Here is a 55,538-nt window from a genome sequence, read left to right as displayed (position 1 = left end):
GTCGCGCTTCCAGTCGTAGAGGACGACCGTGGCGTCGTACTTGCGGCCCTCGCCGCCTATCTGCACGGTCGGCTCGTCGACGCCGCCCACGACGTGCGCGTTGGTCATGATGCGGCGCTCGGCGAAGACGAAGCCTGTGCCCTCCAGGACCTTCCCGCAACTCGGGGCGGTGCCCGTCACCTTGACGATGGAGCGCTGCGCGCGGAGCGCCACGGGGCTGCCCGCCAGGGCCGGGTCCGGGGGCCGGACGTCGGTGATCGGCTCGTTGGCGAAGGGGCTGAAGACCTGCGGGAAGCCGTTCTGCGCGAGGACGGAGGAGAAGTCGGCGAACCAGGTGTCGGCCTGGTCCGGCAGCGCCCGTGAGACCCCGAGGAGCACCTGGGAGCCGCGCACTTCCTTGCCGAGTGTCGGCAGCGTCGTACCGGCGAGGGCGGAGCCGATCAGCCAGGCGACGAGGAGCATCGCGACAACGTTGACCAGGGCCCCGCCGGTGGCGTCCAGCGCGCGGGCCGGGGACCAGGTGATGTGGCGGCGCAGTTTGTTGCCGAGATGCGTGGTCAGCGCCTGGCCGACGGAGGCGCAGACGATGACCACGACCACCGCGACGACGGCGGCCGCGGTGCTGACCTCGGAATGGTCCGTCAGCACGTCCCAGACGACCGGCAGCGCGTAGACGGCGGCGAGACCGCCGCCAAGGAAGCCGATCACCGACAGGATGCCGACGACGAAGCCCTGGCGGTAGCCGACGACCGCGAACCACACGGCGGCGAGGAGCAACAGGATGTCCAGCACGTTCACCGCTTCAAGCCTCGCCTCGTCGTACCCAGCACGGTGCCCACCCTGTCATGACCGCCAGTCAAGGGGCACCTGCTTGTCCCTGTCCCAGGGGCGTTCCCACCCGGCGAAATGCAGCAACCGGTCGATGACGCCCGCCGTGAAACCCCAGACGAGGGCCGACTCGACGAGGAACGCGGGGCCTTGGTGACCACTGGGGTGAACCGTCGTCGCGCGGTTGTCGGGATGCGTGAGGTCCGCCACGGGGACGGTGAACACCCGCGCGGTCTCGTTCGGGTCGACGACCCCCACCGGGCTGGGTGACCGCCACCAGCCGAGCACGGGCGTGACGACGAAGTGACTGACCGGGATGTAGAGCTTCGGCAGGACACCGAAGAGCTGGACGCCGGACGGGTCGAGGCCCGTCTCCTCCTCGGCCTCGCGCAGAGCGGCGCGCAGCGGCCCATCACCCTGTGGGTCACCGTCCTCCGGGTCGAGGGCGCCGCCGGGGAAGGACGGCTGCCCGGCGTGCGAGCGCAGCGAACTGGCCCGCTCCATGAGCAGCAGCTCAGGCCCGCGCTCGCCGTCACCGAAGAGGATGAGGACGGCGGACTGGCGCCCCTTGCCGTTCTCCGGGGGCAGGAAGCGGCTGAGCTGTCTCGGCGCGACCGTCTCCGCCGCCCGGGCCACCGGGTCGAGCCAGGAGGGCAGCCCCTCCCGGCTGAGCGTCACCGGGCCGCCCCGGGCACCGCTCGTGCGCGTCATCGCCACCCCCGTCGTCCGGCCGCGTCCCACGGGTCCAACGCCCGGCGTCCCCGGGATCGTTCCGCGGACCGCCGTGGCGTGTGTCGCTCCGTCATCCGGCCCCCAGCGGCGGGGCGGCCCTGCCACCGGCGTCCAGGTAGGCCTGCGGCGGGTTCAGACGCTGGCCCGGGAGGCCGCCCTTCTCGTACTTCAGCAGCTTCCGCGCCTTCTCGGGGTCCGTCTCGCCCTCTCCGTACGCAGGGCAGAGCGGCGCGATGGGGCAGGCACCGCAGGCGGGCCTGCGGGCGTGGCAGATGCGTCGGCCGTGCCAGATCACGTGGTGGGACAGGTCGGTCCAGTCACTCTTGGGGAAGAGCGCGCCGACGGCCGCCTCGATCTTGTCGGGGTCGGTCTCCCCGGTCCACTGCCAGCGGCGCACGAGGCGCTGGAAGTGCGTGTCCACCGTGATGCCGGGGCGCCCGAAGGCGTTGCCGAGCACGACGAAGGCGGTCTTGCGGCCCACACCGGGCAGCTTGACGAGGTCCTCGAGCCGTCCGGGCACCTCGCCCCCGAAGTCCTCCGCTAGGGCCTTGGACAGCCCTATCACCGACTTGGTCTTGGCCCGGAAGAAGCCGGTGGGGCGCAGGATCTCCTCCACCTCCTCGGGGTTGGCCGCGGCCAGGTCCTCGGGAGTGGGGTACTTCGCGAAGAGCGCGGGGGTCGTCTGGTTGACGCGCAGGTCGGTGGTCTGGGCCGACAGCACGGTGGCGACGACGAGCTGGAAGGGGTTCTCGAAGTCCAGCTCCGGGTGGGCGTACGGGTACACCTCGGCGAGCTCGCGGTTGATGCGGCGGGCCCGCCGGACCAGGGCGGTGCGCGACTCGTTCCTCGCGGGCCTGACGACGGTCTTCGCCGGGGCGGCGTGGACGGCTGCGGTCGCCTTCTTCGGAGCGACGAGCTGCTTCTTCGGGGCCGGGGCCTTCTTGACGGGAGCGGTGGCCTTCTTCGCGGTGCCGGTCTTCTTGGCCGCGGCTTTCTTGGCGGTGCCGGTCTTCTCGGCGGTGCCGGTCCTCTTGGCCGGAGCCGCGTTACCCGAGGCCCCGCTGGCCGAAGCCGTCTTGCTCGCGGCCGTCCTGCCCGTCGCCACGGCCTCGTCCGAGGCCTCCGCCTTCCCGGCGGCAGCCCGCTTTCCCGGCACGCTCTTCTCCCCGACCTGCCCCACCGCACCGCTCACGCGAGCCGCCGGCTTCTCGTCCGACCTCTTCGACGCCGACGACCTCTTTGCCGCATTCGCCGTTTCCTTACCGCCATCGGAGCCCTGTTCGCCCACAGCGGAATCGCTACGTTCAACCACCCGCGCAGCCCCCTCGGCCTGTGCTCTCACCGGCGATTTGGACACCCGGCCAGCCTACGACCCGGCACCGACATCCGCCCCGGCCCCTGGAGACCGGCGTCCAATTGGACCCCTGCCGCTTACCCCGACCGGCCCGTACGGCATCCTTGTGACAGATCACACTGTTTGGACCACCCGGCAAAAGGGGCACCACGGTCCCCTGGTACGTGGGGAGCAAGATCCCCTGAGCAGGTCGACAAGGAGAGAACTCGTGGACGACGTTCTGCGGCGGAACCCGCTCTTCGCGGCGCTCGATGACGAGCAGGCCGCGGAGCTTCGCGCCTCCATGAGTGAGGTGACCCTGGCACGGGGCGACTCCCTGTTCCACGAGGGTGACCCCGGCGACCGCCTGTACGTGGTCACGGAGGGCAAGGTCAAGCTGCACCGCACGTCCCCCGACGGCCGCGAGAACATGCTCGCCGTGGTCGGCCCGGGCGAGCTGATCGGGGAGCTGTCGCTCTTCGACCCCGGCCCGCGCACCGCGACGGCCACGGCACTGACCGAGGTCAAGCTGCTCGGTCTCGGCCACGGCGACCTGACGCCCTGGCTGAGCGCCCGCCCGGAGGTCGCCACCGCGCTGCTGCGCGCCGTCGCGCGCCGGCTGCGCAAGACCAACGACGCGATGTCGGACCTGGTCTTCTCGGACGTCCCGGGCCGTGTCGCCCGCGCCCTGCTGGACCTCTCCCGCCGTTTCGGCGTGCAGTCCGAGGAGGGCATCCACGTCGTGCACGACCTCACGCAGGAGGAGCTGGCCCAGCTCGTCGGTGCCTCGCGTGAGACGGTCAACAAGGCCCTGGCGGACTTCGCCCAGCGCGGCTGGCTCCGCCTGGAGGCCCGCGCGGTGATCCTCCTGGACGTCGAGCGCCTCGCGAAGCGTTCCCGCTGACACCCGGCGGACGCCGTACGACGGAGCCCCGCTTCCCTCGCCGGAAGCGGGGCTCCGTCGTGTGCTCGCACGGCCGGCCGTGCTAGATGATGCCGTGCTCCCGCAGGTACTCCAGCTGGGCGCGCACCGACAGCTCCGCGGCCGGCCACAGGGAGCGGTCGACGTCGGCGTAGACGTGGGCGACGACCTCGGACGGGGTGCGGTGGCCGTCCTCGACGGCCGTCTCGATCTGGGCGAGACGGTGGGCGCGGTGGGCGAGGTAGTACTCCACGGCGCCCTGCGCGTCGTCCAGGACGGGCCCGTGGCCGGGCAGGACCGTGTGGACGCCGTCGTCGACGGTGAGCGACCTGAGCCGGCGCAGCGTGTCCAGGTAGTCGCCCAGGCGGCCGTCGGGGTGGGCCACGACGGTCGTCCCGCGGCCCAGGACGGTGTCGCCCGTGAGGACCGCCCGGTCCGCCGGGAGGTGGAAGCACAGCGAGTCGGCGGTGTGGCCGGGGGTCGGTACGACTCTCAGCTCCAGGCCGCCCACGGTGACGACGTTCCCGGCGGCCAGCCCCTCGTCCCCGAGCCGCAGCGCCGGATCCAGCGCCCGCACCTTCGTGCCGGTCAGCTCGGCGAACCGGCCGGCGCCCTCGGCGTGGTCGGGGTGACCGTGCGTCAGCAGGGTGAGGGCGACGCGCTTGCCGGCCTGTTCCGCCGTGCCGACGACATGCCGCAGGTGCCCCTCGTCCAGCGGACCCGGGTCGACCACGACCGCCAGGTCGGAGTCCGGTTCCGACAGGATCCAGGTGTTGGTGCCGTCCAGTGTCATCGCCGAGGGGTTGGGCGCGAGGACGTTGACGGCGCGTGGGGTGGCCGGGCCGGACAGGACACCGCCCCGTGGCCGGCCGGGCAGGCTGCCGGTGTCCGTCATGCGGGGGCTCCGCCCGTCGGTATGCGCTTGGTGAATTCATCGTGTCCCGGCCAGGAGAGCACGACCTCGCCCTCCACCAGGCGCGCGGTGGCCAGCACCGGCGTGAGGTCCCGCGCGTCAGCGGCGTCGAGCGCCTCCGCTGCCGTGGCGTACGCCGTGAGCTGGCGCAGGGTGGCGATGGTCGGGGGCATCATCAGCAGCTCGCCCCGGTCGTACCCGGCGGCCGCGCCGCGCGGGGTGATCCACACCGTGCGGTCGGCCTCCGTGGAGGCGTTGCGGGTGCGCTGGCCCTCGGGGAGCCGGGCGACGAAGAACCAGGTGTCGTAGCGGCGGGACTCGAACTCGGGGGTGATCCAGCGGGTCCAGGCGCCGAGCAGGTCCGAGCGCAGGACCAGCCCGCGGCGGTCGAGGAACTCGGCGAAGGACGTCTCCCGCGCGACGAGCGCGGCACGGTCCGCCTCCCAGTCGTCGCCGGTGGTGTCGCCGGTCACGGTGTCGGGGGTGGGCCCGGCGAGCAGCACCCCGGCCTCCTCGTACGTCTCCCGTACGGCCGCGCAGACGATCGCCTGCGCTCCCGTCTCGTCGACGCCGAGCCGCTCGGCCCACCACGCGCGCGTGGGGCCCGCCCAGCGGACGTGCCGGTCGTCGTCGCGGGGGTCCACGCCGCCGCCGGGGTAGGCGTAGGCGCCGCCCGCGAACGCCATGGACGTACGGCGGCGCAGCATGTGCACGGCGGGTCCGTCGCCGGTGTCCTTGAGCAGCATGACGGTGGCCGCGCGCTTCGGCGTGACCGGTGTGAGGCCGCCGTCCGCGAGCGCCCGGATCCGCTCCGGCCATTCCGGCGGGTACCACTGACCGTCTGCCTGCGCGTTCGCCATGGCCGGAGGCTATCCCGTGACGCCCGGATGTTCGAGTGCCCAGGGGGCCGGCGGGGCTTCCGTACGGGCGCGGAGGCGGGCGGCGAAGCGCCCGGGGCCGGCCGCACCCGTACCGGTACGGCCGGGAGGACGGCTGCCCCCGTGGGGCCCGCGGACCGGGCGCGTACGCGCGACGGGCCCGTGACCGCACGGCCGCACGGCCGCACGACCGCCGAGGGCTACGCCTCCGTGAGCTCCACCTGGACCTCGACCTCCACCGGGGCGTCCAGCGGCAGGACCGCGACGCCCACCGCGCTGCGGGCGTGGACGCCCTTGTCGCCGAGGACCTCGCCCAGCAGCTCGCTCGCCCCGTTGAGCACGCCGGGCTGGCCCGTGAAGTCCGCCGCCGAGGCGACGAAGCCCACGACCTTCACCACGCGTGCCACCCGGTCCAGGTCCCCGGCGACGGACTTCACCGCGGCGAGGGCGTTCAGCGCGCAGGTGCGCGCCAGCTCCTTCGCCTCCTCAGGGGTGACCTCCGCGCCGACCTTGCCGGTCATCGGGAGCTTGCCGTCCACCATGGGCAGCTGACCGGAGGTGTACACGTACCGCCCCGACCGCACGGCCGGCTGGTACGCGGCCAGCGGCGGAACGACCTCGGGCAGGCTCAGGCCCAGCTCGGCCAGCTTCGCCTCGACGGCGCTCATGCCTGCTTCTCGCGCTTCAGGTAGGCCACCAGCTGCTCGGGGTTGTTCGGCCCGGGCACGACCTGGACGAGCTCCCAGCCGTCCTCGCCCCAGGTGTCCAGAATCTGCTTCGTCGCGTGGACGAGCAGCGGCACAGTCGCGTATTCCCACTTGGTCATGCGGCCGACTCTAGCCGCTGCCGCGGCCGGTCCCGGCGGCCCCACCCGCCCGTGTGCCCGCCCGCCGCACGGGACGCGACCGGCCGGAACCGCCACCCGGAGCCGCCGCGGCGGGCGGCGAGCATTTAGGCTCGAAGACGTGAGCAGGCTCCAGGTGGTCAGTGGCAAGGGCGGAACCGGCAAGACCACGGTGGCCGCGGCCCTCGCGCTGGCCCTGGCCACGCAAGGGAAGCGGACGCTTCTCGTCGAGGTCGAGGGCCGGCAGGGCATCGCACAGCTCTTCGAGACGGAGGCGCTGCCGTACGAGGAACGGAAGATCGCCGTCGCTCCGGGAGGCGGCGAGGTGTACGCCCTCGCCATCGATCCCGAACTGGCCCTTCTGGACTACCTCCAGATGTTCTACAAACTGGGCAGCGCCGGCCGGGCCCTCAGAAAGATCGGCGCGATCGACTTCGCCACCACCATCGCCCCCGGCGTCCGGGACGTCCTGCTGACCGGCAAGGCGTGCGAGGCGGTACGGCGCAAGGACAGAAGCGGCCGGTTCGTCTACGACTACGTCGTGATGGACGCCCCGCCGACCGGCCGCATCACCCGCTTCCTCAACGTCAACGACGAGGTCGCGGGGCTCGCCAAGATCGGCCCGATACACCATCAGGCGCAGGCGGTCATGCGGGTGCTCAAATCGCCGGAGACCGCCGTGCACCTGGTGACGCTCCTGGAGGAAATGCCGGTCCAGGAGACCGTGGACGGCATCGCGGAGCTGCGCGCGGCGCGGCTGCCGGTGGGCAGGGTCATCGTGAACATGGTGCGGCCGCAGGTGCTGGACCCGTCCGCCCTGGACCTCGTGGCGGCGGTCCCCCGTTCCTCCGTGGCGCGGGCGCTGTCGTCCGCCGGCCTCGGCGGCGCGCGGCGCGGCGGACACGCCGAGCGGCTGGTGGAGCCGCTGCTCGCGCAGGCGGAGGAGTACGCCGAGCGGTACGCGCTGGAGACGGAACAGCGCGCCGTGCTGGCGGACCTGGACGTGCCGTTGCACGAACTCCCGTTGCTCGCGGAGGGCATGGACCTGGCCGGCCTGTACGCGCTCGCCAGGGAGCTGCGCGAGCAGGACGTGTCATGACCGCCCGCGCCCGTACGTCGTCCCGGCCGCCCCTCGGCGGCCGTCACCTCCGTCACCGCAACGGCCGTACCGGGCCCGTCACGGGCCGGAAGCACCGGAAGCAGGGGATGTCATGAGCCGTCGTCCGGAACCGGCGCAGACCCACGACCCGGCCCGTCACCACCTCGCCCCCACCCGCACGCTCGCCGTGGATCCGCTGATCGAGGACCCGCGGACCCGGATCGTGGTGTGCTGCGGCTCGGGCGGCGTGGGCAAGACCACCACCGCGGCGGCGCTGGGCCTGCGCGCGGCGGAGCGGGGGCGCAAGGTGGTGGTCCTCACCATCGACCCGGCCCGCCGGCTCGCCCAGTCCATGGGGATCGACTCGCTCGACAACACCCCGCGCCGGGTGAAGGGCGTCGACGACTCCGCGGGCGGCGAACTGCACGCGATGATGCTCGACATGAAGCGCACCTTCGACGAGATCGTCGAGGCGCACGCGGACCCCGAGCGGGCCGCCGCCATTCTCGGCAACCCCTTCTACCAGTCGCTCTCGGCGGGCTTCGCGGGCACGCAGGAGTACATGGCGATGGAGAAGCTGGGCCAGCTGCGGTCCCGGGACGAGTGGGACCTCATCGTGGTGGACACCCCGCCCTCCCGTTCCGCGCTGGACTTCCTGGACGCGCCCAAGCGGCTCGGCTCCTTCCTCGACGGCAAGCTCATCCGCGTGCTGCTGGCCCCGGCGAAGGCCGGCGGCCGTGCGGGCATGAAGTTCCTCAACGTCGGCATGTCGATGATGACCGGCGTGCTGGGCAAGGTGCTCGGCGGTCAGCTGCTGAAGGACGTGCAGACGTTCGTGGCCGCGATGGACTCGATGTTCGGCGGGTTCCGCACGCGCGCGGACGCCACGTACAAGCTGCTCCAGGCGCCCGGCACGGCGTTCCTGGTGGTGGCGGCCCCGGAGCGGGACGCGCTGCGCGAGGCCGCGTACTTCGTGGAGCGGCTGGCCGCGGAGGACATGCCGCTGGCCGGTCTGGTGCTCAACCGCGTCCATGGCAGCGGCGCCGACCGGCTGTCGGCCGAGCGGGCGCTCGCCGCCGCGGAAAATCTTGAGGACCCCCGCATTGTGGATCAGGAGGACGGGAAGGCTGGACTTCGTAACTCTCCCGACACGTACGGCAGTTCAGAACCGCCCGCTTCATCCGCGACGGCCGGGACACCGGCACAGGAGGCCGGGACACCGGCCCAGGACGTCCCCGGTCCAGGCTCCCCCGCCACCGCGGACGGCACGGAGGCGGCCGACGACCCGGAGCGGTCCGTGGACCGTCTCACCGCGGGCCTGCTGAGGCTGCACGCCGAGCGGATGCAATTGCTCGCACGCGAGCAGCGCACCCGTGACCGCTTCACCGCGCTCCATCCCGAGGTGGCGGTGACCGAGGTGGCCGCGCTGCCCGGTGATGTGCACGACCTCACAGGGCTGCGGGACATCGGCGACCGGCTCGCGGCCGGCCGGCCGGAGCTGCCCGAGACGTCCTGACTCACCTGTAGGGCGACACCGCGGGCCGGACGGGACCAAGGCCGCCCGAGGCCCTCAGCACCCTCAGCTCACCGCGGCGTAGTCCTCGTACACCGCGTCGTCGTCGAGCGGTACGACACCCGTCCCCCGCTCGTACTCCGAGCGCGCGGTCTCCAGCAGCCTGCGCCAGGAGGTCACGGTCGGCCGCCGGCGCAGCAGCGCGCGGCGCTCACGTTCCGTCATGCCTCCCCACACGCCGAACTCGACGCGGTTGTCGAGCGCGTCCGCCAGGCACTCCGTGCGCACCGGACACCCGGTGCACACCGCCTTGGCCCTGTTCTGCGCTGCTCCCTGAACGAACAGTTCATCCGGATCGGTAGTGCGGCAGGCAGCCTGCGCACTCCAGTCGGTAACCCAGCCCATACCGGCGCCGTCCTCTCCCGAATCGAGGCTCCCCCACGGCGGCAGCGGCATATTCACCGCCGCCAGTTGAGGACGTTACGGAAGGTGGGCACGGCGCAACACCCCCAGCGGGCCCAATCTTGAATGGTCCGAACGGACTATGGGTAAGCGGCAGATCACCCGGGGGAGTGAGGGGGCGACATACGCGACCAAGCAGGCATATGGGGTCAGTTCCGTTGTGTCACAACGGGCACCGTGTGACACACGAGGCGGATCCGGACACGCACTCAACGCCCCTCGACAGAACTCATATGAAGAAAGTCGAAGAGATCCGGAACGATTCGGGGTCGCCGGACGTATTGATACGTGGCCTCACTGCTGTGACAGTCGAGTGCAGCTTAGGCCAAGGCATATACGCTTGTCCGGCGAATGAGAACGTAGGCTGCTCCCATGCCAAAGAAGCGCTCGGGTGGTGGCCTGTCTCCCACGCAGCAGGCCGCCAAGTTCCTCGGTGTCAGTGTCCTCGCGGGAGCCGTCATGGCCGGCATCGCGCTGCCCGCCGTGGGCGCGCTGGGCCTGGCGGCCAAGGGATCCGTCGAGAGCTTCGACGAGCTCCCGGCGAACCTCAAGACCCCGCCGCTGAGCCAGCGCACCACCATCCTCGACGCGGGCGGCGGCCAGCTCGCCACCGTCTACTCGCGCGACCGCACGGTGGTCGACCTCAAGGACATCTCGCCGTACCTGCAGAAGGCGATCGTCGCGATCGAGGACTCGCGCTTCTACGAGCACGGCGCGGTCGACCTGAAGGGCGTCCTGCGCGCCCTCAACAAGAACGCGCGCAGCGGTGAGGTCTCCGAGGGCGCCTCCACGCTCACGCAGCAGTACGTGAAGAACGTCTTCGTCGAGGAGGCGGGCGACGACCCGACGAAGGTCGCGCAGGCCACCCAGCAGACGATCGGCCGCAAGATCCGCGAACTGAAGTACGCGATCCAGGTCGAGGAGGAGCTGGGCAAGAAGAAGATCCTCGAGAACTACCTCAACATCACCTTCTTCGGCCAGCAGGCCTACGGCGTCGAGGCCGCAGCCCAGCGCTACTTCTCCAAGCACGCCAAGGACCTCAACCTCCAGGAGTCCGCCCTCCTCGCCGGCATCGTCCAGTCGCCGAGCCGCTACGATCCCGTCAACGACGAGGCCGAGGCGAAGAAGCGGCGCAACGTCGTCCTCCAGCGGATGGCCGAGGTCGGCGACGTCTCCCCGGAGGAGGCCGCCCGGGCCGCGAGGTCCCCGCTCGGCCTGAACATCAGCAAGCCGAAGAACGGCTGCATCACGGCGGTCAACGACGCGAGCTTCTTCTGCGACTACGTGCGCGAGGTGTTCCTGAACGACCCGGTCTTCGGCAAGACCCGGGAGGCCCGGGCCAGGGTCTGGAACCAGGGCGGTCTGACGATCCGCACCACACTCACCCGGCAGGCGCAGGCGTCGGTCAACGACTCTCTCGACGACCATGTCGCCAAGGGCGACCCGGTCGCCGCGGCGGTCACCCTGGTGGAGCCCGGCACGGGCAAGATCCTCGGTATGGGTCAGTCGAAGCCGTTCGGCTACGGCAAGAACGAGACCGAGATCAACTATTCGGTCGACCATGACATGGGCGGATCCAACTACGGCTTCCCGACCGGCTCCACCTTCAAGCCCTTCGTCGCGGCGGCCGCGCTCGAGGAGGGGCGGCCGGTCACCCAGGAGTACTCGTCGCCGTACGAGATGCCCTACCCCGAGCCGGTACAGACGTGCAGCGGGAAACCCTGGATGAACGGAGGCAACGAGACCGTCCCCAACGAGAGCGAGTCGGAGGTCGGCCCGTACCGGCTGAAGGAGGCGATGGCCCTCTCGGTCAACACCTACTTCGTGCAGATGGTCGCCGACATCGGCCTGTGCCCGGTGGTGAAGATGACCGACGGGCTGCACGTCGTGCAGGGCAACGGCGACAAGCTCCCCGAGGTGCCCGCCGTCTCCCTCGGTTCCAAGGGCATCTCCCCGCTGACCATGGCGAGCGCCTACGCCGCCTTCGCCTCCCGCGGCATGTACTGCACACCGGTCGCCATCGAGTCGATCACCCAGAAGATCGGTGACCGGGAGAAGTCGCTGGAGGTGCCGAAGTCCACGTGCTCGCGCGCGATGAGCGAGAAGACCGCCGACTCGGTGAACACCCTGCTGCAGGGTGTGGTCGACTCCGGTACGGGTCAGCAGGCCGGTCTCACGGACCGCGCCAACGCCGGTAAGACCGGTACCACCGACGAGCGCAAGAACGCCTGGTTCGTGGGTTACACGCCGAACCTGTCGGGCGCGGTCTGGGTCGGCAGCGCCACCCAGCAGGTCAAGATGGTGAACATCACCATCGGCGGTGTCCCCCACGCCAAGGTCTACGGTGGCTCCGTGCCGGGCCCCATCTGGCGCGACGCCATGACCGGCGCGCTGTCGGGCAAGGAGGCCCCGTCCTTCAACCTCGTCGACATCCCCGAACCCGAACCCGAGCGCGGCCGCGGCGACGGCCGTGACGACGACGGCGACGACGGCGGTCTCATCGGCGGCCTGATCGGCGGCAACGGCAACGGCGGGAACGGCGGTGGCGGCACCGAGCCGGACCCGACCTTCTCCATCCCGGAGGGCTTCATCCAGGGCCCGGGCAACGGCCCCGGCGGCCGCGACTGACCGGCCGGCCCCCGCCCGGCGAACGCCCGCGCAACGAAAGGTCCTTCCCCCGGGATCCGGGGGAAGGACCTTTCCCATGTCTGTGAGCGGTATTTATTGCCGCCCGACCGCGAACGTAAACATGATCGGCGTAATGACGCCAACGCAATGAAAGGTGACTTTCCCCGACCCCGGCCATGGCATAGTCACGTGCGGCCCGCTCATCCGGGCGCCCTTTTTCACGTGCTGCAGCCCATGGAGGAGAAATGACATTCCGGTCACGGATCGGCGTGACGTTCAGCGCCCTGCTCAGTGCGCTCGCCCTGGCCCTCATGATCCCCAACTCCGCTTCGGCCGGTGCGCTCGCCTGCGACAACTTCGGCTGCGACGGTCATGACCCGAACATCCAGAGCTGGGAGAGCGGACCGGTCTCCCCGTACGGCCCCTACAACCTCGGCAACTCCTTCTTGTACGAGTTGCGCTGGGGGAAGACCGACGGCGACCAGTACAGCTGGGCTCGGCTGCACTACATCAGCGGCTCCAACGAGCAGGACTGGAGCGTGTACGTCCAGCGGTGCACCAAGGACCAGTCCACCTGCTACTGGCGGCTCGGCCTGAAGAAGGGCGGCGCCTCGGGCTGGACCGCCAAGATCCCGGGCGGGACGAACTACTACTGGACCCGCACCCCGATGTACTACAACCCCTCGACGCACATGATGCGGGCCTGCGTGGAAGACCCCTCGGGCGACCAGAGCTGCACGCCCTGGTACTGAGCCGGCCCGGAGCCGTCACCACGCCGGCTCCTCGGCTTCGGGCGGGACGGCGCGACAGCGCCGTCCCGCCCCGCCCTTTTTATTCCACCTTATTCAACTTTCCCGTACACCCGAGCCCCAATTAAACTGCTGAAGAAATAGAGGCCACACACCGCATCGGGGATATCTTGACCACCGGACCGGACCCTCTCACCGACCTTTCTCCTGTCGACGCCGATGACCGAAAAATCTTGCAACTCTTGTATGCCGGTCTCGGTGACGCGTCGATCGCCCGGCAACTCGACGTGGGGCATCGCACCGTGCAGCGCAGAATTCAGCGGCTCATGGACCACTTGGGGGCCAACGGGCGGGTGGCTCTCGGGGCGCGGGCCCAGGAGCTGGGTCTGCTGCGCTCAGGAGGAGGCTCGGGCGGAAGAAGAGCCGTGGTCACCGACGACGCCAACGTTGTCGGTGACCACGGGGCCGGTAGAAGGTTCTCTCAGCGGTAGCGGGCGGCCTTGCGGCGCCGGGCCGGTGCCGTCACGTCGGGGACCACGCCGGCCCCCGCCCCCGGCCTCTCACCCCAGCCCCGGATCCTGGCCGCGACCCGTGCCAGGCGCGCGTCCCCCGGCGGCGCGTCGAGGTAGAACAGTCCCTCGTAGGGGCGGCGGTCGTCGCCGCCCCAGCGGACGACACCCTCGGTGTCGGCGAGGACGTCGCGGATGACCAGCCGCTGCGCCTCGGTGAAGCCGTCCGGTACACCCGGCGGGTAGGAGCCCGGCCGGATGACGACGGCGGTGCCGGACGCCTGGTTCGACTCGGGGCGCCGGCTGTCCCTCACCGCCGATGGCGCGACCCAGCCCTCCAGGGGGGCCGGTTCCCCGTCGACGCCTAAGGCGTCCACCTCGTAGTGGAAGCGGCGGACGACATGGGTCAGGACCGTTTCCGTGTCGCCCGAGCGCAGCCGGACGGTCAGACCGGTGCCTGCCACGGACGTGGTGACGATGTCGCCGTCGGCGTCGGCGGCCTTCTGCATGTCCCATCCGTTGACCGACTGACGGCCGGTGCGCAGACGGCGATGACGGGCCTCGGCGCGGCGCAGCGCCTCCTTCAGCTCGTCGTTCCTGAGGGGCTTCGGTGCGGCGGCGGCAGCAGGGGTCGCGAGGAGGCCGGCGGTGGTGAGGCCCGCGGCGGCGGTGACACCGGCGGCGGCCATGAGGGTGACTCTGCGGGTGATGCCGGAGTTGATCAACGACTCAGCCTTTCTTCCGTGTCGGGGTGTGCTGCTTGTGGTGCAGGAGCCCGGAGGCAGCGGCGGCGACGAGCGCGAGCAGCAGCAGGACGGTGAGGGTCGGGTTGATGTAGCCGGGAACGACGACGGAATAGTCACGGCCGTCCGAGGCCTCGCAGACCAGCCGCAGTGGGAGGAAATCCCCCCTGCGGCCGACGAGGGCCGGTGTTCCTGGAGGGCGCTCCCGCTCGCACACGTGTGCCTGTTCCTGGTCGCCCAGGAACAGGAGATGGAGCAGCCCCCACAGGTAGAGGGCGAGCCCGGCGGCCACGGCCGCCAGGGAGACGTCCCGCCACACGGTGGCCGCGGTGCTCCGCCGGCGGGCTTGCCGTGTCAGCCGGGAGCACAGATACGCCGTGAGACCGACCAGGACCGCCGTTCCCGTGAGCAGGACGGTGAACAGCGCGGTGACGTCATGCCCTTGCCAGGGATCGGATGCCGTGACCACAGCCCTCAGACTCCGCGGATGGCGAGGTTGTACTTCTCGAAGATGGCGTAGAGCGGCATGCGCTCCCTCGCATGGGCCTCGGCCTCATCGCCGAAACCCTGGTATCGGCGCAGGACCTCGTAGATCTCCGTCTCGGTGTAGTCGAGGGCAGGACGGCGGATCGGGGTCTCCTCGTGGTCCCCGGGCTTACCGTCGGCCCCCCAGATGTGCATGTGCGGCACGGTGCTCAGGCTGAAGACGTTGTCCTGGTTGATCTTCTGCCACATGGCCCAGCGGTCGTCGTCGTCGGCCGAGTCGAGGACGGTGCCCTCCAGCAGCCCGGAGCGGATCGAGTTGTTGCGCGCCAGGATGCAGGTGCGGCCCGAGATCTTGGGGATGCCGGTACTGCTGTCGACCAACCGCTCGACCTTGGGCAGGTCCTTGGCCCAGTCCGGGATGACGCCGGTGTGGTACAGCACGACACCGGCGTCCTCGGTGTAGTCCTTGAGGCTGTAGTGGGCGAACTCCCAGAAGGCCGAGGTCTGGACGAGCGCCTTGCGCATGCGGTACCTGCGGGCCCCCGACGTGATCGCGGCGTCGTGCTGGATGATCGCCCCGAGGCACTCCTCCAGGGTGTAGATGCGCTCGCCACCCGGCTTGCCGATCGACGCCATGTAGTCCTGGATCTCCTGGAGCAGGGAGGACCACAGATCGATGTCGAAGCCGATGTCCAGCTTCTGGGAGGGCGTGGGGTAGAAGTCCCCCTGCCCCGTGTCCCGGCCGGAGGCGATGTTGTTGTCGATCTCGATCTGCCCGTCACCGGAGCCGACCGTCTTGGTGACGATCTGGTCGAAGGCCCAGTTCTCGGGCATCGCGTAGCCGAGGTTGCCGGAGAATCCGGACGACATGTCCGACACGAAGCTGGCGTCCGCGTAACCCGCCTCGGAAATGCGGGAGCAGGCGTTGCGCGGACCGTAGACACCGATCTTGAACGGACTGCCCAGCTGGTTCATCTCCTCCCTGACCTTCTGGAAGTACGGCAGGATGAACGACGTGACCTCCTCGTCCACCGCGTCGTAGTCGACGGCGAAGTAGATGCGTGTGCCCGGCTTGAACCCGTGCTCCTCCGCCTTGTACGACGCGGTCCTGCAGTCCGTGACGCCCTGCTCGGGGCTGTAGTAGTCGACCGAGCGCGCCCATGTCTGATAGATGGGGAAGCAGCGCAGCCCGTACTCCTTGAGGGTCGCGAGCTCGCCCGGCTGGATCTCCTTCTCGGGCAGTGACGTGGTGGAGGGGTTGTAGAGGTACCGCCCGATGTACTTGTAGCCGGCGGCCTTCAGGGCCTGCGCCCGGGCGGCGGTGACCTTGGTGACACCGTCGCACGCCTCGCCCGGACGGCTCTGGTCGCCGTACGAGACGAGCAGGGAGGCCCAGGTCTCGAAATTCCCCTGGCCGGTCACGGCGAGCCTCATGAACGACTGGTACGTCCTGACGCTGTCGGCCAGTGAGGACGTGAACGAACTCGAGAAGGCCACCGGGCGCTTGTTGAGGACCATGGCTCCGGTGAAGAGCTGCACCCATACCCCGGACGAGCCGGTGGACACCGTGTGGTTGCGCAGGCCGGACTGGGTGCCGGGGCCGAAGACCCCGTTCGCCACGCCGTCGGCCATGCCCAGCTCGTACTGGATCGCGAAGAGCATCGACTTGGCGACGTCGCGGGAGTGGTGGCCGTCGCAGGGGATGATGTAGAAGTCCTTGCGCAGGACGTAACGGCCGTTGAGCCACTGCTGGATGGAACGGATGGTCTCCGAGCCGTTGTTGACGGTGACGTAGGCGTCCATGTTCAGCAGGCCCTTGACCACCTTCGGCCACAGGGAGCTGCCTGGATAGGTGCCGCTGACGCCCATGTTCGCGTTCAGCCGTGCCACCGCGGCCTTGACGCGGTCGTTGTAGGTCCCGTCGATCTCGCCCCCGTCGTAGCCCTTGCAGTAGAGCGCCGACTGGATGATGCGGCAGAAGTTCGCCGACGGGATGGTCGTCTCGTCGAGTTTGCCGTACTTCTCCTGGAGGGCGGCGAGCGTGGCGGGGCCGAAGCTGTTCGAGAGGGAGGAGAGGCCCATTTCGTACTGCAGCGCGCGCGTTAGCGCGTACATGACAGTCCACCCGGTGCGGCCGTTCTCCTCCAGCTTGGAAATGCCGAGGGTGGCACCGTCCCCGTAGGTGGTGTTGATGAATCTCTGGGCGCGAAGCACCATCTCGTCAGCCATTGAGTTCCTTCCGTGAGCAGAAGAGTCGAGGCGGAAGAGGACACCGGCACACACAGCGTCCGCACCAGGAGCAGGGCACACGGAAACATCCCGGCGCCGTCACGGCGGACGGCCCGTGCGACCCCGGAGAATGAAAGACACGGAGCCGGGCGTCGATGCCCGGCGGCGGACTAGGTCCGAGGAGACCGCAACGAGTGAAGCACCCGGCCTGAGGGCACACCGGGACCGTCCCCGAGCACACGTCGCCGTCGTCCCGCACTGGTCCACATACGCGGCATCCCCCCAGTGGAACGGTCGGTTCCCACCCCGTACGAGCGGCCCCGAAGGCCTCTCGTGATCACTCAAAACTTAGATCATCCGAGCGGACACGAGAAGGATCCCGGCACAACCGGGACACAAAGGGCTGGATGTCGGCGGTGATCGGCATGATGCGTACGCCCACAACGGACGAAGACGCACACACACCCCGCCGTGCGGCCACGTCGAGCACCCGTTTTCGGGCTTCTGGCTGGGGAGTGGTTTCCGCGGACCTGCCTGCGTCCGGGGCAGGGTGCGCCCACCCGCACCGGCTGACGGCGCGGGTTCAACGGCACCCGACGGGCCCCGAGGAAGGGCATTCGCGGGAGCGACCCCGCCGTCGGCTTCTGCTCAGCCGGCCAGGAGCTTCTTCACCGCGGCGGCCACCCGGCCGCCCTCCGCCTGCCCGGCCACCTTCGGGTTCACGATCTTCATCACGGCCCCCATGGCCCGCGGCCCTTCCGCACCCGCCGCCTTCGCCTCCTCCACGGCCTGGGAGACGATCGCGTTCAGCTCCTCGTCGGACAGCTGCTTCGGGAGGTACGCGGCCAGCACCTCACCCTCCGCCTTCTCCCGCTCGGACTGCTCCGGGCGCCCGCCCTGCGCGAAGGCGTCCGCCGCCTCGCGGCGCTTCTTCGCCTCGCGGGTGATCACCTTCTGCACCTCGTCGTCGGAGAGCTCGCGCTTCTCCTTCCCCGCGACCTCCTCCTTGGTGATCGCGGCGAGCGTCAGCCGGAGCGTCGAGGAGCGGAGCTCGTCGCGCTCCTTGATCGCGGCGTTGAGGTCGTCCTGCAGCTTCGACTTGAGCGTGGTCATGGCTCGATTGTCGCAGGTGCGGGAGCGAGGACGCCTGCTGATTTAAGGCGCCCTGTTTCCACAGGTGTTCAAATGCATCCACAGGCATTCGGCGGACCACTCACGGTCTGACACGATGGACACATGCGCGCGCGATACGGAATCCCCCTGGGAATCACGGCGGCCGGCGCCGCCGGACTGCTGTACGCGGCGGGCTTCGAGGCCCGCTCCTTCCGGCTGCGGCGGGTGACCGTCCCCGTCCTCCCGTCCGGGATGCGCCCCCTGCGCGTGCTGCAGGTCTCCGACATCCACATGGTGGGCGGCCAGCGCAAGAAGCAGCGCTGGCTGCGCTCCCTGGCGGGCCTGCGCCCCGACTTCGTGATCAACACGGGCGACAACCTGTCCGACCCCGAGGGCGTCCCGGAGGTCCTCGACGCGCTCGGTCCCCTCATGGACTTCCCGGGCGCCTACGTCTTCGGCTCCAACGACTACTACGGCCCCAGACTGCGCAACCCCGCCCGCTACCTGATCGAGAAGGCCCAGGGCCGCCACGGACTCAACGGCAACGCCCCCGCGGTCGGCGCGGTCCACAACCCGTGGGAGGGCCTGCGGGACGCGTTCGACTCGGCGGGCTGGCTGAACCTGACGAACACCAGGGGCACCCTCAAGACCGAGGGCGCGTCGATCGAGCTGACCGGCCTGGACGACCCGCACATCAAGCGCGACCGCTACGCGGAGGTGGCGGGCGGCCCCTCGGAGGCGGCGGACTTCTCCATGGGCGTCGTCCACGCGCCCTATCTGCGCGTCCTGGACTCCTTCGCCGCCGACGGCTACCCCCTGATCCTGGCCGGCCACACCCACGGCGGCCAGCTCTGCATCCCCTTCTACGGCGCCCTGGTCACCAACTGCGACCTGGACACGGACCGCGTCAAGGGCCTGTCCACGCACACGTCCGAGGGCCGTACGTCCTACCTCCACGTCTCCGCGGGCTGCGGCACGAACCGCTACACCCCGGTCCGCTTCGCCTGCCCCCCGGAGGCGACGCTGCTCACCCTGGTGGACCGCGACCAGGACACCGCCGCCCGGTAACCCGTCCGGCCCACCCGTATCGCCCCGTGGCGGACATCCGCTCACGCTGGGATGCATGACCGCCCCGATACCCAGGGACATCCCGGACCTCCCCGCCCTGCCCCGCACGTCACCCCACCTGCTGCCGTCCGCCGTCCCCGCCCGGGCCGTCGTCCCCCTGGCGCGGCGTCCGGTGGCAGCGGCGTACCGCCTGGTCCTGGCACTCCTGGCGGCCGGCGCCGTCCTGATCGAGATCCTGGCCGGCAGCCCAGGCCGGGTACTGAGCTACTTCGCGATCCAGAGCGCGGTCCTGCTGGCCGTGGTCATGCTCGCCTCGGCCCGCCGCGCCTGGCTCGCCCGCCACCCCGTGCCGGGCGCCCTCACGGCAGCGACCCTCCTCTACGTGGGCATGGCAGCCCTGGTCCACCACCTGCTCCTGGCGGACGCCACCCCGCGCTTCTCCATGACGGACGGATCCGCCGGACCCACCTGGCTGGAGCCCCTCGCGGCCCACACTCTGTACACGGTGCTCCCCGTCGCCACGCTCCTGGACCTGCTCCTGCTGTCCCCACCCGCCCGGACGCACCTCCGCCAGGCCGCGACCTGGCTGCTCTACCCCCTGGCCTACCTGGCGTTCTCCCTCGCGCGGGGCGAACTCCTCCCCGGCTCCCCCGCCCGCTACCTCTACCCCTTCCTCGACGTCGTCCGGCACGGCTACCGGAACGTCCTCGCCAACGCCCTCCTTCTGGGCCTCGCCTTCTACGCCCTGGCCGTCCTGATCGTGGCCCTGGACCACGTCCGCCCGGACCCGGTCCGCCACCGCCCGAAAACCGGATTTCGTCTCCAGCCACCGGTGGGCTAAAGTAAACGTCGTCGCCGCGACAGCAGCGACGATCGGGGTGTAGCGCAGCTTGGCAGCGCGCTTCGTTCGGGACGAAGAGGTCGTGGGTTCAAATCCCGCCACCCCGACACAGACCAGAGGCCCATTCACGTGATCGTGGATGGGCCTCTGTTGTGCGTATAGCAGTGGAGTACAGCACCGCTGAGTGTCGGCCAAGTTCTCGAGCGAACAGAACAAGGCGCCTGAAGCCACCTCACGCTGCTAGCTGCACCGGACGAACACCTGCGGACGAGAGGTCGGGTGTCTGCGGTGGTGGAGGGTTTCGGTGAGCTGACCGGCTACCTGAGGTCGATCATCCGTGCCGGTTGCCCGGTGGTGCGGGCGATGGTTTCGAAGTCACGGTCGTAGTGCAGCAGGGTGAGTCCCGCTTCTTCCGCCGTTGCGGCCACGAGGAGGTCGACGGCTCCGGCGCTGCGCTGCTCACCCTTGGCGGTGAGCTCGCCCTGGACGACGCGGGCACGCCGGTAGATGCCGTCAGGCATGGGACACCAGGTGAACTGGTTCAGTCGCTCCTGGACGGCCTCGCGGCCCTTCGCGGAACGCACGGAGTAGAGAATCTCCAGTTCGGTGAGGTCGCACAGCGCGATCAGCCCGGCGCCCATCCGCTGAGCCCACTCTTCGGTTGCCTGGCGGAGCAGGAGGCGAGCCAGGGCCGACGTGTCGACGAGGTAGTCGGCAACGCTCACCGGGCTGAGCCACCTCGGTAGGTGCGCTTGTCCAGGAGGAGTTCGACGTCAAGAGCACCTTCCTCCGCGAGATCCTGCAGCTCGTGCAGGGCGCGCAGGCGCCGGTTGCGGGCCACGATCTCCCGGAGGGCGGTGTTGATGGTGTCCCGCTTCGTGGACGTGCCCAGCTCCCTTGCCGCCGCTTCCAGGGCGTCGTCGTCGAGATCGATGACGGTTCTGCTCATGAGCCCACCTCCATATACATGGGTCAGTGTATCAATATACAAGATCGAATGTATAGGGCGGGCGCCCCGTGTGGGAGCTGGACCGGCTGTCGGTCACGGGAGAGTGAGTCGGTGGCGGGCGGCCGGTGAGGGCGCGAGGGCGACCCGGTGGGGGCGGGCCGCTTGCCGGAGGGTTCCCGGGGTGTCGTAGGGTGCCTCGTTCACGGGCCGTTGGGACACGCGCACGGTGCAGGGGGGAACGGTTGTGGGTGGTGCTGCGCGCATGGGGCATACGCCGTTGCCGGGGGGCGGTGTGCGGTACGACCTGGCCACCCGAGAGCGGCGGCGGCTGTCTGTGGTGGCCCATGCCGACGGGTCCCGGACGCTGAGCGTGTACCGCACGGATGATCCGGACGCCGGCGCGCTCTCCCTGCGGCTGTCCGCCGACGAGGCGGCGGCCGTCATCGACGCCGTGATGCCCGCGCGGACGCCCGCGCACCGCGGCGCGGGCACGCTGGCGACGGCCGAGCTGGGCCTGGTCGCCGAGCGGGTCGGGCTGCCGGCGGCCTCGGTGTGGCACGGGCGGCCGCTGGGCGACACCCGGACACGTACGGACACCGGCGTGTCCGTCGTGGCCGTCCTGCGCGGGACCGGGGCGATCCCTTCTCCGGGGCCGGACTTCCGGCTGGCCGGCGGTGACACCCTGATCGTGGTCGGCACGCGTGAGGGTGTCGGGGTGGCGGCCGGGATCCTCGGCCGGGAGTGATCCCGGGCAGCCGTCAGGCGCCGGCGGGTGCGGGTTCGGGGCGCTCCGAGGCGCCGGGCGGCGCGGGTGGGACCGAACGGCGGGTGAGGCGGCGGGCCAGGGGTTCCGTGTAGCGGGCGGTGAGCGGGCCGATCACGACCAGGATCAGGACGTACGCCGTGGCCAGGGGGCCGATGCGGGGCTCGACGCCGACGGCGAGGCCGGCGATGACGATGGAAAACTCGCCGCGCACCACGAGCGTGCCGCCCGCCCGCCAGCGGCCCGCGCCCCTGATGCCCGCCCGGCGTGCGGCGTACCAGCCGGTGGCGACCTTCGTCAGCGCGGTGACCACGGCGAGGACCAGCGCCGTCACCAGCACGGGCGGGATGTCGGCCGGATCGGTGGACAGCCCGAAGAAGACGAAGAACACGGCGGCGAACAGGTCCCGCAGCGGGGTGAGCAGCACGCTCGCTCCCTCGGCGACCTCGCCGGACAGGGCGATGCCGACCAGGAAGGCGCCGACGGCCGCCGAGACCTGGAGTTCCTGGGCGAGACCGGCGACCAGGAGGGTCAGGCCGAGGACGACCAGCAGCAGCATCTCGGCGTTGTCGGAGGAGACCGCGCGGCTGATCAGCCGGCCGTGGCGCAGGGCGACGTACAGGACGGCGCCGACGGTGCCGAGGGAGATCAGCAGGGTGACGGCTCCTCCGGCCAGGCTGACGCCGGCCAGGAGGGTGGTGAGGAGCGGCAGGTAGAGGGCCATGGCGAGGTCCTCGATGACGAGGACGCCGAGGATCACGGGCGTTTCGCGGTTGCCGAGCCGGCGCAGGTCGCCGAGGACCTTGGCGATGACGCCGGATGAGGAGATCCAGGTGACGCCGGCCAGCGCGACGGCGGCCACCGGGCCCCAGCCCAGGAGCAGCGCCGCCACGGCGCCGGGCACCGCGTTGAGGACGAAGTCGACCGCGCCGGAGGGGTACTGGGTCTTGAGGTTGGTGACCAGTTCGGAGGCGCTGTACTCCAGGCCCAGCAGGAGCAGCAGCAGGATGACGCCGATCTCGGCACCGGTGGCGATGAACTCCTCGCTGGCCCGCAGGGACAGGATGCCGCCGTGGCCGAAGGCCAGCCCGGCCAGCAGGTAGAGGGGGATGGGTGAGAAGCCCACCCGCCCGGCGAGGCGGCCCAGCAGTCCCAGGGCGAGGATGATCGCGCCGAGTTCGATGAGCAGGGCGGTGGTGTGGTGCACGGGCGTCGGTCCTCCGGTTCGGTGACGGCGGCGTCAGTGCCTTCGAGTGGCGGGGGCGGGGCGCAGCGGCAGGGCGGCGGCGGAAGCAGCGGGCCAGTGGCCGTTACCGGTGCGGTGAGAGGTGGGAGCGGTGGGGTGCCGGGCTCGGCGGCCGGGCGGGCGTCCACCCCTTGTTTTCGGGAAGGGGGCACCCGGTGGGGGCGTCGGGCGCGGGCCGGGAGATCAGACGCCGGGAACGGCGGTGCCCGGTTCGGGGACGCTGTCGCGAGCGGTGTTGTCGATACGCAGGGGCCGGTTCGTGTCGCGTCGTTTCACGTCGCGTTCCCCCCGTCACACTCGAGACCACTCCCCCTCGGGGGATGAGCAGGTGGCCGCTCAATGGAGCGCCACGACTCGGTAAATATTTTACCGTACGACGAAATACCTATACATCAACGAAATACCTATACATCACTTCTCCTTGGTTATCGGCCGCAAACGCCCGCTCTCCGCGTTCGCCGGGCCGGCCGTCCGGCCGGGGGCGCGTGGTGACAGTTCGCGCAGGATGCGGGACAGGTCGGCGGGCGCGGCGGCGAGGCGGACCTGGGCGCCGGAGTCGTCCAGTTCGGCCACGTGCCAGCCGTTCGGGACCAGGTCCATGTCGCCGCCGCGGGGACGGCGGACCCGCAGGAGGGTGAGGCGGGAAACGGGGATCGGGCGCGCCGCGAAACGGCCGGGGCCGGGGTGCGGGACCACGGCGGGCGGACCGTCACCGCCGACGACGACGTGGGTGCCGAAGTGGTGCGGGTTGTAGTCGGTGGCCTCCAGGAAACGGGCAGGCAGGAAGACCTCACCGTCCGCCGGTTCCGCGGCAGGTGCGCCGCAATCCCCGGGCGGTCGGATGCGGGTGGCCCGCCACGACCAGGTCAGCAGGATGAGCGTGGTCAGCGTGCCCAGCGACGTCCAGGCCGTCGTGGCGGGCGTCGCCGGCGGGGCCGTGGGGTGCAGGTAGCACAGGGGCAGCAGCCACAGCGCCGTGACGGCCAGGGCCCCACCGAAGGGGAGGGCCGACGGCAGGACCTCGTCGTCGGGACGCCGCCGGCCGCGTACGTGAAGCAGTATCCGGGCGGCCGGGTAGCCCGCGGCGAGGGTCAGGCCGGCCGCGCCCATCGCGAAGTCCCCGGCCCCGGGGATGTGGTGGCGCCACACATACCGGTCACCCGCGACCTCTCTGACCACACCGCGCCACACCGTCAGCCGGACACGGTCGCCGGCGCGGAACTCCTCGGCGGCGTCCGAGGACACTTCCAGCCGTCGCACCGGGTGGTCGTCGGTGAAGTACAGCCAGCTGGACTTCTTGGGCCGGTGGGGATCCGTACGCGCGATCACGGCGGTGAGGGTGCTGAGGCAGTCGCCGCGGTGCACCGCCGGGGTCCCGGGCGCGCACGGGGCGGCGGAGCGCCACTCCCGCTCGTGCGCACCGGCGTCCGGAACCGCCGACGCGGCCAGACCCGCGCCCGCCAGCAGCAGTGCGCAGGCGAGGGCCCACAGGGCGACCGCCCACCGGGGGCGGCCGGTCACTTTCCGTGCGTCGGTCATGCGGGAAGACTGTCAACGGACGCACGGTGTGCGCTTGTGGGGAGTGCGGCAGTGTCGGGGGCGGTCACGTTGCCGACTGCGGTCACCCTCTGGTGTGGTGGTTCTGGAGGCCGTGGCCCGGGAAGGATCGACGACATGATCATTTTTGGTACCAAGGGGTATCTGTACCAGCTCGCGATACTGACACTGGTGTGCGCGCAGTGCGGCAATCCCGCCGCGCACACGCTCAGGAAGCGGGTCACGAAGTTCACCCTGTTCTTCGTGCCGCTGTTCCCGGTGTCCACGAAGTACACGACGCAGTGCACGTTCTGCGGTGCCGAGCAGAAGATCACCGCGGAACAGGCCGAACAGCTCCAGGCGCAGGCCGCCGGTGGCGGGCAGGGCTACGGGCAGCCCCACCAGCAGCAGCCCTACCAGTCGTAGCCGCCCCGCCGCATAGCCGCCCAGCCGCCTAGCCGCCCCAGGCTCCGTCGTACGGGTCACTCGGGGCCGGGACCGGTGCGGCGCGGGTGACCTCGAAGTACGGGACCGGTCCGTCGTTGACCGGGTCCTTCGTGCGGCGCGGGGTGTAGGTGCCGGTGACCTCCAGCCAGGTGTCCGGTCGCAGGACCGGGGGGATCGCACCGGTCAGGGCGACCTTGACCGGCTGCGCGTCCGCGGCACAGCAGTTGAGGCCCATACGGACCAGGTACGGCGCGCCCGTGCCGTTCATCGCCACGAAGCCGGTGAGGGTGAGGGGCCGGTCGCGGAGGTGGCGGCCGTCGTCGTAGACGGCGCGCGCCGCGTACTCCCCCACCCCGAGACGCAGGGGACCCCGGGCGGGGAGGTCGGGGAAGCCCAGGGGTTTCTGCAGGGCCGTACCGGTGTGGGTGGCGCTGTAGGAGCCGAGGGCCGGCGGGGCGACCAGGATCAGGGCGAAGAGCGGGAGGGCGAGGAGCCAGGAGACCCGGGGTTCCCGGTGCGGCTCCCCCGGGTGCGGCGGGCGCCGCCTCTCGTGCCACACCGTCGCCGCCGCGGTCGCGATCAGCACCGCGCCGGACAGCAGGAGCAGCGGGCGCAGTCCCGCCTTGACGTAGCGCAGGTGCAGGTCCGTCAGGCCGGCGTGCAGCACGGTCGCGCCGAGGAGGAACAGCAGGGCCGCCTGGGCCTGGCCGTTGAGCCGGGTACTCACAGCAGCACCGCTCCCGTCAGGGCCGACACGGCCACCGCCAGGGCGAAGGTCGCGGGGGCGAAGCGCAGGGCGAAGGCCCGCCCGAACGTGCCCGCCTGCAGGGCGAAGAGCTTCAGGTCGATCACCGGTCCCACGACCAGGAACGTGAGCCGCGCCGTCAGCGAGAACTGGGTCAGCGACGCCGCCACGAAGGCGTCCGCCTCCGAGCAGATCGACAGCAGTACGGCCAGGACCGCCAGCACGAGGACCGACAGCACCGGGTGGCCGGCCGCCGCGCGCAGCCACTCCGCCGGAACCACCGCCTTCAGCGTCGCCGCCGCCATCGCGCCGACCACCAGGTAGCCGCCCGCGTGCGTCACGTCGTGCCGCACCGAGTCCCAGAAGGCCGCTCCCCTGCTCCGCCCCTCCTGCGACGAACGGGCGGGCGGGCGCAGCCAGTCCGTACGGCCGAGGCGCTGCCACAGCCAGCCCATCAGGCACGCCACCAGCAGGCTCGCCACGAACCGGGCGAGGACCATCCCGGGGTGGCCCGGGAAGGCGACCGCCGTCGCCGTCAGCACGACCGGGTTGATCGCGGGGGCGGACAGCAGGAACGCCAGGGCCGCCGCGGGGGCCACTCCCCTGCGCACCAGCGCGCCCGCCACCGGCACGGACGCGCACTCGCAGCCGGGGAGCACCGCGCCCGCCGCGCCCGCGACCGGTACGGCCAGCGCCGGACGTCCCGGCAGCGCGCGGGCGAAGAACGACGGCGGGACGAACACCGCGATCGCCGCCGACAGCAGGACCCCGAGCACCAGGAAGGGGAGGGCCTGGAGGACCACGGCCACGAACACCGTCATCCAGCTCTGCATCACCGGAGCGGCCAGGGCACCGCGGACCGGGCCCTGGAACATCACGGCCGTGAGCAGGACCAGGGTGAGGAGGAGGGGGGAGGTGAGGTGGCGGGGCTCGCCGGGGGACGCCCCAGGGTGTGCGTCGGGGGTTGCGTCGGGTGGTGTCCCGCGGTCGGTTCCGGCCGGTGGGGGGCCGGGCCGGGGCCGGCTCGTGCCGCGCGGGGGTGGTGGGGTGAGGGCCACGGGCCGGGTGCACCTCCCAGGATGCGCGCGCGAGACGGAGCGGGGCGGCCGAGGCCCCGCTCCTTCGTACGGAAGGACGTGCCGGATTGTTCAGGTGCCGCCTGGAACCACGCGTGACGATGAGGCAGTCTCTCCCCCTGTGGTGAGCCTGCTTCCCAACCCCGCCCCGCCCAGCGATCCGTCCGCCCCCATGGTGGTGTGCGGGGACGACGGGCTGGCGCACCGGCTCGCCGCCGAACTGAGGGGTGTGTACCGCGAGCAGGTGACCCTCGTGGTGCCGCCCGCCGCGAGCGGTGTGCGGCAGCCGATGGTGGGGCGGGCCCGTGCGGCGTCCGCGGCCCTGCTGGACCGCGTCGTCACCGCCGTCAACAACCGGGGCAACGGCGACTCCGACGGCACCTCCGCCTCCGGCGCGCGGGTGGTGGAGGCCGCCGAACCCACCGAGGCCGTGCTCGCCGAGGCGGGCGTGGAACGGGCCGCCGCGCTGGCGTTGGTGTACGACGACGACGAGACCAACATCCGTGCCGCGCTGAACGCCCGTCGGCTCAACCCCAGGCTGCGGCTCGTCCTGCGCCTGTACAACCGGCGGCTGGGGCAGCACATCGAGGCGCTGCTCGACCAGGCCGCCGAGTTGGCGGGTGGCGCGGCTCACGGCCGCGGGGGCGCGGGGGCCGACATCGCCACGACCGTGCTGTCCGACGCCGACACGGCCGCGCCCGCGCTGGTCGCCAGCGCGCTCGTCGGCACGAGCAAGGTCGTCGACGCGGAGGGGCTGCTGCTGCGGGCGGTGGAACGTCGGCCTCCGGGGCCGGGGGAAGTGGCCGACCCGGGGCTGTGCACGCTGGCGCTGCTGTCCGCGACGAGCAACGACCCGGCGGGTGCCGAGGGTTCGGAGGACAGCGGCGAGCAGGGGCCGCAACTGCTGCCCGACGCACGGGCGGTGGCGGCGGCGACCGGGCGCGGGACGGTGGTGCTGGAGCAGGTCTCCTACTCCGGACCGCCGCTGCCCGTGGGGCGGGGCGGCCCGCCGTTCGCCTCACTGTTCTCGCGGCGGCTGCGGTGGTCGCTGGCGGGGCTGGTGGCCGCGGTCGTCGCGCTCGCCGTCGCGCTGACGGTGGTGACCCGGGACAACCCGCTGCACGCCACGTACGTCACGCTGCTGGATCTCTTCGCGATCAACGAGCCCGCCCACCACCAGTCCACCGGGCGCCAGGTGCTGCAACTGCTCTCGATGCTGGTCGGGTTGCTGCTGCTGCCGGTGCTGCTGGCGGCGGTGCTGGAGGCGCTGGGGACGTTCCGTACGGCGTCGGCGCTGCGGAAGCCGCCGCGCGGGCTGAGCGGGCACGTGGTGCTGCTCGGGCTGGGCAAGGTCGGGACGCGGGTGCTGACGCGGCTGCGGGAGCTGCACATTCCGGTGGTGTGCGTGGAGGCGGACCCGGATGCGCGGGGGGTGGCCGTGGCACGCCGGTTACGCGTGCCGGTGGTCGTCGGGGACGTCACGCAGGAAGGTGTGCTGGAAGCCGCGAAGATCCATCGCGCGGACGCGCTGCTCGCGCTGACCAGCGCGGACACGACGAATTTGGAGGCGGTGCTGTACGCGCGGTCCGTGCGGCAGGACCTGCGGGCGGTGCTGCGGCTGTACGACGACGACTTCGCGAGGGCGGTGTACCGGACGCTGCGGACGGCGCATCCCGGTGCGCTGACGCGGAGCCGGAGCGTGTCGCACCTGGCGGCGCCCGCGTTCGCCGGGGCGATGATGGGGCGGCAGATCCTCGGGGCGATACCGGTGGAGCGGCGGGTGCTGCTGTTCGCCGCGGTGGTGGTGGGCGGGCATCCGCAGCTCGAAGGGCGGACCGTGGGGGAGGCGTTCCGGGCGGGGGCGTGGCGGGTGCTGGCGCTGGACACGGCGGCGCGGGGGGATGCGGCGGTTCGGGGGGACACGGGGGCGGAGGTGGGGGCGCCGGGGTCGGGGCTGGTGTGGGAGTTGCCGGACACGTATGTGCTGCGGGCGGGGGACCGGGTGGTGCTGGCGGCGACGCGGCGGGGGCTGGCGGAGTTGCTGGGGCGGCACCGGGGGGCCGGGGCGGCGGGACGCTGATCCGGCCGCCCGGCCCCCGGCGCCGGGGGTCAGGCGAGGTGGGGTGGGGTGGGGTGGGCTTTGCTGACCCCCGCGCGTGCCGGTGCTGGTGCCGTGCGCCGGGGCCTGGCGGGGGCGGGCTTCGCTTACCCGCGCTTGCGGGGTGCCGCTGCGCCCACCCGTGCCGCCCCAGCGGCACGACTGCCCGCAGCTACGGCAGCACGACTGCCCGCAGCTACGGCAGCACGACTGCCCGCAGCTATGGCGGCACGGCTGCCCGCGGCGGGGGGTTATGCCGGGAGGTGTCTTGAGGCGAAGTCGAGTTCCAGGCGGATCTGTTTGATGCGTTCGTCCACCACCAGGGAGCCGTGGCCGGCGTCGTAGCGGTAGACCTCGTGGACCGCGTTGCGGGACTCGAGGCGTTTGACGTAGTTCTCGATCTGCTGGATGGGACAGCGGGGGTCGTTGACGCCGGCCGAGATGTAGACCGGCGCCTTTACCTGGTCGACGTAGGTGATCGGGGACGAGGCCTCGAAGCGCTCGGGGACCTCCTCCGGGGTGCCTCCGAGCAGCGTGCGGTCCATCGCCTTCAGCGCTTCCATCTCGTCGTGGTACGCCGTGACGTAGTCGGCGACCGGAACCGCCGCGATGCCCATCGCCCACGCGTCCGGCTGCGTGCCGAGGCCCAGCAGGGTGAGGTAGCCGCCCCAGGAGCCGCCGGTGAGGATCAGCCGAGCGGGGTCCGCCAGGCCGGAGGTGATCGCCCATGCGCGGACCGCCGCGATGTCCTCCAGCTCGATCAGGCCCACCCGGTGCTTCAGCGCGTCGGTCCAGGCGCGCCCGTAGCCGGTGGAGCCCCGGTAGTTGACGCGGACCACCGCGTAGCCGTGGTCGACCCAGGCCGCCGGGCCCGCCGCGAAGGAGTCGCTGTCGTGCCAGGTGGGGCCGCCGTGGATGTCGAAGACCGTCGGGAGCGGGCCGGTGGCACCGGCCGGCTTTTGCACGAGCGCGTGGATGCGGCCGCCCGGGCCCTCCACCCACACGTCCTCCACGGGCACCGACCCGGGCGACTTCATCCCCGGCGGGTCGAGGACCACACCGCCCGCCGTGGAGCGCACCGCCGGCGGCTGGGCCGCCGACGACCACAGGTACTCCACGCTGCCGTCGGGGCGGGCCGTCGCGCCCGAGACCGCGCCGCGCGGCGTGGGGATCTCCTCCAGCCGGCGCTCGGTCAGGTCGTAGCGGAACAGCTCGCCGCGGGCCTCGAAGCCGTGCGCGATGAGCAGGCCCGTGCCGTCCGGGTACCACTCGGCGCTCACGTCACCGGGCAGGTCCAGCGCGAGGTCCGTCTCCTCGCCCGTCGCCACGTCCCACACCAGGGGCTCCCAGCGTCCGCGCCGCTGGTGCCCGATGAGCAGCCGGGTGTCGCCCTCGACCGGGGCGAAGCCCAGCACCTCCAGGCCCAGCTCCTCGGTGCCGCCCCTGGTGTCGTCGAGCTCCGCGACCGTCGTGCCGTCGGGGCGCATCACCCGCAGCGCGGAGTGCATCGCGTCACCGTGCTCGGTGTGCTCGACGGCGATCAGCGAACCGTCGTGGGAGAGGTCGCCGACGCCCGCCGACTCGCGGTGCCGGTACAGCTCCACCGGAGCCTCACCGGTGCGAGCGAGGTGGATCGTCGTACCGTCCTCGTCCGTGGAGCGGCCCACGACCGCCGTGCGGCCGTCCCTGCCCAGTGCCAGACCGGCGGGGTAGGAGGGGTCCAGGCCCGGGGCCGCGAGTTCGTCCTCGCCGCCCGAGAACCGCTGGCGCCGCCAGACGCCGAACTCGTCGCCGTCCTTGTCGTCGAACCACCAGATCCACTCGCCGTCCGGCGAGAGCATCCCGTCCGTCGTGCCGTTGGGCCGGTCCGTCACCTGACGCTGCTCACCGGTCGCCCGGTCCCAGGCGTACAGCTCGTACGTCCCCGTCGCGTTCGACACGAACAGGGAGCGGTCGGGGGCGTCCTCGGCCCAGTCGGGCAGGGACACCCGGGGCGCCCGGAAACGCTTCTCCCAGTCGGGCATGCCCGCGCCCTGTTCCACTCGCTCGGTCTGGTGGTCCGCCCGGTCCGGCGCGTCGGACCCGTTGCTCTCAGTCATGACCCCATACTGCCCGCCCCGGGGGGCATCGCGCGGCCCAGGCCCCCAGCCTGTGGACAACTTCCCCCGGATCCTTCACCGGCCCCCCGGCCAGGCACCCGGCCAGGCACCCCGCTCGCCCCGCGACCCGCGTCGGCCGGCCCCCGGCCCACCCCGCGCCCACCCCCGCGCCGCGCCCCGTCCGCGCCCCGTCCGCGCCCCGTCCGCGCCCCGTCCGCGCCCCGTCCGCGCCCCGTCCCGCGGGCGACCCCGCGGGACGGGAACCGCCCGCGGACCCGTACCGTTGAGGGCGTGTACCGGTTTCTGCTGACGCCCCGCTGGTGGGGGATCAACGTCTTCCTGCTGCTCGCCATCCCCTTCTGCATCTTCATGGGGTCCTGGCAGCTGGGCAGGTTCGAGGACCGGGTGGACGACCACCGCGACGCCGAGGAACGGATCGCCTCGGACCAGCAGGAGGCGGCCAGGCCGCTGGACGACCTGCTGCCCGTGACCAAGGCCACCTCCGGCAAGCAGGCCACCGCGAGCGGCCGGTACGACACCCAGTTGCTGGTGCCCGACCGCACGCTGGACGGCGAGGACGGCTACTACGTCCTGACCCTGCTGCGCACCGGCACCGGCCGCGCGCTGCCCGTCGTACGGGGCTGGCTGCCCGGTGACCCCGACCCGGCCCGGGTGCCCCCGGTGCCGGCCGGTGAGGTCACCGTCACCGGCGCGCTCCAGGCGTCCGAGACACCCGGCAGCAACGGCGTCAGCGCGCGCGGCGGCCTGCCGGAGGGCCAGACGTCCGCGATCAGCGCGGCCTCGCTGGTGAACCTCGTGCCGTACGACGTGTACGACGCCTGGGTGACGCTCAACCGCGGGGACACGGGGATGAAGCCGGTACCGGCGTCCGCGCCGAGCGGGACGGGACTGGACCTGAAGGCGTTCCAGAACCTGGGCTACACCGCCGAGTGGTTCGCCTTCGTGGGCTTCGTGATCTTCATGTGGTTCCGTCTGCTGCGCCGTGAGCTGGAGCTCGCCCGGGACGCGGAACTGGGCCTGGTCCCGGACGAGCACGGTGACGGTGAGGACGCCGGTGACGGCCCCCGTCAGCCGACGGGTGTCAGCAGCCCCGTCCAGTAGACCGTGCCCGCGCAGGCGTTGCTCACCGTCGTGGTGGCCGGGCCGGAACCCGTCGACGGCGTGTACGTCACCGCGACGCTGCCGTCCGTCCCGCCGTCCTCCGTGGACAGCTGAGTGGTCGTGCCGGTGCCGGTGTCGGTGCCCGCGGACGCGCCGGTCGTGGTCGTCGGGTCTGAGCTGGGTGTCGGGTCGGGCGAGGGGCCGCCGGTGCCGCCCCCCGTGGTCTCGCCCGGGGCGGGGCAGGTCTCGGAGGGGACCCAGGCGAACCGCACCTCGTAGGCGGCGCCCGGTTCGAGCACCAGCCGCGCGGCCTCGAGGGAGGGGTCGGGCAGCTCGGCCGCCGCGTCCCCCGCCACGTGCCGCGCCGAGCCCACCTTGTCGGCGGAGGCGGCGCCCTGCGGGGTCACGCTCAGCCCGCCGGCGCCGTCGACGGCGCAGTCGGCCATGGAGACGTTGGTGACCCGGAACGAGCCGTAGACGGCGCCCATGGAGTCGGGAGCGGCGCTGTTCGCGACCGCCGGTCCGAGCTGGGCGGCGGTACAGACGGGTGCCTCGGCCGAGGTGCCCGCCGAGGGGCCGGCGCCCTCGCTCGCGCCCGCGCCGGAGCCGGTGCCCGCGCCGTCCTCGTCCTCGTCCTTCTTGTCGTCCTTGCCGGTGCCCTCGACCTGGTCCGAAGGGCCGCCCGCGGTGCTCTGACCGCCGCCGGGGTCCTTGCCCTGGCCGGTGCCGCCCTGATCCTGCGAGGCGTGGCCGACGGCGGAGGGATTGGCGTCGGAGCCGGAGCCGCCGGACACGTGGACGGCGGCGGGGACCGCGGTGCCGAGGAAGAGGGCGGCGGCTGCCATGCCGACGAGGGCCTGGCGTTTGCGTGCCCTGCGGGCGGGGACGGCCCGGCGCAGGTAGTCCAGGGTGCCGTCGTCCGGCTCCACCTCGCGCACCGCCTGGTGCAGCAGGGCGCGCAGTTCCCTCTCGTCCGAGTCGAGCCCCTCGGGGCTCTGTTCGTCCCGGCCGTCGTTCACAGTTCCGTTCCCAGCGTGCGTGTGCTTCGGCTCTTGCTCGTGCGGCGCCCCGGTCTCGCGCGGGACCTCGGCGGCGGGCGCGCCGTCCTCGGGCTCCCGCCCGGTGCCGGAGGCGTGCGAGCCCTCCGGCTCGCGCTCCTCGGGCCGCGCGTCCTTGCCGTCGCTCATGCCGACGCCCCCATGGCCAGCCGCAGCGCCGCGATACCGCGCGAGCCGTACGCCTTCACCGAGCCCAGCGAGATGCCGAGCGTGTCGGCGACCTGCGCCTCGGTCATGTCCGCGAAGTAGCGCAGCACCAGCACCTCGCGCTGCCGGCGCTGGAGCCCTTTCATCGCCTTGATGAGGGAGTCGCGCTCCAGCTGGTCGTAGGCGCCCTCCTCCGCGCTCGCCATGTCGGGCATGGGCTTGGAGAGGAGTTTGAGGCCGAGGATGCGGCGGCGCAGCGCGGAACGGGACAGATTGACGACCGTCTGACGCAGATAGGCCAGGGTCTTCTCCGGGTCCCGGACGCGTTTGCGGGCGGAGTGGACGCGGATGAACGCCTCCTGGACGACGTCCTCGCAGGAGGCGGTGTCGTCGAGGAGGAGCGCCGCGAGGCCCAGCAGCGAGCGGTAGTGCGCGCGGTAGGTCTCGGTGAGGTGGTCGACGGTGGTGCCGGCCACCACGGCGCCGTCGGCGCCGTCACGCTGACTCGGGACGCGGGCGGGGCGCGCTGCGGGCATGGGCGCGATCACCGGCATGCCGCCGCCGGGCGCGCCGGGCATGCGGGGTCGGAGAGCCGGGCGGGGCGGACGGAGGACCGTGCCACGCGGCGCTGTGAAGTCGAGTACCTCAGCCACGCCAGTTGGACCCGCTTCCCCCCGTAAGGGTTGTACGCGCCGGGCGTCACATGTGCGGCGGCCGGTGCCACCGGCCACCCGTCCGCATCGGGCAGCACCACCGACAGCACCTCACATGCCCTCATGCGTCCCGCTCTTCCCCTGTATTCCATATGAACGGGCGTCCCCACGCCCGGTTCCAGACGTCCCCACGCCTGGAACGCAGTGTCCCCACGCCCCGCGAAGGGTGACCGCAAAGACGCTCCCCGCCCTCCGCTTGGTTGCGAAGGGCGGGGAGTTGGATCCTCATGCCATCCTCGGTCGCCGGACATGCAGGTTCAAGTGGTCCAGACCGAGAATCCCGGCTCACAAGACTTACATAGATCCTACAAACGAATCCTGTGCGATCACGAACTTTTTATCGTTCAACCGCGACGAGTTCGGCGATCTGGGCGGTGTTGAGCGCGGCTCCCTTGCGCAGGTTGTCCCCGCACACGAAGAGCTCCAGCGCGGTGGGGTCGTCCAGGGCCCGCCGGACCCGCCCGACCCAGGTCGGATCGGTGCCGACGACGTCGGCGGGGGTGGGGAACTCCCCGGCGGCCGGGTTGTCGAAGAGGACGACGCCGGGCGCCGTGGCGATGATCTCGCGCGCCCTGTCGACGGTGACCTCGCCCTCGAAACGGGCGTGCACGGTGAGGGAGTGCGCGGTGACCACGGGGACACGGACGCAGGTGACCGCCACGGGCAGGGAGGGCAGGCCGAGGATCTTGCGGGTCTCGTCCCGCACCTTCATCTCCTCCGAGGACCAGCCGTCCTCGCGCAGAGACCCGGCCCACGGTACGACGTTCAGCGCGACCGGCTCCGGGAAGGGACCGGTGTTGTCCCCCACGGCCCGCCGCACGTCGCCCGGGCTGGTGCCCAGTTCCGTGCCGGCGACCAGGGACAGCTGTGCGCGCAGGGTCCGCACGCCCGCGTGCCCGGCGCCGCTGACCGCCTGGTACGACGAGACGACCAGCTCGCGCAGGCCGAACTCGGCGTGCAGCGCGCCCAGCGCGACGATCATCGACAGGGTGGTGCAGTTCGGGTTCGCGACGATCCCGCGCGGGCGCCTGCGCACGGCGTGCGCGTTGACCTCGGGCACGACGAGCGGCACGTCCGGGTCCATGCGGAACGCGCCGGAGTTGTCCACCACCACCGCTCCCCGCGCGGCGGCGAGGGGCGCCCACCGTTCGGCGACCTCGTCGGGCACGTCGAACATCGCGACGTCGACCCCGTCGAAGGCCTCCTCGGTGAGCGCGACGACCTCGACCTCCTCACCGCGCACGGCCAGCTTGCGGCCGGCCGAACGCGGGGAGGCGACGAGCCTGATCTCGCCCCAGACGTCCGCCCGCTGGGAGAGGATCTGGAGCATGACCGTGCCGACGGCCCCGGTCGCCCCCACGACCGCGAGCGTCGGCCGCCCGGAACGCCCGGGTCCTGCGGTCCCGGTCATCAGCGGCCGGTGCCTCCGTAGACCACGGCCTCGTCGCTGTCGGAGTCCAGGCCGAAGGCGGAGTGCACGGCGCGGACGGCCTCCGGCACGTCGTCCTTGCGGGTGACGACCGAGATGCGGATCTCGGAGGTCGAGATCAGCTCGATGTTCACGCCGGCGTCGCTGAGCGCGGTGAAGAAGTCGGCGGTGACGCCGGGGTTGGTCTTCATACCGGCGCCGACCAGGGAGATCTTGCCGATCTGGTCGTCGTAGCGCAGGGAGTCGAAACCGATGGCGCCCTTGTTCTTCTCCAGGGCGTCGATGGCCTTGCGGCCCTCGGTCTTCGGCAGGGTGAAGGAGATGTCCGTCAGACCCGTGGAGGCGGCGGACACGTTCTGCACGACCATGTCGATGTTGATCTCGGCATCGGCGATCGTACGGAAGATCGAGGCGGCCTCGCCCGGCTTGTCGGGCACACCGACGACCGTGACCTTGGCCTCGGAGGTGTCGTGCGCGACACCGGAGATGAGAGCCTGCTCCACCTGCTTGTCCCCTTGCTTCATCGGCTCGCTGCTGACCCACGTGCCCTGCAGTCCGCTGAAGGACGAGCGGACGTGGATCGGGATGTTGTACCGGCGGGCGTACTCCACACAACGGTGGAGGAGCACCTTGGACCCGGAGGCCGCGAGCTCGAGCATGTCCTCGAACGCGATCCAGTCGATCTTCCGGGCCTTGCTCACCACGCGCGGGTCGGCGGTGAACACGCCGTCGACGTCCGTGTAGATCTCGCACACCTCGGCGTCGAGCGCGGCGGCGAGGGCGACGGCGGTGGTGTCGGAGCCGCCGCGGCCGAGTGTGGTGATGTCCTTGGTGTCCTGGCTGACGCCCTGGAAACCGGCGACGATGGCGATGTTGCCCTCGTCCACCGAGGCCTTGATCCGGCCCGGCGTGACATCGATGATGCGGGCTTTGTTGTGGACCGAGTCGGTGATGACACCTGCCTGGCTGCCGGTGAAGCTCTGGGCGTTGTGGCCCAGATTCTTGATCGCCATCGCCAGCAGGGCCATGGAGATCCGCTCTCCGGCGGTCAGCAGCATGTCGAGCTCGCGCCCGGCAGGGATCGGGGAAACCTGCTCGGCGAGATCGATCAGCTCGTCCGTCGTGTCGCCCATCGCGGAAACCACGGCGACCACCTGGTGGCCGTTCTTCTTGGCTTCCACGATCCGCTTGGCGACGCGCTTGATGCCCTCGGCATCGGCTACGGAGGAGCCTCCGTACTTCTGCACGACAAGGCCCACGTGCGCTCCTCGCTCAGTCCGTCGTTTTTCCACAGTTCGCACCCATATGTGTGCGACGCGGTCGGTTCAGTCTATCGAGCGTCCGAAAAAACCCTCCGGGATACCGCATGGTGAGACTCCCCGGCGCTCTCGCAGGGGGGCTCATGCCCATCCCGACGCGGCCCACTCGGAAAAGTGCCCCGGGTCACACGCGGGACCGCATCCGCGCGGCGGGCGACGGCCCCCTCCCCGTCACGGACGCCGTCGCCTCCCGTTCCCGCTCGATGAAGTCCACCGCCCGCGCGGAGTACCGCTCCCTGTGTACGTACCCCCTCGCCGCACTCAGCATCCCCTGTGCACCGCGCAGCTCGCTCCATGGACGCGATGATCTCCGGGGCGTAGTTGGCCGGCGGCTTGATCGGCCACCGAGCGTAGACGGCTGGACACCACCGTGTGACCGTATCGAAGGCGATTCACCGCTCCGCGTAATGGCCGAAACCGGAGATCGTTGAATTCAAAATCGAATTACATGGGCTTCGCGGGCGGGCGAACGAAAATGGCCAGTGGCGAAATGATCATGCACCGTGTTATGTTCCTGCCGCGTCGAACACCGGGCCTGACCAGCCCAGTTGAGGCGCAGGAATTAATCGGGGGAAGAAGTCCGCGGGGGGACCATTTCGGTTTCCACGCCAGTCCAGGTCGCCCTTTTGGGCTTCCTCCCCTTGTGATTGAACACAAGGGAGATCGTACATGACCCGCAACACACTGCGTCTGGCCGCCGTTTCGGCCGTGGCGGCCGTCTCCATCGGGGCCGGCGCGAGCCTGGCGCAGGCGTCCGAGACCACCGCTCCGGCCCGCCCGGCGGCCTCCTCGCAGGTGACGCTGACCGCGGCCCAGGCCCGCGCCCTGCTCGCCGACCCGGCCGTGTCGGCCGAGCTGAAGGCGCAGGACACCACGTCGCTGCGTGCCGTGGCGGCCGGCACGGCCACCGACGTCCAGGCGCGAGGTGCCGTCGGTGGCGCCGCCAAGGCACTGTTCAACCTGCTGAAGAAGCACGGCGGCAAGATCTACAGCGGGGCGGTCAAGGCCGCCAAGGCCAACTGGGGCAAGTTCCGTTCGTACATGGACGGCCTGCCCTGGTACCACCCGGTCCGCATCGCCTGGGTCGCCGCCGGCGCCGAGGCCCAGTACCAGCTGTACACGTACATCCGCAGCCTCGTCTGAGGGACCGGCACGTCACGCGGGGCGGCGCGCCGACGCGCCGCCCCGTGCCGCGGAAGGGAACACACCGATGGCCAACTCCGAAGCCCCGCGTGCGCTGAGGCACCTGTGGGCCTCCCCCGCGCTGTTCGTCCTCGCAGCGTTCGTCGCGTTCAACGTCGTCGGCAGTGCCGAAGCGGGCTGGGCGCTGATGGCCGGGGGACTGTCCGGCCCCGCCGTCGCCCTCGGCTGGCAGGCGCTCCGGCGCGAACGTCCGGAAGCGGCGTTCGTCGTCGTCCCGCTGGGGCTGCTGGCGCTGATGACGGTGCTGTTCGGCATCAACGAGGGCTTCCCCTGGTCCTGAGCCGACCTACAGGGCCGGACGGATGCCCAGGGGGGCGCCGATCTCCTCGGCCATGACCTTGCCCGCCTCGAACTCCAGGGTGTCGTCACCCATGCCCTGGTCGGTGTCCAGGCCGTCGAGCTCGGCGAGGGGCTGGTTGAGGCGGACGTGGGCGACCACGGACTGCAGGGCGCGCAGGGCGGCGGACGCCGTGGAGCCCCAGTTGGAGAAGTAGGAGAACTGCCACCACCACAGGGCCTCCGACGTGCGGCCGGCGCGGTAGTGGGCCATGCCGTGGCGCAGGTCGGTGATGACGTCGGTGAGGTCGTCGGAGATGCGGGCCGGGACGGGCGCCTTGCGGGGCTCGTACGGGTCGAACACCTCGGAGTAGACGTCGATCGGGTCGAGGAGGCGGGCGAGGTTCTCGCGGAGCTGGTCCACGTCGGCCTCGGGGCCCAGGTCGGGCTCGTAGCGCTCGTCGGGGACGATGTCCTCGTGGGCGCCCAGACGTCCGCCGGCCAGGAGGAGCTGGGAGACCTCCAGGAGGAGGAAGGGGACCGCGGAGTCCGGCTCGTCCCCCTTCGCGACCTCCGTGACGGCGACCAGGAAGCTCTCGATCTGATCGGCGATCTGGACCGCGAAGTCGTCCGGGTTCTGGTGCGTCGCGTGCAGCGTGGCGTCAGACATCTAGGAGTCGTCTCCCCTCGAAGGCGCGACCGAGGGTCACCTCGTCCGCGTATTCCAGGTCGCCGCCCACAGGGAGGCCGCTGGCCAGGCGGGTGACCTTCAGGCCCATGGGCTTGATCATGCGGGCGAGGTACGTCGCCGTGGCCTCGCCCTCGAGATTCGGGTCCGTGGCCAGGATGAGCTCCGTGACCGTGCCGTCGGCCAGACGGGCCAGGAGTTCCCGGATGCGCAGGTCGTCGGGGCCCACCCCGTCGATCGGGCTGATCGCGCCGCCCAGCACGTGGTAGCGGCCCCGGAACTCACGGGTGCGCTCGATGGCCACGACGTCCTTGGGCTCCTCCACGACACAGATGACCGCCGGGTCGCGGCGGGGGTCGCGGCAGACGGCGCACTGCTCCTCCTGCGCGACGTTCCCGCAGGTCGCGCAGAAGCGGACCTTCGCCTTGACCTCCATCAGCGCGTGCGCGAGACGCCGTACGTCCGTCGGTTCCGCCTGGAGGATGTGGAAGGCGATCCGCTGCGCGCTCTTGGGACCGACGCCGGGGAGCCGCCCCAGCTCGTCGATGAGGTCCTGGACCACGCCTTCGTACAACGGACTGCCGTCCTTCCTGGTGTCTCTTCAGTACGTACGGTAGAGGCCCGGGGGCCGTCTTGGAATGGTCAGAAGGGCAGACCCGGGATACCGCCGCCGCCCAGGCCCTGGGCCAGCGGGCCGAGCTTCTGCTGCTGCAGCGCCTGGGCGTTCTCGTTCGCCGCCTGGACCGCCGCCACGACCAGGTCCGCGAGGGTCTCGGTGTCCTCCGGGTCCACCGCCTTCGGGTCGATCTTCAGCGCCCGCAGTTCGCCGGAGCCGGTGACGGTGGCCTTCACCAGGCCGCCGCCCGCCTGGCCGTCGACCTCCGTACGCGCCAGTTCCTCCTGCGCCCTGGCCAGGTCCTGCTGCATCTTCTGGGCCTGCTGGAGCAGTTGCTGCATGTTGGGCTGGCCACCACCGGGGATCACGATTCAGCTCCTTGGTCGGTCCGTCGGTCCGCATGTCACGGTTTGCCGTACGGCACGAGCCTACGTGGTCGGGACAGCCGTCGCCCCAGCACTCTTTCGAGTGAGTTCCGGTGGGGGCCCTCTACCTGATCACGGCCTTCTTCCGGGCGTAAAAAAGCACGAACCTCCGACACCGCCACCCATTGGGCGGTAGGAAGGGTCGGCCGCGCGAGCACCTGGCGTCACACCTCACGCACGGACGGTACGCGGGGTCGGCAGGGATCAGCAGGGGTCGGCAGGGTCAGTTCAGTAGGGAGATACCGGGTGGGTCAGCCGGAGATGCAGCCCGAAGGTCGGCCGGACCGGCGGGGCGAGGGGGCGGCCGGAGCGCGGCCGGGCGATCCTGCCGGACGGCGGTTCCCGCTCGGGGACTGGGGCGAGCCGGCGGCCCGGCTGGACGAGCTGTACCGGTGGGTGGAGCGCGGGGCGCTGGACACGGCCGCCTGGTATCTCGAGGACCGGGCGTGGAAGCGGCGGTGCGCGTGGGCGCTGCGGGCCGGGACCGCGGTGGGCGCGCTGACCGGGGCCGGGCTGCCGCTGCTGGAGCTGACCGGGGTGGCCGACGGCACCGCGCCCTGGGGGTATCTCGCCCTGCTGCTCGCGGTGGCGTGTGTCGCCGGGGACCGGTTCTTCGGGATGACGTCGGGCTGGATGCGGGACGTGGCGACGGCGCAGGCGCTGCAGCGGCGGCTCCAGGCGTTCCAGTTCGACTGGGCGTCGGAGTGCGTCCGCGAGGTGCTGGGCCCGACGGAGGGCACGGCGAGCGAGGCGGCCGAGCGGTGCCTGTCGGTGCTGCGGCGGTTCTCGGAGGACGTGACGGAGCTGGTGCGCGTCGAGACGGCCGACTGGATGGTGGAGTTCCGTAGCGGCGGCGCGCCGCTGGGCGTCCGGACGTCGGTGGCCGGCGGGGGGCGCCCGGAGGGCTCCGTCCCGCACGGCCGCTTCCCGTCCCCGCCGGGCCCGGCGCGCCCGAACATGCCGCGGCAGCGTCCGCCCGAGCCGCGCTGAGCCGCGCCGTCACGGTGTGGACCGCCACCGCCGCCCCGCCGACCGGGTGGCCACGTACGGCCGTGCGGCAGCGGGGACCTGGCGCCGTGCGTCCGTCAGTCGCGGGTGTAGGTGAGCTGTTCGCCGTTGCCCGTGTTCACGCGCCTCAGGGAGCCGTCGGGGAGCAGGGCGATCTCGCTGGCGGACCCCGGGGTGCAGGCGCTGCGCGGCCGGCCGTCCGTGACGGAGGACGGGCCGAGGTCCAGCCGGCCGCCGGAGGTGGCGGTGAGCCGGGCCTCGAAGACGCAGTGGTAGGTGCCGCTCCCGGTGGGTCCGTCGGCGACGAGGGACATCACCGTGTCGCCGACCTCGCCCTGCTGGACGGTCAGCCGGCGGCTGTGCTGCCCGGTCGCGTTGTCGATGGTGGTGGACCAGTTCCCCAGGAACTCCGCCGGGATCGTTCCGTCCGCCGGTGCGGAGGTGCTCGGCTGCTGTGGGCCGGACGGCGGGTCGGTGCCGGGCGTGCCCGGACCCGTGCTCCGCGACGTGCCGCTCGGCGAGGAGGACGCCGAGGGGTCGCCGCCGGCGCGGTGCTCGCCGTCGCCGCCGCTCATCAGCGCGTACACGGAGCCTCCCGCGGCGAGCGCGACGACCAGCGCGATCACCACGAGGAAGGCGGTGGACCGGCCGTCCCTGCGCGGCTCGGACACCGGGCCGTACGGCGGCGGGGCCTGCCCGAACGGCGGCGGTCCGTACGGCGGGGTCCGGCCGGCGCCGTGGCCGTCGTACGGGTAGCCGTACGCGGGGGGCTGGGGGTGCTGCTGGGCATGGCCGTACGCACCGCCCGGTGCCGGGCCGGGAGGCGGGGCCGGGGTGTTCCGGCCGGCGACCAGGGTGGGGAGGTGGTTCACGCCCGGCTGCCCCGGCGGGGGCGGCGCGGCGGAGTCGTCGGCGGCGCGCGCGTGCTCGGGGGTGGTGCCCGGCGGCCCCGCGGCGGACGCCGCCCGCCCGTCCGCCCCGGCGGACCCACCCGGCCCCGGCGGACCCTGCGGCCCCGCGCCCGGGCCGAGCGCGTCGGGGTGACCGGAGCGAGGGGCATCCACCCGACCGCCGAAGGACGTCAGCGGCTGCCCGGGAGCGGGAGCGGATGCCTGCAGCTGCCCGGAACCGGGAGCGGGAGCGGATGCCTGCGGCTGCCCGACGCCGGGAGCAGAGACCTGCGGCTGCCCGGAACCGGGAGTGGGCGCCTGCGGCTGCCCGGGAGCGGATGCGGATGCCTGCGGCTGCCCGGAACCGGGAGCGGGAGCGGATGCGTGCGGCTGCCCGACGCCGGGAGCAGAGACCTGCGGCTGCCCGGAACCGGGAGTGGGCGCCTGCGGCTGCCCGGGCGCAGGAGCCTGCGGCTGCGTGGGGACCGGTGCGTCCGGCCCGGAGGGCACCGGCTGCCCCGGTCCGGCGGGGCGCCATGCTGCGGCGCGGGAGGGGCCTGGTGGCCGGCGGCGGGGGCGGCCGCTCCGGGCGCGCCCGGGTGCCTCGCGCGCGGCGCGGTGGGAGTGGCCGACCCGGCTGCAGCAGCGGCGGGATCGGCGGCTCCGGGCACGCCCGGACCCGGTGCGGCGGGAACAACCCCTCCGGGCACGCCCGCCTGCGCGGTGCCGGGCGAGGCCGGACCCGGCGCGCCCGGCCGCGGGCCGCCGGAAGCGGCCGCCCCGGGCACGCCCGGCTGTGCGACGGGGGGCCAGGGCGGTGGTGCGGACGCCGGTCCTCGGCCCGCCGGTGCCGGCGACTGGTCGGACGTCTCCGGGGCCTCCGGGTCCTCCGCGTCGAGCAGCCGTACCGCGTGGCGGCCGAGCTGGGCGACCAGGGCGCTCGGCAGCCAGGGGTCACGGGAACGGCCGTCGACGACGGTGTCCTCCGCACCGGTGCGTTCCAGCACCCGGTCGAGCGTGGGCCGTGCGGCCGGGTCCTTCCGCAGGCAGTCGCGTACGAGGTCGGCGAGCCCCTCGGGCACCCGCTCCAGGTCGGGTTCCTCCTGGGCGATGCGGAACATCAGGGCGTGCACCCCGCTGTTGGCGGTGCCGAAGGGGAGGGCGCCGGTCGCGGCGTAGGCGAGCACCGAGCCGAGGCAGAACACGTCGCAGGCCGGCGTGATGCGGTCGCCGCGCACCTGCTCGGGTGCCATGAAGCCGGGCGAGCCGACGAGCGCGCCGGTGCGGGTGAGCCCTCCGTCGGTCACCGTCTCCAGCGCCCGCGCGATCCCGAAGTCGATGACCCGGGGACCGTCGATGGTGACGAGCACGTTGGACGGCTTGAGGTCGCGGTGGACGATCCCGGCGGCGTGGATGTCCTTCAGCGCGTGCGCGAGACCGGCGGCGAGGATGCGCACCGACCGCTCGGGCAGTGCCCCGTGATCGTGCCCGACCACCTGCTGGAGACTGGGGCCCGCGACGTACCCGGTGGCGACCCAGGGCACGGGCGCCTCGGTGTCCGCGTCCAGCACCGGCGCCGTCCAGTCGCCGCCGACCTGCCGGGCGGCCCGCACCTCCTGGCGGAAGCGCGCCCGGAACTCCTCCTGCCGGGCCAGCTCCTCGCGGACCAGCTTCACGGCGACCGTGCGCCCCCGGTCGGAGCGGGCGAGGTAGACCTGCCCCATGCCGCCGGCACCGAGCCGCGCCAGCAGCCGGTACGCCCCGATTCTCCGCGGATCCCCGCCCCCCAGCTTGTCCATCGCTGCGCCGCCTTCCCCCTGCAGTGAGCAACGGATCGAGGATAGTGCGGGGCCGGTGCCAGGCGGGCCGGGCGTCGTCTACGGTTCCGTAACAGGCGGACCGAGGGTGTCGAGCACCTCCGACAGACGCTCGATCGCCTGTACCGCGCGGGCGAGTTCACCCTCGCCGTGCGTCTCCTCGTACGCCTTCGCCAGCCGCTCCGCGAAGGCGGCGTGACCGGGGTCGATGCGGGCGATCGCGGCGCGGCCCTCCTCGGTCGGGGCGAGGAGTTTGGCGCGGCGGTGGGCGGGGTTGGACCGGTACTCGGCGAGGCCGCGCTCGACCAGCAGGTCGGCGATGCGCTGCACGCTCTGCCGGGTGATGCCCATGGCCCTGGCGATCCCGGAGACCGGCAGCGGTTCGCCGAGGACCGCGCCGAGCACCTGCCACCAGGCCGCGGTGATCCCGGCGGGGCGGGACAGCTCCTCGGCGACCGCGAGGAACCGGCCGTTCAGCCGGAAGGCGCCGAGCGCGCCGCGGCTGAGGAGGTCCTGCCGTTCGCGGCTCACCGGCTCAGCGCCTCCTCGTACGCGGCGAACGCCTCCGGGTCGGAGTCGTGGAACAGCCGGTACCAGGCGTCGGTCACCTTCTCGTCGTAGGCGCCGAGCAGCCGGAAGATCTCGCGGGCGAAGGCGACGGGCTCCGTCGGCCCGGCGGTGACGAGTCCGCCGTCGGTGACGGCGTCGGCCTCGACGTACCGGCCGGCGCCCGCGTATCCGGTCATGGCGAGGTAGGCGGCGGCGCCGCTGGTGTGCGCCCGGTCGTCGAGCAGCCCCTCCCGGGCCAGCCCGGCGGTGGCTCCGCAGATCGCGGCCACGGGCACACCGGCGTCGAGGAAGGCGCGGGCGGTACGGGCGAAGGGAGCGAGGTCGTCGCCCTCGTCCCAGCGGGCGGCGCCGGTGAGGATCAGCAGCGAGCTGTCCTGGGGGCGCAACTCGTCGAGCGCGAGGTCGGAGAGCACCCGGAGTCCGCCGATTCCGGTGACCGGCTCTCCGGACGGGGTGACGGTGCGCACCGCGTAGCCGGCGAGCGCGAGGTGGGCGGTGGCGTGACCGGTCTCCCAGTCGGCGAAGGTGTCGTAGAGGGCGAGGTGCACGGGCTTGCGGGTCATGACCGCTCCCTGAGGTGGGTGTGTGACCATCAGCAATGACAGCAGTCTGTCATGTCGACAGACTGCTGTCAAAGCATCGCCCGGGCGGCTGTCGACAACCTGTCGCGGAAAGTCCCCGACCGCAGACAGGCCGCCGATGTCGCCGCCCCTTCGCCCCGGCTTACCCTCGGCGCCATGACCCCTCAGCCGAACCCCGAGGCCGGCGCCGCCGTCAAGGCCGCCGACCGTGCCCATGTGTTCCACTCCTGGTCCGCCCAGGAACTCATCGACCCGCTCGCCGTCGCCGGGGCGGAGGGGTCGTACTTCTGGGACTACGACGGCCGGCGCTATCTCGACTTCGCCAGTGGACTCGTCTACACGAACATCGGCTACCAGCACCCGAAGGTCGTCGCCGCGATCCAGGAGCAGGCGGCCCGGCTGACGACGTTCGCGCCCGCGTTCGCCGTCGAGGCGCGGTCGGAGGCGGCCCGGCTGATCGCCGAGCGGACCCCGGGCGACCTGGACAAGATCTTCTTCACCAACGGCGGCGCCGACGCCGTCGAGCACGCCCTGCGCATGGCGCGGCTGCACACCGGACGCCCCAAGGTGCTCTCCGCCTACCGCTCTTACCACGGCGGCACGCAGCAGGCCGTGAACGTCACCGGCGACCCCCGCCGCTGGGCCTCGGACAGCGGCACGGCCGGGGTCGTGCACTTCTGGGCGCCCTACCTGTACCGCTCCCGCTTCTACGCCGAGACCGAGGAGCAGGAGTGCGCCCGGGCGCTGGAGCACCTGGAGACGACGATCGCCTTCGAGGGGCCCTCGACCATCGCGGCGATCATCCTGGAGACCGTCCCGGGCACGGCCGGGATCATGGTCCCGCCGCCCGGCTACCTCGCCGGTGTGCGCGAGCTGTGCGACAAGTACGGGATCGTCTTCGTCCTGGACGAGGTCATGGCCGGCTTCGGGCGGACCGGTGAGTGGTTCGCGGCGGACCTGTTCGGCGTCACGCCCGACCTGCTGACCTTCGCCAAGGGCGTGAACAGCGGGTACGTCCCGCTGGGCGGCGTCGCGATCTCCGGCGCCCTGGCGGAGACGTTCGGCAAGCGGCCCTACCCCGGCGGTCTGACGTACTCCGGGCACCCGCTGGCGTGCGCGGCCGCGGTGGCCACGATCAACGTCATGGCCGAGGAGGGCGTCGTCGAGAACGCGGCCCGGCTGGGCGCCTCCCTCGTCGGGCCGGAGCTGCGGGCGCTCGCCGAGCGGCATCCCTCCGTCGGCGAGGTGCGCGGCGTCGGGATGTTCTGGGCGCTGGAGCTGGTGCGCGACCGGGAGACCCGGGAGCCGCTGGTGCCGTACAACGCGGCCGGCGAGGCGAACGCGCCGATGGCCGCCTTCGCCGCCGCCGCGAAGGAGGGCGGCATCTGGCCCTTCGTGAACATGAACCGCACCCACGTGGTGCCGCCGTGCAACGCGAGCGAGGCGGAACTGAAGGAAGGGCTGGCGGCGCTGGACGCGGCCCTCACGGTGGCGGACAGCTACACCGGGTGACCGAACGGCACGGCCGGGGTGACCGGCCGGGACGGGCGCGGGGCGGGCTCTCCCCCGCGCCCGTTCGAACGCTCCCCACCTCACCCGACCGCGTAAGGTGGCGTGCCCGTGGACATTTGCGTGCACGTCACTCGAACGCGATGAGGGAGACGCCCCGACCATGCCCGGCAGCAGCGGCCATGTGACAGTGACCCGCAGCACCCTGCGGCAGCAGATCGCCGACGCGCTCCGTGACGAGGTGCTGGCCGGGCGGCTCCAGCCGGGGCAGGAGTTCACCGTCAAGGAGATCGCCGAGCAGTACGGCGTGTCCGCGACCCCCGTGCGGGAGGCGCTGGTCGACCTGTCGGCGCAGGGGCTGCTCGACGCCGACCAGCACCGCGGCTTCCGTGTGCACGAGTACTCCGGCGACGACTTCCGCGGCATGATCGAGGCCCGCAGTCTGGTGATCGACGGCATGTTCCACGCGCTGGCCGACGGCCACCTGGCCGAGGTCCGGCCGGAGGAGCCCCGGGTCGCCGCCGCCCTCGCCGGGGTGCGCAGGCGCGGCGAGGAGGCCCAGCGCGCGGCCCTGGCCGGCGACGTCACCGTGCTCATCGGCTACGACCTGCGCTTCTGGCGCGAACTCGTGTCCGTGTTCGGCAACCCCTACCTCACCGACTTCCTGCACCGGCTGCGCGTCCAGGGGTGGGTGTACGCGGTGCAGCACCTGCGGCGGCTGCCCGATCTGCGCGGCCGGCTGTGGTCCGAACACACCGCTCTGGTCGATGCGCTGACGCGCCGTGACACCGATTCCGCCCGCGCGATCGTCGAGGCGTACAACGCGCACTCGTTGTCCCTCGTCGAGGGGCTGACGGACGGTGGGACGGGTAAGGGACCTGCACAACGGTCCGCACGACAGGAGCCGCCCGCACCGGGCGCCGATACCCTTCCCTGACAGGGTGACCACCCCGACGACCGCGTGATGCGAGGAGCCCTCCTTTGGCCTGTGACCTGTGGCTGGTACCGCTCGTCGACGTGTTGTGCCACACGCCCGACAATCCGTTCGCCGAGGAACTCGCGCAGTACAACGCGGTGCTGGCCGGGGCGGGGCTGCCACCGGTGCCGGTGTACCAGTACATGCCCGGACTGACCGGAGAGGTGGCCCCGGTCGCGGGGTTCGACTACGACGCGCTGCACTTCCTGCGCCGGGTGTACCTGCTCCAGGTGTGCGGGCTCCCGGTCACCCCGGTGGACGAACTGGGCGGCGACTACGAGCAGTTGCTGGAGATGTTCGAGACGACGGCGCAGCAGTCCCATCTGGTGTGGCACTACGACCACGCGGGCGCGTACGTCCCCGTCGACTTCCCGCACCCGCTCTCCAGTGACGAACTCCTCGCCGGTGGCGGTCCGCTGGGCTCCTCCCACGCCCTGCTGCGCGAACTGGAACTCGTCGCCCCGTCCATCGGCATCGACCCGGCGAACCCCCCGTCGCCTCCCGAGCCCCCGCACGGGCCGACGGAACTGGAGGAGCCTGCCGTCCCGGCCCCGTACGACCCCAGCCCCTTCGCCCGCGAACGCCATGTCTGGCTGGGCCTGCACGCGGCGGCGACCCGGAGCCTGGCCCAGGGCTCGATGATCGTGTTCAGCTAGGGCGCGGCGTGATCCGCCCCGCCGGCCTCCGGCCCTCGGACCGTGTCCGTTCACCGGTGCCCGCGCGGGCACCGGTGAACGGCGGGTCCGGCTAGAGGAACGAGTTGATCTCGATCGTCTCGTCGCGGCCCGGGCCCACGCCGATCGCGGAGATCGGGGCGCCGGACATCTCCTCCAGGGCCTTGACGTACGCCTGGGCGTTCTTCGGCAGGTCGGAGAAGGACTTCGCCTTGCTGATGTCCTCGCTCCAGCCCGGCAGCATCTCGTAGACGGGCTTCGCGTGGTGGAAGTCGGTCTGCGAGTACGGCAGCTCCTCGACGCGCCGGCCGTCGATCTCGTACGCCACGCAGACCGGGATCTGCTCCCAGCCGGTGAGGACGTCGAGCTTGGTGAGGAAGAAGTCGGTGAGGCCGTTGACGCGGGTGGCGTAGCGGGCGATCACCGCGTCGAACCAGCCGCAGCGGCGGTCGCGGCCGGTGGTGACACCGCGCTCGCCGCCGATGCGGCGCAGGGCCTCGCCGTCCTCGTCGAAGAGCTCGGTGGGGAACGGACCGGCGCCGACGCGGGTCGTGTACGCCTTGAGGATGCCGATGACGCGGCTGATCTTCGTCGGACCCACGCCCGCGCCCGTGCAGGCTCCGCCCGCGGTCGGGTTGGACGAGGTGACGAAGGGATATGTGCCGTGGTCGATGTCGAGGAGCGTGCCCTGGCCGCCCTCGAAGAGGACCACCTTGTCCTGCTCCAGCGCCTCGTTCAGCACCAGCACCGTGTCGGCGACGTACGGGGCGAGCTTGTCCGCGTAGACCAGCAGCTCCTCGACCACCTGCTCCACCGCGATGGCGCGCCGGTTGTAGAGCTTGGTCAGCATCTGGTTCTTGACGTCGAGGGCCGCCTCCACCTTCTGGGTGAGGATGGACTCGTCGTACAGGTCCTGGACGCGGATGCCGACGCGGTTGATCTTGTCGGCGTAGGTCGGGCCGATGCCCCGGCCCGTCGTCCCGATCTTGCGCTTTCCGAGGAAGCGCTCGGTCACCTTGTCCACCGTCACGTTGTACGGCGTGATGATGTGCGCGTTTCCGCTGATCAGGAGCTTGGACGTGTCGACGCCGCGCTCGTTCAGACCGCTCAGCTCGGAGAGCAGGACCGACGGGTCGACGACGACGCCGTTACCGATGACCGGCGTGCAGCCGGGGGACAGGATTCCGGAAGGGAGCAGGTGGAGGGCGTACTTCTGGTCACCCACGACTACCGTGTGGCCGGCGTTGTTGCCGCCCTGGTAGCGCACCACATAGTCGACGGAACCACCGAGCAGGTCCGTCGCCTTTCCCTTGCCTTCGTCACCCCACTGAGCACCGAGCAGCACAAGTGCGGGCACGCGCGTACACCCCTTCCGGGCGGGGCATGTCCAAGGTCAGGGGCGCACACGGAGGATCACCGCCGCGTGCACCGCGACCACCGTTGGCCGCCAACCGTCGGACCGGATGCCCCGGAATAGACGAAGCCCCTGGCGCAATAGCGCAAGGGGCTCTTGCACAAAGATGCTACCCGAGGAAGCGAGGCATGGCCGAGGTGGCGACTTCCAGGACCTTTTCCGCGACGTCCGATCAGCTCCTGGTGGTCGTCGATCCGGTCGCCCGGCGGGCGGACGGCGAGTCCGTCCGGATCGCGAAGGACGTGCTGAGCGCGGGTGCGGCGGGCGCCAAGGTGTGCCTGCCGGACGGTCCGGAGGAGTTCGCCCGGGCGCTGGCACGGCGCGGGGCGCGGCGGCCGGTGGTGGTCGGCGACGACCGCGCCCTGGTGCGGACGGTGACGCTGCTGCACCGGCGGCGGGAGCTGGCCGGGTGCGCGCTGTCGCTGGTGCCGGTGGGCGGCGCGGTCTCCCTCGCCCGGTCGCTGGGGGTGCCCACGGGCGCGGTGGCGGCGGCACGGGCGGTGCTGGACGGGGCCGAGCAGCGGATGGACCTCCTGGTGGACGACAGCGACGGGGTGGTCCTCGGCACGCTGCGGATCCCGCCGGTCGGGGCCCTGACACGGATGCGGGAGGCGTCCGGCGGGGCGGGCCGGCCCTGGCTGCGCGGCCTCGTGCGGACCCTGGTGCCGGCCAGGCCGCCGGGGGCCGTCTCCACGCCCGAGGCGTGGCCGGCGCGGCTGCGGGTGGAGGTCGACGGGGAGACGCTCGTGGACCTGCGGCAGCCGGTGGAAGGCGTCTCGGTCGTCCCGGCCGCATCCGGGGCGGCCCGCGTCGAGGTGCGTCCGGTGTCGGTGGGCGCGGAGGCGACGCCGCTGTCGGCCGAGGGCCGCACGGTGACCGTGTCGGGCGCGCACTTCCGCTACCGGGCGGACGCGGTGGTGTCGGGGCCGGTGCGGACGCGGACGTGGGTGGTGCGGGAAGCGGCGTGGGGGCTGGTCCTGCCGGCCCGGTAGCGGGCGCGCCGGGGTCCGCGGACCCCGGCGCGTCATCCCCGCCCGAACCGCTCCTCCCGGTGCGCCCGCCAGCGCTCCATCATCGTCTCGATCTCCTTCTCCACGAACTCGAAGAAGGCCAGCGTCTCCGCCAGCCGGCGGCCCGCCGGGCTCTCGGCCCCCAGGCTGGTGACGCCCTCCCTCAGCGCGTCCTCCCAGCGGCGGATGACGGCCTCCCGGTTGGTGAGGGCCTCGTACCACTGGTCGCCGTGGACCCGGTACCGCTCCCGGCGCGACCCGGGCTCGCGCTCACGGGAGACCATGCGCTGCTGCGCCAGGTAGCGCACCGCGCCGGAGACCGCGGCCGGTGAGATCTTGAGCTGTTCGCCCAGCTGGGCGGAGGTCAGAATGCCGGTGTCGGACGCGAGCAGGGCCCCGAACACGCGGGCGGGCATGCGCGGCAGTCCGGCCTCCACCAACTGGGCCGCGAAGTGCTCCACGAACCGGGAGACCGCCTCCGGGTCCCGGGCCGTCCCGCTCGGCTCCGCCATGGTCCGATCATCTCCCCTGCTCAGGTGCCGTGGATCAGTCTAGCCGTCGATTCATACGGTTCCTTAACTTCACAAATTTCTGAAGTAAGCGTACGTTGCGGAGCATGACGAAGGCCATCACCGTGTCCGGGCTGCACAAGTCCTTCGGCCGGACGCACGCACTGGACGGACTGGACCTGAGCGTCGGCACCGGCGAGGTCCACGGCTTCCTCGGACCCAACGGCTCCGGCAAGTCCACCACCATCCGCGTCCTGCTCGGCCTGCTGCGCGCCGACTCCGGCGCCGCCCAGGTGCTCGGCCGGGACCCGTGGACGGACGCCGTGGAGATCCACCGCCGCATCGCCTACGTCCCCGGTGACGTGACGCTGTGGCGCAACCTCTCCGGGGGCGAGGTCATCGACCTGTACGGGCGCCTGCGCGGGGGCCTGGACCCGCGCCGCCGGGCCGAGCTGGTCGAGCGGTTCGAGCTGGACCCGACGAAGAAGGGCCGCGCGTACTCCAAGGGCAACCGGCAGAAGGTGGCCCTGGTCGCCGCGTTCGCCTCCGACGTGGACCTGCTGATCCTGGACGAGCCGACGTCCGGTCTCGACCCGCTCATGGAGGAGGTCTTCCAGCGCTGTGTCACCGAGGAGCGGGAACGCGGGCGGACCGTGCTGCTGTCCTCGCACATCCTCAGCGAGGTGGAGGAGCTGTGCGACCGGGTCAGCATCATCCGCAAGGGGCGGACCGTGGAGAGCGGTTCGCTCGCCGAGCTGCGCCATCTCACCCGCACGAGCGTGAGCGCCGAACTCGCCGGGCCGCCGGGCGGGCTCGCCGGGCTGCCCGGCGTGCACGACCTGGACGTGCGGGGGCGGCGGGTGCGGCTCCAGGTCGACACCGACAAGCTCGACGCGGTGCTGCGCTCGCTGAGCGAGTCGGGCGTGCGGTCGCTGACGTCCACCCCGCCGACGCTGGAGGAGCTGTTCCTGCGGCACTACCAGGACGAGGCCGAGGCCGCCGAGGGCGGGGTGACCGTCCGATGAGCGCCCCGGCCTTCGCCGCACGGCCCGCGAGCTCGCGTCAGCTCGCGGGCACGGGCACCCTGCTGCGCTTCGCGCTGCGCCGGGACCGGGTGATGATCCCGGTCTGGGTCGGGGTGAACGCGCTCATGGTGCTGTCCATGCCGAACACCCTCGAAGGCCTCTACGGCACCCCGGCCGAACGCGCCGACCTGGCCGGCCGGATGGCCGCCAATTCCTCGCTGCGCGCGATGGTCGGCCCCGTTCTCGGCGACTCCCTCGGCGCGCTGACCGCCTGGCGGGTCGGGGTGTACGCGGGCGCGCTGGCCGCCGTGGTCGGGCTGCTGGTCGTCGTACGGCACACCCGGGACGAGGAGGAGAGCGGGCGTCAGGAGCTGGTGGCGTCCGGAATGGTCGGGCGCAGGGCCTCGCTGACGGCGGCGCTGCTCGCGGCGGCCGTCGCGAACGGGGTGCTGGCGCTGCTGGTGACGGCCGGACTGGCCGGGCAGGGAGCGGCGGGCGCACTGGCGTTCGGGCTCGGGATCGCGGGCGTGGGCATGGTGTTCGCGACGACGGCGGCGATCGTGGCGCAGCTGACGGAGAGCGCGCGTCTCGCGCGAGGGCTCACGGCGGCGGCGCTCGGGTCGGCGTTCGTGCTGCGGGCGGCGGGCGACTCGGCGACGGACGACGGCTCGTCACCGCTGACCTGGGCGTCACCGCTCGGCTGGCTGACGAACCTGCGGGCCTTCGCCGGTGAGCGGTGGTGGGTGCTGGGGCTGTTCGCGGGGGCCGTGCTGGTCCAGGGGGCGGTGGCGTACGCGCTCGCCGGCCGCCGGGACCTCGGCATGAGCTTCCTGCCGAGCCGTCCGGGGCCGGCCGCCGGGCGGCTCGGGAGTGCGGGAGCGCTGGCCTGGCGGCTGCAGCGGGGCGGCGTGCTCGGCTGGAGCACCGGGTTCCTGCTCGCCGGGCTGGTGTACGGCGCGATGGCCGAGGGGGCGGCCGATCTGGTCGGCGACAACGAGGGCACCCGGGAGATCTTCCGCCGGATGGGCGGGCAGTCCGGGCTGACCGACGCGTTCCTCGCGGCGATGGCCGGGGTCCTCGGGCTGGTGGCCGCCCTGTACGTCGTGGCGTCGGTGCTGCGGCTGCACGGCGAGGAGACCTCGGGGCGGGCCGAACCGGTCCTCGCGGGGGCGGTCGGACGGCTGCGCTGGGCCGCCGGGCACCTGGCGGTGGCGTTCGGCGGGACGGTGCTGCTGATGCTGCTCGCGGGAGCGGGGCTCGCCCTCGGCCACGGCGAGCAGGTGGGCCCGCTGCTGGCGGCGTGTCTGGTGCAGGTCCCGGCGGTGTGGGTGATCGGCGGGGTCGCGGTCCTGCTGTACGGGCTGGCGCCCGGGGCGGCGACGGGCGCGTGGGGCGTGGCCGGTGCGGTGCTGCTGATCGGCTGGGTCGGCCCGGCGCTCGACGTACCGCGGGCGGTGCTGGACCTGTCCCCCTTCGGTCATCTGCCGAAGCTGCCCGGCGGGGACATGGAGTGGTCCCCGGTGCTCGTCCTCACGGCTCTCGCGGCGGCCCTGGTGGCGGCGGGTCTGGCCGGGCTGCGGCGCAGGGACATGACGACGTGAGGGGTGGCGGCCGTCGGTCCACGTACCGCTCAAGCTCCTCGGTGCCGAGCTCGATGCCGACGGGGTCCGGCAGCACGGCCCTCTCGCCCAGCCGGCGCTTCTGGACGTTCCGGTAGCCGACCTCCGGGTCCGGGTCGCCGTGCACGAGGACCGGGCGACGGCCGGTGATCAGCCGAACGGGTGATCACCCCAGCTCCACGGCCAGCCCTTCCAGGCCCCTGATCACGAAGTTCGGCTTCCGCCGCGGTTCCTCGGCCAGGCGCAGGGTCGGGGCACGCTCCAGCAGCGCCCGCATCGAGGCCGCCAGCTCGATGCGGGCCAGCGGCGCGCCGATGCAGTAGTGGATGCCGGCGCTGAAGGAGATGTGGGGGTTGTCCCGGCGGGTCAGGTCCAGGCGGGAGGGGTCGGCGAAGACCGCCGGGTCGTGGTTGGCGGAGCCGAAGAGCATCGCGATCTCCGCACCCCTCGGGATGACCTGGCCGTCGATCTCGATCTCGTCGAGCACCCAGCGCTCGAAGAGCTGGAGCGGGGTGTCGTAGCGCATCAGCTCCTCCACGGCGGAGGGCACCAGCGAGTGGTCCGCGCGCAGGGCGGCGAGCTGTCCGGGGTTGCGGAACAGGGCCCACCAGCCGTTGACGGTGGAGTTCACCGTCGCCTCGTGGCCGGCGTTCAGCAGCAGCACGCAGGTGGAGATCATCTCCTGCTCGGTGAGCCGGTCGTCGTCCTCGTCGTGGGCGGCGATCAGGCCCGAGATCAGGTCGTCGCCCGGGTTCTCGCGGCGCTCGGCGATCAGGTCGCGCAGGTAGTCCGAGAACTCGACCGACGCCCGGACCGCCCTCGCCGCCGCGTCCTGGGACGGGTTCAGCTCGTACATCCCGCAGATGTCCGCCGACCAGGGGCGCAGCGGCGCCCGGTCCGCCTCCGGGATGCCCAGCATCTCGGCGATCACCGCGACCGGCAGCGGCTCGGCGACATCCGTGAGCAGGTCACCGCCGCCCGCCTCGACCAGCCCGGAGACCAGGTCCCCCGCGAGCTCCGTGACGTACGGCTTGAGGCGCTCCACCGTGCGGGGGGTGAACGCCTTCGACACCAGGCGGCGGATGCGGGTGTGGTCCGGCGGTTCGAGGTCGAGCATGCCGTGGTCGTTGAGGGTGTGGAACGGCTCGTGCTCCGGCGGGGGCGGCGTGCGGCCGAACTCCTCGTGCGTGAAGCGGTGCAGATACGTCCGGCCGAGGCGCCGGTCGCGCAGCAGCGCCGAGACGTCCGCGTGGTGCGCGACCAGCCACTGGTCCGTCGGCTCGAAGTACCGCACCCGGCCCCGCTCCCGCAGCTCGGCGTAGGCGGGGTACGGATCGGCGACGAACGCGGGGTCCCACGGGTCGAAGGCGAGGTCGTCAAGGGCTGCCATGGACGGACGGTAGCCCGGAAACCGGCCCCTGACCAGGGGGTCAGCCCGGCGTCACCAGCCGCGCCTCGTACGCGAACACCGCCGCCTGGGTGCGGTCCCGCAGGCCCAGTTTCACCAGGATCCGGCTGACGTGCGTCTTGATCGTCGACTCGGCGACCATCAGCCGCCCGGCGATCTCCGCGTTCGACAGGCCCTGCGCGATCAGTACCAGCACCTCCGTCTCCCGCTCGGTCAGGTCGCCGTACGCCGCCTGCGCGGACGGCATCAGCCGCGGCGCCTCGGACAGCTTGGAGAACTCGGTGATCAGGCGCCTGGTGACCGTCGGGGCGAGCAGTGCCTCCCCGGCCGCGACGACCCGCACCCCGTCGGCGAGCTGACGGGCCGAGGCGTCCTTCAGCAGGAAGCCGGAGGCACCCGCGCGCAGCGCCTGGTACACGTACTCGTCGAGGTCGAACGTGGTCAGCACCAGCACCTTCGCCGCTCCGTCGGCGGCAACGATCTCCCGCGTCGCCTCGATGCCGTTCAGCTCGGGCATGCGGATGTCCATGAGGACGACGTCGGGGGCGAGTTCGCGGACCCGCTCGACCGCCTCCCGGCCGTTGACGGCCTCGCCGGCCACCTCGATGTCCGGCATCGCGCCCAGCAGCACCGAGAAGCCCTCGCGCACCATCATCTGGTCGTCCGCGATCAGGACGCGAATG

The 55,538-nt window shown here is 72.1% G+C and carries 54 protein-coding genes, 1 tRNA gene and 1 pseudogene (2 of these 56 running past the window's edge); 22 read left to right on the top strand and 34 right to left on the bottom strand.

Translation table 11 applies throughout. From position 1 onward, the window contains the following. From BU52_RS14695 to nth, 3 genes are all read right to left on the bottom strand, one after another. Positions 1-798, bottom strand: the 5' portion of a protein-coding gene (locus BU52_RS14695) for a MarP family serine protease (protein WP_037933703.1). Its footprint begins 402 nt before the window's first position; 798 of the gene's 1,200 nt are visible here — the first part of the coding sequence; it begins with the start codon at positions 796-798; its stop codon lies beyond the left edge, outside the window. 45 nt (positions 799-843) lie between these two features. Then, a complete protein-coding gene (locus BU52_RS14690) occupies positions 844-1,539 on the bottom strand; it encodes an NUDIX hydrolase (RefSeq protein WP_037933701.1) in 696 nt (231 codons plus the stop codon). A gap of 91 nt (positions 1,540-1,630) precedes the next feature. Further along, entirely contained in the window at positions 1,631-2,752 is a 1,122-nt protein-coding gene (nth, locus tag BU52_RS14685; RefSeq protein ID WP_235216337.1) for an endonuclease III, read from the bottom strand. Between the two features lie 370 nt (positions 2,753-3,122). On the opposite strand from nth, the gene BU52_RS14680 reads away from it, so the two are divergent. Beyond that, positions 3,123-3,797 carry a Crp/Fnr family transcriptional regulator gene (locus tag BU52_RS14680; RefSeq protein ID WP_006132548.1) on the top strand — a complete coding sequence of 225 codons (675 nt, stop codon included), beginning with the start codon at positions 3,123-3,125 and terminating at the stop codon, positions 3,795-3,797. A gap of 82 nt (positions 3,798-3,879) precedes the next feature. On the opposite strand, the gene BU52_RS14675 is transcribed toward BU52_RS14680, so the two are convergent. From BU52_RS14675 to BU52_RS34775, 4 genes are all read right to left on the bottom strand, one after another. Continuing rightward, on the bottom strand, positions 3,880-4,710 hold the full coding sequence (locus BU52_RS14675) for an MBL fold metallo-hydrolase (RefSeq protein ID WP_037933699.1): 831 nt from the start codon (positions 4,708-4,710) through the stop codon (positions 3,880-3,882). Next, positions 4,707-5,588: an NUDIX hydrolase gene (locus tag BU52_RS14670; RefSeq protein WP_037933697.1), complete on the bottom strand. Its 882-nt coding sequence runs from the start codon at positions 5,586-5,588 to the stop codon at positions 4,707-4,709. Before BU52_RS14670 ends, BU52_RS14675 begins: the two co-directional genes overlap by 4 nt. A 218-nt stretch (positions 5,589-5,806) precedes the next feature. Further along, the gene (locus BU52_RS14665; protein WP_037933695.1) at positions 5,807-6,274 is read right to left on the bottom strand and encodes a RidA family protein; all 468 of its coding nucleotides are present in this window, start codon (positions 6,272-6,274) and stop codon (positions 5,807-5,809) included. Then, positions 6,271-6,432, bottom strand: coding sequence for a DUF4177 domain-containing protein (locus BU52_RS34775; RefSeq protein ID WP_003975360.1), 162 nt, complete (start codon positions 6,430-6,432; stop codon positions 6,271-6,273). Before BU52_RS34775 ends, BU52_RS14665 begins: the two co-directional genes overlap by 4 nt. Positions 6,433-6,571: 139 nt before the next feature. Here BU52_RS34775 and BU52_RS14660 point away from each other — a divergent pair, with 139 nt between their 5' ends. Both BU52_RS14660 and BU52_RS14655 read left to right on the top strand, forming a co-directional pair. Beyond that, entirely contained in the window at positions 6,572-7,549 is a 978-nt protein-coding gene (locus BU52_RS14660) for an ArsA family ATPase (RefSeq protein WP_037933694.1), read from the top strand. Between the two features lie 112 nt (positions 7,550-7,661). Beyond that, positions 7,662-9,065: an ArsA family ATPase gene (locus BU52_RS14655; RefSeq protein ID WP_037933692.1), complete on the top strand. Its 1,404-nt coding sequence runs from the start codon at positions 7,662-7,664 to the stop codon at positions 9,063-9,065. A gap of 63 nt (positions 9,066-9,128) precedes the next feature. Here the strand turns inward: BU52_RS14655 and wblA are convergent, their stop codons facing one another. Continuing rightward, a complete protein-coding gene (gene wblA, locus BU52_RS14650; protein ID WP_037933691.1) occupies positions 9,129-9,467 on the bottom strand; it encodes a transcriptional regulator WblA in 339 nt (112 codons plus the stop codon). A gap of 429 nt (positions 9,468-9,896) precedes the next feature. On the opposite strand from wblA, the gene BU52_RS14645 reads away from it, so the two are divergent. The 3 genes from BU52_RS14645 to BU52_RS33570 all read left to right on the top strand — a co-directional run bounded on the left by BU52_RS14645 (position 9,897) and on the right by BU52_RS33570 (position 13,392). Then, a complete protein-coding gene (locus BU52_RS14645; protein WP_037933689.1) occupies positions 9,897-12,152 on the top strand; it encodes a transglycosylase domain-containing protein in 2,256 nt (751 codons plus the stop codon). Positions 12,153-12,397: 245 nt separating this feature from the next. Continuing rightward, on the top strand, positions 12,398-12,904 hold the full coding sequence (locus BU52_RS14640; protein ID WP_037933687.1) for a hypothetical protein: 507 nt from the start codon (positions 12,398-12,400) through the stop codon (positions 12,902-12,904). Between the two features lie 167 nt (positions 12,905-13,071). Next, a complete protein-coding gene (locus tag BU52_RS33570) occupies positions 13,072-13,392 on the top strand; it encodes a LuxR C-terminal-related transcriptional regulator (RefSeq protein WP_327149604.1) in 321 nt (106 codons plus the stop codon). On the opposite strand, the gene BU52_RS14635 is transcribed toward BU52_RS33570, so the two are convergent. The 4 genes from BU52_RS14635 to BU52_RS14620 all read right to left on the bottom strand — a co-directional run bounded on the left by BU52_RS14635 (position 13,383) and on the right by BU52_RS14620 (position 17,981). Continuing rightward, positions 13,383-14,135, bottom strand: coding sequence for a hypothetical protein (locus BU52_RS14635; RefSeq protein WP_037933686.1), 753 nt, complete (start codon positions 14,133-14,135; stop codon positions 13,383-13,385). The genes BU52_RS33570 and BU52_RS14635 overlap by 10 nt on opposite strands. 4 nt (positions 14,136-14,139) lie before the next feature. Further along, on the bottom strand, positions 14,140-14,622 hold the full coding sequence (locus BU52_RS14630) for a hypothetical protein (protein ID WP_037933683.1): 483 nt from the start codon (positions 14,620-14,622) through the stop codon (positions 14,140-14,142). A 5-nt stretch (positions 14,623-14,627) separates the two neighbouring features. Then, a complete protein-coding gene (locus BU52_RS14625; RefSeq protein ID WP_037933680.1) occupies positions 14,628-16,868 on the bottom strand; it encodes a glycoside hydrolase domain-containing protein in 2,241 nt (746 codons plus the stop codon). Between the two features lie 648 nt (positions 16,869-17,516). Then, positions 17,517-17,981, bottom strand: coding sequence for a GatB/YqeY domain-containing protein (locus BU52_RS14620; protein WP_037933678.1), 465 nt, complete (start codon positions 17,979-17,981; stop codon positions 17,517-17,519). A gap of 123 nt (positions 17,982-18,104) precedes the next feature. Here BU52_RS14620 and BU52_RS14615 point away from each other — a divergent pair, with 123 nt between their 5' ends. From BU52_RS14615 to BU52_RS14605, 3 genes are all read left to right on the top strand, one after another. After that, complete coding sequence (locus BU52_RS14615; RefSeq protein WP_037933675.1) at positions 18,105-19,049, top strand: metallophosphoesterase; 945 nt, start codon at positions 18,105-18,107, stop codon at positions 19,047-19,049. 55 nt (positions 19,050-19,104) lie between these two features. Continuing rightward, positions 19,105-19,890, top strand: a complete 786-nt coding sequence (locus BU52_RS14610; protein WP_037933673.1) for a Pr6Pr family membrane protein — start codon at positions 19,105-19,107, stop codon at positions 19,888-19,890. A gap of 33 nt (positions 19,891-19,923) precedes the next feature. Then, positions 19,924-19,997, top strand: a tRNA-Pro gene (locus BU52_RS14605). A 210-nt stretch (positions 19,998-20,207) separates the two neighbouring features. Here the strand turns inward: BU52_RS14605 and BU52_RS14600 are convergent. Both BU52_RS14600 and BU52_RS14595 read right to left on the bottom strand, forming a co-directional pair. Beyond that, positions 20,208-20,615, bottom strand: coding sequence for a PIN domain nuclease (locus BU52_RS14600; RefSeq protein ID WP_037933671.1), 408 nt, complete (start codon positions 20,613-20,615; stop codon positions 20,208-20,210). Next, the gene (locus BU52_RS14595) at positions 20,612-20,839 is read right to left on the bottom strand and encodes a type II toxin-antitoxin system VapB family antitoxin (protein ID WP_037933668.1); all 228 of its coding nucleotides are present in this window, start codon (positions 20,837-20,839) and stop codon (positions 20,612-20,614) included. The genes BU52_RS14600 and BU52_RS14595 overlap by 4 nt, the downstream gene beginning before the upstream one ends. 262 nt (positions 20,840-21,101) lie before the next feature. Here BU52_RS14595 and BU52_RS14590 point away from each other — a divergent pair, with 262 nt between their 5' ends. Continuing rightward, positions 21,102-21,584: a cation:proton antiporter regulatory subunit gene (locus BU52_RS14590; protein ID WP_037933877.1), complete on the top strand. Its 483-nt coding sequence runs from the start codon at positions 21,102-21,104 to the stop codon at positions 21,582-21,584. Between the two features lie 13 nt (positions 21,585-21,597). Here BU52_RS14590 and BU52_RS14585 read toward each other — a convergent pair whose 3' ends face one another. Then, positions 21,598-22,809 (bottom strand): cation:proton antiporter, encoded by a 1,212-nt coding sequence (locus BU52_RS14585; protein WP_107061169.1) that lies wholly within the window; start codon positions 22,807-22,809, stop codon positions 21,598-21,600. A gap of 450 nt (positions 22,810-23,259) precedes the next feature. After that, positions 23,260-24,387, bottom strand: coding sequence for a hypothetical protein (locus BU52_RS14580; RefSeq protein ID WP_051858195.1), 1,128 nt, complete (start codon positions 24,385-24,387; stop codon positions 23,260-23,262). A 135-nt stretch (positions 24,388-24,522) separates the two neighbouring features. On the opposite strand from BU52_RS14580, the gene BU52_RS14575 reads away from it, so the two are divergent. Continuing rightward, positions 24,523-24,810, top strand: a complete 288-nt coding sequence (locus tag BU52_RS14575; protein WP_037933666.1) for a zinc-ribbon domain-containing protein — start codon at positions 24,523-24,525, stop codon at positions 24,808-24,810. Positions 24,811-24,838: 28 nt separating this feature from the next. Here the strand turns inward: BU52_RS14575 and BU52_RS14570 are convergent, their stop codons facing one another. After that, entirely contained in the window at positions 24,839-25,558 is a 720-nt protein-coding gene (locus BU52_RS14570; RefSeq protein WP_037933663.1) for a TIGR03943 family putative permease subunit, read from the bottom strand. Continuing rightward, positions 25,555-26,634, bottom strand: coding sequence for a permease (locus tag BU52_RS14565; RefSeq protein ID WP_235216336.1), 1,080 nt, complete (start codon positions 26,632-26,634; stop codon positions 25,555-25,557). Before BU52_RS14565 ends, BU52_RS14570 begins: the two co-directional genes overlap by 4 nt. Before the next feature lie 190 nt (positions 26,635-26,824). Here BU52_RS14565 and BU52_RS14560 point away from each other — a divergent pair, with 190 nt between their 5' ends. After that, positions 26,825-28,732, top strand: a complete 1,908-nt coding sequence (locus BU52_RS14560) for an NAD-binding protein (protein WP_051858214.1) — start codon at positions 26,825-26,827, stop codon at positions 28,730-28,732. Positions 28,733-29,001: 269 nt separating this feature from the next. Here the strand turns inward: BU52_RS14560 and BU52_RS14555 are convergent, their stop codons facing one another. Continuing rightward, positions 29,002-30,849, bottom strand: a complete 1,848-nt coding sequence (locus tag BU52_RS14555; protein WP_037933658.1) for a S9 family peptidase — start codon at positions 30,847-30,849, stop codon at positions 29,002-29,004. A gap of 291 nt (positions 30,850-31,140) precedes the next feature. Between BU52_RS14555 and BU52_RS14550 the strand changes: the two genes are divergently transcribed. Beyond that, positions 31,141-31,971 carry an SURF1 family protein gene (locus BU52_RS14550; protein WP_037933655.1) on the top strand — a complete coding sequence of 277 codons (831 nt, stop codon included), beginning with the start codon at positions 31,141-31,143 and terminating at the stop codon, positions 31,969-31,971. Here the strand turns inward: BU52_RS14550 and BU52_RS14545 are convergent. From BU52_RS14545 to BU52_RS14530, 4 genes are all read right to left on the bottom strand, one after another. After that, positions 31,938-33,158 (bottom strand): hypothetical protein, encoded by a 1,221-nt coding sequence (locus BU52_RS14545; RefSeq protein WP_037933653.1) that lies wholly within the window; start codon positions 33,156-33,158, stop codon positions 31,938-31,940. The two genes, BU52_RS14550 and BU52_RS14545, sit on opposite strands and share 34 nt — an antisense overlap. Beyond that, positions 33,155-33,754 carry a SigE family RNA polymerase sigma factor gene (locus BU52_RS14540; protein WP_235216335.1) on the bottom strand — a complete coding sequence of 200 codons (600 nt, stop codon included), beginning with the start codon at positions 33,752-33,754 and terminating at the stop codon, positions 33,155-33,157. The genes BU52_RS14545 and BU52_RS14540 overlap by 4 nt, the downstream gene beginning before the upstream one ends. A gap of 472 nt (positions 33,755-34,226) precedes the next feature. Continuing rightward, positions 34,227-35,300 (bottom strand): aspartate-semialdehyde dehydrogenase, encoded by a 1,074-nt coding sequence (locus BU52_RS14535; RefSeq protein ID WP_037933651.1) that lies wholly within the window; start codon positions 35,298-35,300, stop codon positions 34,227-34,229. Next, positions 35,300-36,577, bottom strand: a complete 1,278-nt coding sequence (locus BU52_RS14530; RefSeq protein ID WP_037933648.1) for an aspartate kinase — start codon at positions 36,575-36,577, stop codon at positions 35,300-35,302. The genes BU52_RS14535 and BU52_RS14530 overlap by 1 nt, the downstream gene beginning before the upstream one ends. A 729-nt stretch (positions 36,578-37,306) precedes the next feature. Here BU52_RS14530 and BU52_RS14525 point away from each other — a divergent pair. Next, positions 37,307-37,780 (top strand): hypothetical protein, encoded by a 474-nt coding sequence (locus BU52_RS14525; protein WP_037933644.1) that lies wholly within the window; start codon positions 37,307-37,309, stop codon positions 37,778-37,780. Between the two features lie 67 nt (positions 37,781-37,847). After that, a complete protein-coding gene (locus BU52_RS14520; protein WP_037933641.1) occupies positions 37,848-38,120 on the top strand; it encodes a hypothetical protein in 273 nt (90 codons plus the stop codon). Positions 38,121-38,126: 6 nt separating this feature from the next. Here the strand turns inward: BU52_RS14520 and BU52_RS14515 are convergent, their stop codons facing one another. The 3 genes from BU52_RS14515 to BU52_RS14505 all read right to left on the bottom strand — a co-directional run bounded on the left by BU52_RS14515 (position 38,127) and on the right by BU52_RS14505 (position 39,788). Further along, a complete protein-coding gene (locus tag BU52_RS14515) occupies positions 38,127-38,786 on the bottom strand; it encodes a DUF5063 domain-containing protein (RefSeq protein ID WP_037933638.1) in 660 nt (219 codons plus the stop codon). Further along, positions 38,779-39,378 carry a recombination mediator RecR gene (recR, locus tag BU52_RS14510; protein WP_037933637.1) on the bottom strand — a complete coding sequence of 200 codons (600 nt, stop codon included), beginning with the start codon at positions 39,376-39,378 and terminating at the stop codon, positions 38,779-38,781. Before recR ends, BU52_RS14515 begins: the two co-directional genes overlap by 8 nt. 68 nt (positions 39,379-39,446) lie before the next feature. Beyond that, positions 39,447-39,788, bottom strand: a complete 342-nt coding sequence (locus tag BU52_RS14505) for a YbaB/EbfC family nucleoid-associated protein (protein WP_078903235.1) — start codon at positions 39,786-39,788, stop codon at positions 39,447-39,449. Between the two features lie 303 nt (positions 39,789-40,091). On the opposite strand from BU52_RS14505, the gene BU52_RS14500 reads away from it, so the two are divergent. Further along, entirely contained in the window at positions 40,092-40,835 is a 744-nt protein-coding gene (locus BU52_RS14500; protein WP_037933631.1) for an SLATT domain-containing protein, read from the top strand. A gap of 95 nt (positions 40,836-40,930) precedes the next feature. Here BU52_RS14500 and BU52_RS36315 read toward each other — a convergent pair whose 3' ends face one another. From BU52_RS36315 to BU52_RS14480, 4 genes and pseudogenes are all read right to left on the bottom strand, one after another. Beyond that, entirely contained in the window at positions 40,931-41,917 is a 987-nt protein-coding gene (locus BU52_RS36315) for a hypothetical protein (RefSeq protein ID WP_235216334.1), read from the bottom strand. Positions 41,918-42,142: 225 nt separating this feature from the next. Further along, positions 42,143-43,542, bottom strand: a pseudogene (locus tag BU52_RS36310) (protein kinase domain-containing protein); the annotation flags it as partial. A 78-nt stretch (positions 43,543-43,620) separates the two neighbouring features. Then, positions 43,621-44,091 (bottom strand): MarR family winged helix-turn-helix transcriptional regulator, encoded by a 471-nt coding sequence (locus BU52_RS14485; protein WP_037933628.1) that lies wholly within the window; start codon positions 44,089-44,091, stop codon positions 43,621-43,623. Continuing rightward, on the bottom strand, positions 44,088-44,693 hold the full coding sequence (locus BU52_RS14480) for a type 1 glutamine amidotransferase family protein (RefSeq protein WP_037933625.1): 606 nt from the start codon (positions 44,691-44,693) through the stop codon (positions 44,088-44,090). Before BU52_RS14480 ends, BU52_RS14485 begins: the two co-directional genes overlap by 4 nt. A 174-nt stretch (positions 44,694-44,867) precedes the next feature. Here BU52_RS14480 and BU52_RS14475 point away from each other — a divergent pair, with 174 nt between their 5' ends. The 3 genes from BU52_RS14475 (at position 44,868) to BU52_RS14465 (ending at position 47,852) form a co-directional block, all read left to right on the top strand. After that, positions 44,868-46,223 (top strand): aspartate aminotransferase family protein, encoded by a 1,356-nt coding sequence (locus BU52_RS14475; protein WP_037933622.1) that lies wholly within the window; start codon positions 44,868-44,870, stop codon positions 46,221-46,223. Positions 46,224-46,383: 160 nt separating this feature from the next. Continuing rightward, positions 46,384-47,157, top strand: coding sequence for a GntR family transcriptional regulator (locus BU52_RS14470; RefSeq protein ID WP_037933620.1), 774 nt, complete (start codon positions 46,384-46,386; stop codon positions 47,155-47,157). A 44-nt stretch (positions 47,158-47,201) separates the two neighbouring features. Next, on the top strand, positions 47,202-47,852 hold the full coding sequence (locus tag BU52_RS14465; RefSeq protein WP_037933618.1) for a hypothetical protein: 651 nt from the start codon (positions 47,202-47,204) through the stop codon (positions 47,850-47,852). Between the two features lie 91 nt (positions 47,853-47,943). On the opposite strand, the gene BU52_RS14460 is transcribed toward BU52_RS14465, so the two are convergent. Next, positions 47,944-49,227, bottom strand: a complete 1,284-nt coding sequence (locus BU52_RS14460; RefSeq protein ID WP_037933615.1) for an adenylosuccinate synthase — start codon at positions 49,225-49,227, stop codon at positions 47,944-47,946. A gap of 185 nt (positions 49,228-49,412) precedes the next feature. Here BU52_RS14460 and BU52_RS14455 point away from each other — a divergent pair, with 185 nt between their 5' ends. Next, the gene (locus BU52_RS14455) at positions 49,413-50,276 is read left to right on the top strand and encodes a diacylglycerol kinase family protein (protein ID WP_037933612.1); all 864 of its coding nucleotides are present in this window, start codon (positions 49,413-49,415) and stop codon (positions 50,274-50,276) included. A 32-nt stretch (positions 50,277-50,308) separates the two neighbouring features. On the opposite strand, the gene BU52_RS14450 is transcribed toward BU52_RS14455, so the two are convergent. Continuing rightward, positions 50,309-50,806 carry a GbsR/MarR family transcriptional regulator gene (locus tag BU52_RS14450; protein ID WP_037933610.1) on the bottom strand — a complete coding sequence of 166 codons (498 nt, stop codon included), beginning with the start codon at positions 50,804-50,806 and terminating at the stop codon, positions 50,309-50,311. A 104-nt stretch (positions 50,807-50,910) separates the two neighbouring features. Between BU52_RS14450 and BU52_RS14445 the strand changes: the two genes are divergently transcribed. Together BU52_RS14445 and BU52_RS14440 are read left to right on the top strand one after the other, a co-directional pair. Beyond that, the gene (locus BU52_RS14445; RefSeq protein WP_037933607.1) at positions 50,911-51,828 is read left to right on the top strand and encodes an ABC transporter ATP-binding protein; all 918 of its coding nucleotides are present in this window, start codon (positions 50,911-50,913) and stop codon (positions 51,826-51,828) included. Next, positions 51,825-53,429, top strand: a complete 1,605-nt coding sequence (locus BU52_RS14440) for an ABC transporter permease (protein ID WP_037933604.1) — start codon at positions 51,825-51,827, stop codon at positions 53,427-53,429. The genes BU52_RS14445 and BU52_RS14440 overlap by 4 nt, the downstream gene beginning before the upstream one ends. A gap of 184 nt (positions 53,430-53,613) precedes the next feature. Here BU52_RS14440 and BU52_RS14435 read toward each other — a convergent pair whose 3' ends face one another. Together BU52_RS14435 and BU52_RS14430 are read right to left on the bottom strand one after the other, a co-directional pair. Next, complete coding sequence (locus BU52_RS14435; protein ID WP_037933601.1) at positions 53,614-54,837, bottom strand: cytochrome P450; 1,224 nt, start codon at positions 54,835-54,837, stop codon at positions 53,614-53,616. A 40-nt stretch (positions 54,838-54,877) separates the two neighbouring features. Beyond that, positions 54,878-55,538, bottom strand: the 3' portion of a protein-coding gene (locus tag BU52_RS14430; RefSeq protein ID WP_037933598.1) for a response regulator. Its footprint extends 5 nt past the window's final position; the window shows 661 of its 666 coding nt (coding positions 6-666); the start codon falls outside the window, past its right edge — the gene reads right to left on this strand; it ends in the stop codon at positions 54,878-54,880.

Source organism: Streptomyces toyocaensis (assembly GCF_000725125.1).
GTDB lineage: Bacteria > Actinomycetota > Actinomycetes > Streptomycetales > Streptomycetaceae > Streptomyces > Streptomyces toyocaensis.
Note: the sequence above shows the minus strand (reverse complement) of the source record. Positions and strands in the feature narration are given on the sequence as shown.

Bases quoted from the DNA above. Each gene is read 5' to 3' on its own strand.
- BU52_RS14580 (WP_051858195.1), bottom strand. From the start codon at position 24,387: ATGACCGACGCACGGAAAGTGACCGGCCGCCCCCGGTGGGCGGTCGCC.
- BU52_RS14670 (WP_037933697.1), bottom strand. From the start codon at position 5,588: ATGGCGAACGCGCAGGCAGACGGTCAGTGGTACCCGCCGGAATGGCCG.
- BU52_RS14625 (WP_037933680.1), bottom strand. From the start codon at position 16,868: ATGGCTGACGAGATGGTGCTTCGCGCCCAGAGATTCATCAACACCACC.
- BU52_RS14575 (WP_037933666.1), top strand. From the start codon at position 24,523: ATGATCATTTTTGGTACCAAGGGGTATCTGTACCAGCTCGCGATACTG.
- BU52_RS14665 (WP_037933695.1), bottom strand. From the start codon at position 6,274: ATGAGCGCCGTCGAGGCGAAGCTGGCCGAGCTGGGCCTGAGCCTGCCC.
- BU52_RS14480 (WP_037933625.1), bottom strand. From the start codon at position 44,693: ATGACCCGCAAGCCCGTGCACCTCGCCCTCTACGACACCTTCGCCGAC.
- BU52_RS14540 (WP_235216335.1), bottom strand. From the start codon at position 33,754: ATGCCCGGCGCGCCCGGCGGCGGCATGCCGGTGATCGCGCCCATGCCC.
- BU52_RS34775 (WP_003975360.1), bottom strand. From the start codon at position 6,432: ATGACCAAGTGGGAATACGCGACTGTGCCGCTGCTCGTCCACGCGACG.
- BU52_RS14450 (WP_037933610.1), bottom strand. From the start codon at position 50,806: ATGGCGGAGCCGAGCGGGACGGCCCGGGACCCGGAGGCGGTCTCCCGG.
- BU52_RS14690 (WP_037933701.1), bottom strand. From the start codon at position 1,539: ATGACGCGCACGAGCGGTGCCCGGGGCGGCCCGGTGACGCTCAGCCGG.
- BU52_RS14675 (WP_037933699.1), bottom strand. From the start codon at position 4,710: ATGACGGACACCGGCAGCCTGCCCGGCCGGCCACGGGGCGGTGTCCTG.
- BU52_RS14520 (WP_037933641.1), top strand. From the start codon at position 37,848: ATGGCCAACTCCGAAGCCCCGCGTGCGCTGAGGCACCTGTGGGCCTCC.
- BU52_RS14535 (WP_037933651.1), bottom strand. From the start codon at position 35,300: ATGACCGGGACCGCAGGACCCGGGCGTTCCGGGCGGCCGACGCTCGCG.
- BU52_RS14440 (WP_037933604.1), top strand. From the start codon at position 51,825: ATGAGCGCCCCGGCCTTCGCCGCACGGCCCGCGAGCTCGCGTCAGCTC.
- BU52_RS14470 (WP_037933620.1), top strand. From the start codon at position 46,384: ATGCCCGGCAGCAGCGGCCATGTGACAGTGACCCGCAGCACCCTGCGG.
- BU52_RS14640 (WP_037933687.1), top strand. From the start codon at position 12,398: ATGACATTCCGGTCACGGATCGGCGTGACGTTCAGCGCCCTGCTCAGT.
- BU52_RS14515 (WP_037933638.1), bottom strand. From the start codon at position 38,786: ATGTCTGACGCCACGCTGCACGCGACGCACCAGAACCCGGACGACTTC.
- BU52_RS14610 (WP_037933673.1), top strand. From the start codon at position 19,105: ATGACCGCCCCGATACCCAGGGACATCCCGGACCTCCCCGCCCTGCCC.
- BU52_RS14555 (WP_037933658.1), bottom strand. From the start codon at position 30,849: ATGACTGAGAGCAACGGGTCCGACGCGCCGGACCGGGCGGACCACCAG.
- BU52_RS14590 (WP_037933877.1), top strand. From the start codon at position 21,102: ATGGGGCATACGCCGTTGCCGGGGGGCGGTGTGCGGTACGACCTGGCC.
- BU52_RS14620 (WP_037933678.1), bottom strand. From the start codon at position 17,981: ATGACCACGCTCAAGTCGAAGCTGCAGGACGACCTCAACGCCGCGATC.
- BU52_RS14655 (WP_037933692.1), top strand. From the start codon at position 7,662: ATGAGCCGTCGTCCGGAACCGGCGCAGACCCACGACCCGGCCCGTCAC.
- BU52_RS14475 (WP_037933622.1), top strand. From the start codon at position 44,868: ATGACCCCTCAGCCGAACCCCGAGGCCGGCGCCGCCGTCAAGGCCGCC.
- BU52_RS14455 (WP_037933612.1), top strand. From the start codon at position 49,413: ATGGCCGAGGTGGCGACTTCCAGGACCTTTTCCGCGACGTCCGATCAG.
- BU52_RS14445 (WP_037933607.1), top strand. From the start codon at position 50,911: ATGACGAAGGCCATCACCGTGTCCGGGCTGCACAAGTCCTTCGGCCGG.
- BU52_RS14545 (WP_037933653.1), bottom strand. From the start codon at position 33,158: ATGAGCGACGGCAAGGACGCGCGGCCCGAGGAGCGCGAGCCGGAGGGC.
- BU52_RS14615 (WP_037933675.1), top strand. From the start codon at position 18,105: ATGCGCGCGCGATACGGAATCCCCCTGGGAATCACGGCGGCCGGCGCC.
- BU52_RS14435 (WP_037933601.1), bottom strand. From the start codon at position 54,837: ATGGCAGCCCTTGACGACCTCGCCTTCGACCCGTGGGACCCCGCGTTC.
- BU52_RS14525 (WP_037933644.1), top strand. From the start codon at position 37,307: ATGACCCGCAACACACTGCGTCTGGCCGCCGTTTCGGCCGTGGCGGCC.
- BU52_RS14560 (WP_051858214.1), top strand. From the start codon at position 26,825: ATGGTGGTGTGCGGGGACGACGGGCTGGCGCACCGGCTCGCCGCCGAA.
- BU52_RS14645 (WP_037933689.1), top strand. From the start codon at position 9,897: ATGCCAAAGAAGCGCTCGGGTGGTGGCCTGTCTCCCACGCAGCAGGCC.
- BU52_RS14595 (WP_037933668.1), bottom strand. From the start codon at position 20,839: ATGAGCAGAACCGTCATCGATCTCGACGACGACGCCCTGGAAGCGGCG.
- wblA (WP_037933691.1), bottom strand. From the start codon at position 9,467: ATGGGCTGGGTTACCGACTGGAGTGCGCAGGCTGCCTGCCGCACTACC.